The sequence below is a fragment of the Burkholderia sp. Bp9099 genome (genome assembly GCF_003857805.1).
Classification (GTDB): Bacteria; Pseudomonadota; Gammaproteobacteria; order Burkholderiales; family Burkholderiaceae; genus Burkholderia.
Genome location: NZ_QTPU01000008.1, coordinates 226,656 through 269,704, shown reverse-complemented (window position 1 = coordinate 269,704; position 43,049 = coordinate 226,656). Strand labels below are relative to the sequence as shown.

The 43,049-nt window shown below is 68.3% G+C and carries 38 protein-coding genes and 2 pseudogenes (1 of these 40 only partly in view); 28 read left to right on the top strand and 12 right to left on the bottom strand.

Annotated elements, in window-relative coordinates; translation table 11 throughout:
* A pseudogene (locus tag DIE17_RS11695) lies at positions 1-710 on the bottom strand (virulence factor); the annotation flags it as partial.
* Positions 707-3,019: a hypothetical protein gene (locus DIE17_RS11690; protein WP_124920851.1), complete on the bottom strand. Its 2,313-nt coding sequence runs from the start codon at positions 3,017-3,019 to the stop codon at positions 707-709. The gene DIE17_RS11690 and the pseudogene DIE17_RS11695, both read right to left, overlap by 4 nt.
* A 554-nt stretch (positions 3,020-3,573) precedes the next feature.
* Between DIE17_RS11690 and DIE17_RS11685 the strand changes: the two genes are divergently transcribed.
* The 7 genes from DIE17_RS11685 to DIE17_RS11655 all read left to right on the top strand — a co-directional run bounded on the left by DIE17_RS11685 (position 3,574) and on the right by DIE17_RS11655 (position 10,060).
* Positions 3,574-3,927, top strand: coding sequence for a DUF4148 domain-containing protein (locus tag DIE17_RS11685; protein WP_124920850.1), 354 nt, complete (start codon positions 3,574-3,576; stop codon positions 3,925-3,927).
* Positions 3,928-4,010: 83 nt separating this feature from the next.
* Positions 4,011-4,802, top strand: coding sequence for an alpha/beta fold hydrolase (locus tag DIE17_RS11680; protein ID WP_124520422.1), 792 nt, complete (start codon positions 4,011-4,013; stop codon positions 4,800-4,802).
* A 526-nt stretch (positions 4,803-5,328) separates the two neighbouring features.
* Positions 5,329-5,799: a rhodanese-like domain-containing protein gene (locus tag DIE17_RS11675; RefSeq protein WP_124920849.1), complete on the top strand. Its 471-nt coding sequence runs from the start codon at positions 5,329-5,331 to the stop codon at positions 5,797-5,799.
* A 28-nt stretch (positions 5,800-5,827) separates the two neighbouring features.
* Positions 5,828-6,787 (top strand): serine O-acetyltransferase EpsC, encoded by a 960-nt coding sequence (epsC, locus tag DIE17_RS11670; RefSeq protein ID WP_044849008.1) that lies wholly within the window; start codon positions 5,828-5,830, stop codon positions 6,785-6,787.
* The gene (locus DIE17_RS11665) at positions 6,784-7,005 is read left to right on the top strand and encodes a helix-turn-helix domain-containing protein (RefSeq protein WP_044849007.1); all 222 of its coding nucleotides are present in this window, start codon (positions 6,784-6,786) and stop codon (positions 7,003-7,005) included. Before epsC ends, DIE17_RS11665 begins: the two co-directional genes overlap by 4 nt.
* A gap of 135 nt (positions 7,006-7,140) precedes the next feature.
* Positions 7,141-8,073: a family 2A encapsulin nanocompartment shell protein gene (locus DIE17_RS11660; RefSeq protein WP_034205507.1), complete on the top strand. Its 933-nt coding sequence runs from the start codon at positions 7,141-7,143 to the stop codon at positions 8,071-8,073.
* Positions 8,048-10,060 carry a family 2A encapsulin nanocompartment cargo protein cysteine desulfurase gene (locus DIE17_RS11655; protein WP_124667099.1) on the top strand — a complete coding sequence of 671 codons (2,013 nt, stop codon included), beginning with the start codon at positions 8,048-8,050 and terminating at the stop codon, positions 10,058-10,060. Before DIE17_RS11660 ends, DIE17_RS11655 begins: the two co-directional genes overlap by 26 nt.
* Before the next feature lie 93 nt (positions 10,061-10,153).
* On the opposite strand, the gene DIE17_RS11650 is transcribed toward DIE17_RS11655, so the two are convergent.
* Positions 10,154-10,768 carry a LysE family translocator gene (locus DIE17_RS11650; protein WP_044847315.1) on the bottom strand — a complete coding sequence of 205 codons (615 nt, stop codon included), beginning with the start codon at positions 10,766-10,768 and terminating at the stop codon, positions 10,154-10,156.
* A gap of 259 nt (positions 10,769-11,027) precedes the next feature.
* Between DIE17_RS11650 and DIE17_RS11645 the strand changes: the two genes are divergently transcribed.
* Positions 11,028-12,179 carry a porin gene (locus DIE17_RS11645; protein WP_124920848.1) on the top strand — a complete coding sequence of 384 codons (1,152 nt, stop codon included), beginning with the start codon at positions 11,028-11,030 and terminating at the stop codon, positions 12,177-12,179.
* Positions 12,180-12,286: 107 nt separating this feature from the next.
* Here the strand turns inward: DIE17_RS11645 and groL are convergent, their stop codons facing one another.
* From groL to DIE17_RS11630, 3 genes are all read right to left on the bottom strand, one after another.
* Positions 12,287-13,927 (bottom strand): chaperonin GroEL, encoded by a 1,641-nt coding sequence (groL, locus tag DIE17_RS11640; protein WP_044847313.1) that lies wholly within the window; start codon positions 13,925-13,927, stop codon positions 12,287-12,289.
* A 12-nt stretch (positions 13,928-13,939) separates the two neighbouring features.
* On the bottom strand, positions 13,940-14,230 hold the full coding sequence (locus DIE17_RS11635) for a co-chaperone GroES (RefSeq protein ID WP_011356207.1): 291 nt from the start codon (positions 14,228-14,230) through the stop codon (positions 13,940-13,942).
* 210 nt (positions 14,231-14,440) lie between these two features.
* The gene (locus DIE17_RS11630) at positions 14,441-15,724 is read right to left on the bottom strand and encodes an alpha/beta fold hydrolase (RefSeq protein ID WP_124920847.1); all 1,284 of its coding nucleotides are present in this window, start codon (positions 15,722-15,724) and stop codon (positions 14,441-14,443) included.
* Positions 15,725-16,126: 402 nt separating this feature from the next.
* Here DIE17_RS11630 and DIE17_RS11625 point away from each other — a divergent pair, with 402 nt between their 5' ends.
* Positions 16,127-16,807 (top strand): class II aldolase/adducin family protein, encoded by a 681-nt coding sequence (locus tag DIE17_RS11625; protein WP_124487735.1) that lies wholly within the window; start codon positions 16,127-16,129, stop codon positions 16,805-16,807.
* A gap of 120 nt (positions 16,808-16,927) precedes the next feature.
* The gene (locus tag DIE17_RS11620) at positions 16,928-18,064 is read left to right on the top strand and encodes a sigma-54-dependent Fis family transcriptional regulator (RefSeq protein WP_124920846.1); all 1,137 of its coding nucleotides are present in this window, start codon (positions 16,928-16,930) and stop codon (positions 18,062-18,064) included.
* On the opposite strand, the gene DIE17_RS11615 is transcribed toward DIE17_RS11620, so the two are convergent.
* The 4 genes from DIE17_RS11615 to DIE17_RS11600 are packed head-to-tail and all read right to left on the bottom strand — an operon-like array spanning position 18,055 to position 21,895.
* Positions 18,055-18,843: an ABC transporter permease gene (locus tag DIE17_RS11615; protein ID WP_124520405.1), complete on the bottom strand. Its 789-nt coding sequence runs from the start codon at positions 18,841-18,843 to the stop codon at positions 18,055-18,057. The genes DIE17_RS11620 and DIE17_RS11615 overlap by 10 nt on opposite strands.
* 22 nt (positions 18,844-18,865) lie before the next feature.
* The gene (locus DIE17_RS11610; RefSeq protein WP_124920845.1) at positions 18,866-19,681 is read right to left on the bottom strand and encodes an ABC transporter permease; all 816 of its coding nucleotides are present in this window, start codon (positions 19,679-19,681) and stop codon (positions 18,866-18,868) included.
* On the bottom strand, positions 19,681-20,787 hold the full coding sequence (locus DIE17_RS11605) for a PhnD/SsuA/transferrin family substrate-binding protein (protein WP_124920844.1): 1,107 nt from the start codon (positions 20,785-20,787) through the stop codon (positions 19,681-19,683). The genes DIE17_RS11610 and DIE17_RS11605 overlap by 1 nt, the downstream gene beginning before the upstream one ends.
* 31 nt (positions 20,788-20,818) lie before the next feature.
* Entirely contained in the window at positions 20,819-21,895 is a 1,077-nt protein-coding gene (locus DIE17_RS11600) for an ABC transporter substrate-binding protein (RefSeq protein ID WP_044847306.1), read from the bottom strand.
* Between the two features lie 440 nt (positions 21,896-22,335).
* Here DIE17_RS11600 and DIE17_RS11595 point away from each other — a divergent pair, with 440 nt between their 5' ends.
* The 8 genes from DIE17_RS11595 to DIE17_RS11555 all read left to right on the top strand — a co-directional run bounded on the left by DIE17_RS11595 (position 22,336) and on the right by DIE17_RS11555 (position 31,436).
* Positions 22,336-23,505, top strand: a complete 1,170-nt coding sequence (locus DIE17_RS11595) for an LLM class flavin-dependent oxidoreductase (protein ID WP_124920843.1) — start codon at positions 22,336-22,338, stop codon at positions 23,503-23,505.
* A gap of 44 nt (positions 23,506-23,549) precedes the next feature.
* On the top strand, positions 23,550-24,596 hold the full coding sequence (locus tag DIE17_RS11590) for an ABC transporter substrate-binding protein (protein WP_044847304.1): 1,047 nt from the start codon (positions 23,550-23,552) through the stop codon (positions 24,594-24,596).
* Between the two features lie 33 nt (positions 24,597-24,629).
* A complete protein-coding gene (locus tag DIE17_RS11585; RefSeq protein WP_124920842.1) occupies positions 24,630-25,433 on the top strand; it encodes an energy transducer TonB in 804 nt (267 codons plus the stop codon).
* 41 nt (positions 25,434-25,474) lie between these two features.
* Complete coding sequence (locus DIE17_RS11580; RefSeq protein WP_124487727.1) at positions 25,475-26,191, top strand: MotA/TolQ/ExbB proton channel family protein; 717 nt, start codon at positions 25,475-25,477, stop codon at positions 26,189-26,191.
* Complete coding sequence (locus tag DIE17_RS11575; protein WP_124487726.1) at positions 26,191-26,601, top strand: biopolymer transporter ExbD; 411 nt, start codon at positions 26,191-26,193, stop codon at positions 26,599-26,601. The genes DIE17_RS11580 and DIE17_RS11575 overlap by 1 nt, the downstream gene beginning before the upstream one ends.
* A gap of 34 nt (positions 26,602-26,635) precedes the next feature.
* Positions 26,636-27,712, top strand: coding sequence for an ABC transporter substrate-binding protein (locus DIE17_RS11570; RefSeq protein WP_124920841.1), 1,077 nt, complete (start codon positions 26,636-26,638; stop codon positions 27,710-27,712).
* A gap of 2 nt (positions 27,713-27,714) precedes the next feature.
* Positions 27,715-28,926 carry an MFS transporter gene (locus tag DIE17_RS11565; RefSeq protein ID WP_260439220.1) on the top strand — a complete coding sequence of 404 codons (1,212 nt, stop codon included), beginning with the start codon at positions 27,715-27,717 and terminating at the stop codon, positions 28,924-28,926.
* Positions 28,927-29,120: 194 nt separating this feature from the next.
* A complete protein-coding gene (locus DIE17_RS11555) occupies positions 29,121-31,436 on the top strand; it encodes a TonB-dependent receptor (RefSeq protein WP_124920839.1) in 2,316 nt (771 codons plus the stop codon).
* A gap of 276 nt (positions 31,437-31,712) precedes the next feature.
* On the opposite strand, the gene DIE17_RS11545 is transcribed toward DIE17_RS11555, so the two are convergent.
* Entirely contained in the window at positions 31,713-32,732 is a 1,020-nt protein-coding gene (locus DIE17_RS11545) for a zinc-dependent alcohol dehydrogenase family protein (RefSeq protein ID WP_124920838.1), read from the bottom strand.
* Positions 32,733-32,859: 127 nt separating this feature from the next.
* Between DIE17_RS11545 and DIE17_RS11540 the strand changes: the two genes are divergently transcribed.
* The 7 genes and pseudogenes from DIE17_RS11540 to DIE17_RS11510 all read left to right on the top strand — a co-directional run bounded on the left by DIE17_RS11540 (position 32,860) and on the right by DIE17_RS11510 (position 39,390).
* Complete coding sequence (locus DIE17_RS11540; protein WP_124528960.1) at positions 32,860-33,813, top strand: LysR family transcriptional regulator; 954 nt, start codon at positions 32,860-32,862, stop codon at positions 33,811-33,813.
* Positions 33,814-33,915: 102 nt separating this feature from the next.
* Positions 33,916-33,993, top strand: a pseudogene (locus tag DIE17_RS11535) (short-chain dehydrogenase); the annotation flags it as partial.
* Positions 33,994-34,172: 179 nt separating this feature from the next.
* On the top strand, positions 34,173-36,128 hold the full coding sequence (locus tag DIE17_RS11530; protein ID WP_124920837.1) for an arylsulfatase: 1,956 nt from the start codon (positions 34,173-34,175) through the stop codon (positions 36,126-36,128).
* A gap of 10 nt (positions 36,129-36,138) precedes the next feature.
* Entirely contained in the window at positions 36,139-37,188 is a 1,050-nt protein-coding gene (locus DIE17_RS11525) for a formylglycine-generating enzyme family protein (RefSeq protein WP_124487718.1), read from the top strand.
* Positions 37,185-37,994, top strand: a complete 810-nt coding sequence (locus tag DIE17_RS11520) for a MetQ/NlpA family lipoprotein (RefSeq protein ID WP_124487717.1) — start codon at positions 37,185-37,187, stop codon at positions 37,992-37,994. The genes DIE17_RS11525 and DIE17_RS11520 overlap by 4 nt, the downstream gene beginning before the upstream one ends.
* Positions 37,988-38,974 carry a YkgJ family cysteine cluster protein gene (locus DIE17_RS11515; RefSeq protein ID WP_124920836.1) on the top strand — a complete coding sequence of 329 codons (987 nt, stop codon included), beginning with the start codon at positions 37,988-37,990 and terminating at the stop codon, positions 38,972-38,974. The genes DIE17_RS11520 and DIE17_RS11515 overlap by 7 nt, the downstream gene beginning before the upstream one ends.
* 65 nt (positions 38,975-39,039) lie before the next feature.
* The gene (locus DIE17_RS11510; protein WP_124920835.1) at positions 39,040-39,390 is read left to right on the top strand and encodes an antibiotic biosynthesis monooxygenase; all 351 of its coding nucleotides are present in this window, start codon (positions 39,040-39,042) and stop codon (positions 39,388-39,390) included.
* A 62-nt stretch (positions 39,391-39,452) separates the two neighbouring features.
* Here the strand turns inward: DIE17_RS11510 and DIE17_RS11505 are convergent, their stop codons facing one another.
* Positions 39,453-40,385, bottom strand: coding sequence for a LysR family transcriptional regulator (locus DIE17_RS11505; RefSeq protein ID WP_044847290.1), 933 nt, complete (start codon positions 40,383-40,385; stop codon positions 39,453-39,455).
* 203 nt (positions 40,386-40,588) lie between these two features.
* Here DIE17_RS11505 and DIE17_RS11500 point away from each other — a divergent pair, with 203 nt between their 5' ends.
* From DIE17_RS11500 to DIE17_RS11490, 3 genes are all read left to right on the top strand, one after another.
* Positions 40,589-41,362 carry a putative hydro-lyase gene (locus DIE17_RS11500; RefSeq protein ID WP_124920834.1) on the top strand — a complete coding sequence of 258 codons (774 nt, stop codon included), beginning with the start codon at positions 40,589-40,591 and terminating at the stop codon, positions 41,360-41,362.
* Positions 41,363-41,579: 217 nt separating this feature from the next.
* The gene (locus tag DIE17_RS11495) at positions 41,580-42,884 is read left to right on the top strand and encodes an MFS transporter (RefSeq protein WP_044847288.1); all 1,305 of its coding nucleotides are present in this window, start codon (positions 41,580-41,582) and stop codon (positions 42,882-42,884) included.
* A 130-nt stretch (positions 42,885-43,014) separates the two neighbouring features.
* A protein-coding gene (locus DIE17_RS11490) for a hydantoinase B/oxoprolinase family protein (protein WP_124920833.1) crosses the window boundary here: on the top strand, positions 43,015-43,049 show its 5' portion. Its footprint extends 3,604 nt past the window's final position; 35 of the gene's 3,639 nt are visible here — the first part of the coding sequence; its start codon is at positions 43,015-43,017; the stop codon falls past the right edge of the window.

The window sequence follows — 43,049 nt, the reverse complement described above, 5'->3', positions numbered from 1 at the left end:
GATGGCGGCCCAATCTCGAAGAAGTTCATCATCCGATCGACCATGCGCGACTTGGCAAAGGCCGGATCGAGTCGGGGCGGAACGGCAACTTCGACGCGTATGCCGGCGAGTTCGCGCCAATGGCCTTGGTTTTCTGGCTTTACCGTGTAGAAGTAACCTGAGTTGCTAAAGTAGCGCGAGCGCAGGAGGAGAATGAACTTATCAATGTACTTCGCGTAGAAGCCCTTGAACGTTTCCTCGCCCTCGTTGCCGTAAACCAATGCTCCGATGGAGCGAAGTGACGAAAATTTTTCGGGCTTCGTGCGCACCATGTCGTCATTCTTGTTCGGTTTGGTAAGCCCTTGCGCCCACAACAATTGCCATTCGGTGGGGTAGTCCATCCGTTGCAACGGATTCAACCACATCAGCCCGACAACCTGAGCGGTGAATGGCATCGCCGGATCTTCGGCTGCTGGTGTTGAATTCGCCGCAGGCTCTCTAACAGGGGCGGCGTGTGCGGAGCGCATCGTGGCCGTAGTGAAGAGAAACACCGTGAGCGCAGCCAGTCCAGGTACGACAAAGTATCGTTTCATCCAATCCCCTACTTCCAAATGTGCCGGGTCGGGTTGTTCTACATGAGCCATCAGCGAGGCCATGAGAACAGTGGTGATTAACCAAACCGAAATGGCAACGGCGATACGTCGTGGTCGCGTAGTAATCAGTGCCCTCATACGGCACCTCCGACCTTCAAATAAAGCTGACCTTCCCGCTCATCCACGATCGCGAGCGGCATCTTGCCTTCGCTTTTCTCGGTGTGTACCCATTCGGGGAGAGGTGTTCTATCGAGAGTTCCAGACGCAAAATAGTCGGCGTACTTCTTGTTCGGATTTTCCAAGGGGATTCCATCCTCCATCCTCCAATCCGCCTCTATACGCAACGCTTTGAGTTGCTTCTCCGTCAAGTAGCACAAGCCCACCGCGACGTCATACGCAAGCGCCTTTTCAGCATGCTCGGGGTTGGTCATCGTCGTTGAGTGATTCGTCGGGCTGTTGGTCGCGCCGCGATCGAGCCAATCGACGATCTGCTTGTCGCGCCAATCCTTGTAGCCTTCGGGCATCGCGCTCTTGCCGTCCTCGCCGATCACGTGGCCGTCGCCATCGAGCCATTCCCTGTTCAGCGTTCGTCGCGCTTCCATCCGCATCAACGCGCGGTCCTCGTAACGCTGCCCGGCTTCGGTTGCGGCGGTACCTCGGGCGACACTGTCCTGGTTCTTCGCCTTGTACTGGTCGTAGGGGTCGTCGGCTCGCTTTTCGGCATCGGTCTTGCTCGCGTCGCGCCAAGCAGCCGGCGGATCGTTGCCTTCGTTGAAGTCGCTGATCGCGTCACCGTCCCTGGTCGCGACTGACTTGCCGAATCGCAATGCCTTCGGCGGGAAAGGTTCGTCAAGCGCCGGGGCATCCGCAACGACCGTCCAGCCCTTCGGCGGATCGGCGTTCACGCGGAGCATGTTCAACACCGAACTGATGCCAGTCACGACGAACATGAGCGGCGCGGTCGCCAGCGTCGCGGCTATCCCCAGAACGCTTTCGTTTCCTTTGAGCGCACCGATCAGATTGAATTTGGCCGGCGGTGACGGCGGATACCAGAATCCCGGCTTCGTTCCCTTCTTGTCATATCGCCAATCGTCTTCCCAGTACCGGTAGGGTTTCTGAACACCGACCGGAAAGCCGGATGCGAATACACGCTGAGTCAGGATGCCAGCGGCACCGATATCGTCGAGTTCGTGCTTGCTGATGCCGCGCCAGCCGATGCCTTGAACCGTCACCGCCGAAATCACCTGATCGTGCGGACAGCAATACGCAGTGACGCGGCCGTATGTCGATTGATTCAGGCCATGCCGATCGCGGTCCTGTTGCGCCGCATAAGATCGATTACTCGTCGGCGATACGCGTTCGTTCGCCATGTCTTCATCGATCTTGTCTGCGGGCTGTTCACAGGCTTTGCGAGCACCGATGATCGATAGAAACTTGCCGAACGTTTTCGTGCGTGCCGCATAGGTCTGTCGTCCGCGCTGGCCGCTGGAGTTTTTCGTCGCGCGCTGCGACCATGTATCCATGAATGTGTCGGACTTGTTCGGGCCGTCGGCATTGGCGAGACTGTACGGCGCGTTCGCCAGCACGTAGGCGTCCGCCACGCAGTGGCCCGTGCGCCCCCACGGATCTTCGACATCGGGAAACGCGTCGCCGAAGAATGCTGCCGTGAGACCGACGATGTTGCCCTGGCTGTGACACACGACGGTAATCGGCACGTCGGCCTGCATGCGGCGGATCGACTCGATCAGTCTGGCCAGTCGCAGCGCCGCGAGCACGCCATACGCACGCGGCGGCGCGCGATACAGCGGGCGGTTGGTCGGATTGATGCCTTGCACGGTCATCCAGCCCATCGTTCGATCGTCCAGACCGCCGTGCCAAAGATCGGGCAGACTTGAACAGCCGTTCGTGAACGGGCCGCCGCCCCAATAGTCCTTCTCGTTCAAAAAGATCTTGTCGCCGTACTCTTTCAATTCCGCTGCGGTCGCGCGATAGCCCCAGCGGAAATGAATGACGGGTGAGAACGACGGATCGGGCTTGATGTAGTTGCCGGACCAGAGCTTCGGGTTCAGAAACCCATCCGGCGTCACACTCTCCGTGTACTTCGCGGGCGTCAATTGCCCCGCATCGATACTGTGATACATCATCTGATCGTCCAGACGCCCGAGCCTGCGGTTCAGGCCTTTGCACAGCCCTTCCTCCGACGCCTCGAACCATTCGCCCTCCGAGTTCACCCCATGAACGAAGATCACGATACCGGGCAAGGGCATCTGCTTGAGACAGATGAGCGGCGTGTTCTTCGCAAACATCGTCACGCCTTCGACGCGGCCGACGACGATCGGCGGCGGTGCCGGCCGAGATGCGGGCGCGTCAGGCGCAGCCGCGTGCGCGACGGGTTCGTCATTGCGCGTGTTTGCTTCCGATCGAGGATCGAAAATTGAATCGGTCATCCAGACTCCTCAACATGCGGGATGCGTTCCACCGCCATCGGACCGACACGGAATGAAAAGATAAGTGTCCGAAGCAAGAGGGAAACGTGATCAGGCGGCGAGCATACTGAATCGGCGCGCATGAAAGACGCGGCCGCCCGAAAACTCCGCGCGGAGCCCGTGATAACGGACACGGATTGTCAGAATGTGTTTCAGGCCCGAATCGGTCGCATGGCTTCGCTGCTGACGTAGAGCGTGGCCTTGCAATTCGCTGTCGTCCGACAGGCGACCATCCGGCGAATCGGCCTCATGACACAGCTGCGCATGACATCGCGTCCGTACTTGGAAGCGCTCGAATCGCTATCGTCCGTATGTACGTGGCGATGCTGGCGAATTTGTATCGCACTGTATCTATCGAGGCTCCGGAAACATCGGATTGCACTGAAGGCGAGTTTTGGAAACATCCCGGATACGTGAGCGGGTTCTACTGTCGACATGCAGAAAACGTTCGGTGCCAAGCGTTCGCACCGGATGCCGAGTGATCGATACCCCACCTTCCTTCCAGGAGAAATCTCATGAAAGCCGCTCGAATCCTCGCAGTTGCCGTACTCGCTTCGATCCCCGTCTTGTCGTTCGCCGATGCCGGCCACGGCCTCACGCGCGCCGATGTGCGCGCCGACCTCGTCCGGCTCGAGCAGGCCGGCTACAACCCGGCCGGCAGCGACGCGCGTTACCCGGACGATGTCGCCGCCGCACAGAACGTCATCGCAGCGCAGCAGGTCGCGCGCTCCGATCAGAACGGCCCATCGAAGTCGCAGGACGACAACGTGGCTGCCGCGTCGGCGCCAGCCTCCCGCTACGCCGCGGCCGACCAGCGCGCCGCACGGAACGCGCGCACGGACGCGGACGATCTGTACGCGCACTCGTGATCCGCGGCCGCGCCCGTGAGACGAGCGGCGCGGCCGCATCGGAAACACTTCAGATGCACAACACGATGAAAAGGAGCATGACGATGGTCGGTTTGACGAAACGGGTTCTGGTGTCCGCGGCGGTGCTCGGCGGGCTGTTCGGTGCGGTCGCGGCGCAGGCGGCGCCCAAGGAAGACCTGAAGGGCACGAACGTCGTGCTGGTGCACGGCGCGTTCGCCGACGGGTCGAGCTGGAACCGCGTGATTCCGCTGCTCGAAGCGCGCGGCCTGCATGTCGTATCGGTGCAGAACCCGCTGAGCTCGCTCGCCGCCGACGCCGCCGCGACGAAGCGCGCGATCGACGAGCAGAAGGGGCCCGTCGTGCTGGTCGGCCATTCGTGGGCCGGTGTCGTGATCAGCGATGCGGGCAACGACGACAAGGTGAAGTCGCTCGTCTACGTCGCCGCGTTCGCGCCGGACAACGGCCAGTCGATCGCCGACGTCACGCAGGGGCTGCCGGCACCGTCGTGGGCCGGCGAGTTGCGCAACGATGCGGGCGGTTTCGCGACGCTGTCGGACAAGGCGATCGCACAGGATTTCGCACCGGACCTGCCGCCCGCGCAGCAGCGCGTCGTCGCGGCGACGCAGGGGCCGTGGTACGGTGGCTGCATTTCGGAGAAGGTCGCGCAGGCCGCGTGGCATGCGAAGCCGTCGTCGTTCGTCGTCGCGACGCAGGACCGGATGATCGATCCGAAGCTGCAGGAGGCGATGGCGAAGCGGATCGGCGCGACGGTCACGCGTGTGAACGGCAGCCACGTCGCGATGCTGAGCCAGCCGAAAGCCGTAGCCGACGCGATCATCGCGGCCGCGGAACGTGCGAAGCAGGATGCGCAGTGAGTGAACCCGGCGATCAACGCGGTGGTCGAGCATCGCCCCGACGACGTGCGCCGGCAGGTCGACGAGGTGGATCGCGCGATTGCCCGCGGCGACGATCCGGGCCGCTGATGCGGTGACGGGCGTGGTGCGTCGGCGATGCACCGCGCCCGCCGCCTGCCGTTCGCCGATTCATCGAAGCATGCGCCGTTCGACCCGGCGCACGATTCCATTGCGGATTCCATCACGACGTGCGGCGCGCGTCGCATGCGGCATCGTTCCCGGCTTCGCCGCCGCCGATCCTTTCAAAAACCTTCGATGCGCGACATCGAACGGCCGTCGCTCCCCGTCCTCCGCACGAATCCGCCCCAATTGCGCGCGTCTGCTATTGCATTTCACGCGCTGCTGATTAGGAAATGAATTTTTATTGGTTCTGCTTCCCCAAGCGCGCTCGCATAGTGGGGCTGACGGCTATAGACAGCACGCAAGCTGCACCGGCCGCATTCCCGGCATGTTTGATCATACGAATCTGCGAGAACAAGGAAGCGTGATGACGTTTGCATTGGAAGAACGAACCGCCGCCCAGCAGGTGCTCGAAGACGCCCGCGCGGCGGCCGCAGCGGCGGGCACGCCGTACGCGGGCGGCGTGGCGCCGGAAGCCGCGTGGGCGCTCTTTTCCGCCGGCGACGCGTTGCTGGTCGACGTGCGCACCGCGGAAGAACGGAAATTCGTCGGCCACGTGCCGGAGTCGCTGCACGTGCCGTGGGCGACCGGCACGAGCCTGACGCGCAACCCGCGCTTCGTGCGCGAACTGGAAGCGAAGACCGGCAAGGACGCGGTCGTGCTGTTGCTCTGCCGCAGCGGCAACCGCTCCGCGCAGGCAGCCGAGGCCGCGGCCAAAGGCGGCTTCACGCAGGTATTCAACGTGCTCGAAGGGTTCGAGGGCGACCTCGATGAACAGCAGCATCGCGGCGGCAGCAACGGCTGGCGCCATCGCGGCCTGCCGTGGGCGCAGGACTGAGTCACGGCCGTTACGGGGAGAAGTCAGCATGGCCGCATTCGATATCGACGACATCGTTCAGTCGCTCCAGACCGTGCGCCGCGCGTGGCGCGAGAAGCAGCGGCGCTCGCTCGAACCGGGCGGGCGCGACCTGCCGGCGCGCGAGGCGCTCGCACAGATCATCGGCGCGCTCAAGGGCGTGCTGTTCCCGATGCGGCTCGGGCCGCCCGACCTGCGGCAGGAGAGCGAGAACTTCTATGTGGCCCACGCGCTCGACGCGGCGCTGAACGCGCTGCTTGCGCAGGTGACGCTCGAGCTGCGCTACGCGGCGCGGCAACGCAACGCCGACGCGCAGATCGACGAAGCGGCCGCCACCGCCGTGCAGGCCTTCGCGGCACGCCTGCCCGACATCCGCCGGCTGCTCGACAGCGACGTGCTGGCCGCGTTCCACGGCGATCCGGCGGCGGGCAGCGTCGACGAAGTGCTGCTGTGCTATCCCGGCATTCTCGCGATGATCCACCACCGGCTCGCGCACGAGCTGTACCGGCTCGGGCTGCCGCTGCTCGCGCGGATCATCGCCGAGCAGGCGCATGCGGAAACCGGCATCGACATTCACCCGGGCGCGCGGATCGGCGGCGGCTTCTTCATCGACCACGGCACGGGTGTCGTGATCGGCGAGACCGCGATCATCGGCGAGCGCGTGCGCGTGTACCAGGCCGTCACGCTCGGCGCGAAGCGCTTCCCGCGCGATGCGGCCGGTCATCTGGAGAAGGGGCTCGCGCGCCACCCGATCGTCGAGGACGACGTGGTGATCTATGCGGGCGCAACGATCCTCGGGCGCGTGACGATCGGCCGCGGCGCGGTGATCGGCGGCAACGTGTGGCTCACGCAGGACGTGCCGGCGGGCGCGAACATCACGCAGGCCGTGCTGCGCAGCGAGGCGAATGCCGCGCCGCGCGCGCGGAGCGAGCCGGCCGAGCCGGTGCCCGACGCACAGGTGACGACATGAGCGACCTGATCCAGCACTTCGGCGCCAACGTGCGCAAGCTGCGCGAGGCGCGCACGTGGTCGCAGGAGCAGCTCGCCGAACACGCGGGGCTGAACCGTTCGTACGTCGGCGAGATCGAGCGCGGCGAGGCGATTGCCTCGATCGTCACCGCCGACAAGATCGCGCGCGCGTTCGACGTGTCGATCTCGACGCTGTTGCCCGGCGTGTCCGTCGCCTGACACATTCCGCTTCCTTTCCCGTTCGGTGGTGCCGCGTGACGGCTATAGCATGTTGAGCCGGCAGGTGCGTGCTTCCGATAATCACCCAGCGTCATAAGCAATCCCGTTTTTCATCTTAAGAACCCGGAGCCACACATGTCGACCGTTGCAAGCGGCACGGCCGCGCTGAGCGATCACGCCGCCCGCCAACTAGCGAACGCTACCAAGACCGTCCCGCAGCTTTCCACGATTACGCCGCGCTGGCTGACCCATCTGCTGCAGTGGGTGCCGGTCGAGGCCGGCATCTACCGCCTGAACCAGGTGAAGAACCCGGAAGCCGTGCGCGCCGCGTGCACGCAGCTCGAGGACGAAAGCGTGCTGCCGCAGACCTTCGTGCCGTACGAGGAACAGCCGCGCGAGTATTTCCTGAACGCGGTGAGCACGGTGCTCGACGTGCATACGCGGATCTCCGATCTCTACAGCAGTCCCCATGACCAGATCAAGGAACAGCTGCGCCTGACGATCGAGACGATCAAGGAGCTGCAGGAAAGCCAGCTGATCAACAACCCGGACTACGGGCTGCTCGCGAACGTGACCGACGAACAGCGGATTTTCCCGCTGACGGGCGCGCCGACGCCGGACGACCTCGACGAACTGCTGACCAAGGTATGGAAGGAACCGGCGTTCTTCCTCACGCACCCGCTCGCGATTGCCGCGTTCGGCCGCGAATGCACGCGGCGCGGCGTGCCGCCGCCGACGGTCAGCCTGTTCGGCTCGCAGTTCCTCACGTGGCGCGGCATTCCGCTGATCCCGTCGGACAAGGTGCCGGTCGCGGACGGCAAGACCAAGATCCTGCTGCTGCGCGTCGGCGACAAGCGCCAGGGCGTGGTCGGCCTCTATCAGCCGGGCGTCGCGGGCGAGCAGGGGCCGGGCCTGTCGGTGCGCTTCATGGGGATCAACAACCAGGCGATCGCGTCGTACCTGATCTCGCTGTACTGCTCGCTCGCGGTCCATTCGCCGGATGCGCTGGCTGTCCTCGATGACGTCGAAATCGCCAAGTACCATGACTATCCCGACACCTACCGTTAATCCCGGCTCGGCCGGCAGCGACGCGCTCGCGTTGCCGCACGCGCCGCTGCCGGCCGGCCTGCCCGATCCGGCGGCGCTCGCGCGGCTCGCGTCCGAGTTCTTCGCGACGCCGCCCGGGCAGGCCACCGCGCCCGGGCTGTCGGCGGGCAGCGGAGCGGTCGGCGGCGTGCCGTCGGCGCTGCCGGCTGCCGCGCCGATCCTCGCGTCGGTGAGCAATCCGGCGCCGGGCGGCTCGCCGCTCGCGGGGCCGGGCGGCACGGGCACCGGCGTGCCGGGCCTCGCGCTGCCGCAAGGCAAGGCGCCCGGCACGAACCTCGCGCCGTCCGCGCCGACGCACGTGCTGTCGCTCGGCAATCGCGTGCCCGCGCTCGCGCCGCACGCGGCCGCGCAGAACGGGCTGCCCGACAACGCGGTGTCGATCGCGCCCGCATTCGAGCCGCGCGTCGGCGGCGCGGCGCTCGGCGTGCCGCAGGCGCAGGCGGCGGTGTCGGAGGGCGCGGTGCAGGCCGCGCCGGCCGCGTCGCCGTTTTACTTCACCGACGGCTCGCGGCAGGGCTGGCAGGCGACGCCGCAGGACATCGTCGTGCCGTCGAACGGCCTCGCGTCGCCGGAAGCGTTCGGGCTGCCGGGGGACGATGCGCTGCGCGAACTGCTCGCCGTGCAGCGCGACGTGCCGGTGTCGCGCGCATCGGGCGGCGAGGTGCCGCGTTACTTCATCGACGATACGCGCGCGGCCGAGCCGCAAGGTCAGTTGTATCGCGGCGCACACCCGCCGTTCGATGTGAACGCGATCCGCCGCGACTTCCCGATCCTGCAGGAGCGCGTGAACGGCAAGCAGCTCGTCTGGTTCGACAACGCGGCGACGACGCACAAGCCGCAGGCCGTGATCGACCGACTCGCGTATTTCTATGCGCACGAGAACTCGAACATTCACCGCGCGGCACATGCATTGGCCGGCCGTGCGACGGATGCGTACGAGCATGCGCGGGAAACGGTGCAGCGCTTCATCGGAGCGTCGTCGCCGGACGAGATCGTGTTCGTGCGCGGTACGACCGAGGCGATCAACCTGATCGCGAAGTCGTGGGGCGTGCAGAACGTCGGCGAAGGCGACGAGATCATCGTGTCGAACCTCGAGCATCACGCGAACATCGTGCCGTGGCAGCAGCTTGCCGCGCTCAAGGGCGCGAAGCTGCGCGTGATTCCGGTCGACGATTCGGGGCAGGTGCTGCTCGACGAATACCGGAAGCTGCTCAACGACCGCACGAAGATCGTGTCCGTCACGCAGGTGTCGAATGCGCTCGGCACGGTCGTGCCGGTGAAGGAGATCGTCGATCTCGCGCATCGCGCGGGCGCGAAGGCGCTGGTCGACGGCGCGCAGTCGATCTCGCACATGCGCGTCGACGTGCAGGCGCTCGATGCGGATTTCTTCGTGTTCTCCGGGCACAAGATCTACGGGCCGACCGGGATCGGCGTCGTGTACGGCAAGCGCGCGATCCTCGACGACATGCCGCCCTGGCAGGGCGGCGGCAACATGATCGCGGACGTGACGTTCGAGCGCACGGTGTTCCAGCCGCCGCCGAACCGCTTCGAGGCCGGCACCGGCAACATCGCGGATGCGGTGGGGCTCGGCGCGGCGCTCGACTACGTGAGCCGCGTCGGCATCGAGAACATCGCGCGTTACGAGCACGACCTGCTCGCGTATGCGACGAGCGTGCTCGCGCCGGTGCCGGGCGTGCGGCTCGTCGGCACCGCGCGCGACAAGGCGAGCGTGCTGTCGTTCGTGCTGAAGGGCTATGAGACCGAGGAAGTCGGGCAGGCGCTGAACGAAGAGGGCATCGCGGTGCGCTCGGGGCATCACTGCGCGCAGCCGATCCTGCGGCGCTTCGGGCTCGAGGCGACGGTGCGGCCGTCGCTGGCGTTCTACAACACGTGCGATGAGGTCGATGCGCTCGTGAGCGTCGTGAGAAGGCTGGCGGCAAGGCGCTGAGGCGCGCGGCATGCGGAAAGGCCGCTTGCGACTCCCGGCAACGGGGCGTCGCAAGCGGCCTTTTTTCGTGGCGATGCGGCAGCGCGACGGCGCTCAGCGCCCGGCCAGCATGCGCCCGCCGAGCCCCATCAGCAGCAGCCCGGCCGTCGTGTCGAGCACGGCCTTGCGCCGGATCAGCAGCCGGCGCACCGACGGATGCGATGCGAGCAGCGCCATCGCGCAGTACCACGCGCCCGAAATCCCGATCGACAGCACGACGACCGTGAGATCGAGCCACACCGGCGTATGCGCCGGCACCATCAACGCGAAGATGCTGCCGTAGAACGCGACGGATTTCGGGTTCGTCATGCTGACCACGTAGCCCTTCTTCGCGGCCTGCCAGCCGGAGGACGCGGGCGGCGCGGACACGGCGAGCGGCTTGCGTGCGCTCAGCACCATCTTCAGGCCGAGCCAGATCAGGTACGTGGCGCCTGCCAGTCGCAGCGCGGTGTGCACCCAGGCGACGTGGGTCACGAGCAGGCCGAGGCCGGCAATCGCGATCGCGGCCCAGGTGCCCGATGCGGCGGCGAGGCCGAGCCCGGTCATCACGCCGGCGCGGCGCTGCGCGAGCGCGGTGGACGTGACGATCACGAAGTTCGGGCCGGGGCTGGCCACGCTGAGCAGCAGGACGCCGGCGAGCGGCAGCAGGGTGTTGATGGTGGTCGACATGGCGCGGGCGGCGAAGCGGCGGAAGGAGCGTTCATCTTACCCCGGCGTGCCGTCGATGGCGCCGCGCGGTCGTTTCGGCACCGGCCGGCTGGCGTGCGCCGCACGCCGCCGCCATTGTTGAGCGCGTTGGAAAGGTGCAATCCGGAATCGGCAATAGGTGTCGCGAATATGACCGATTATTCTCCCGAGCGCAGTACCGTCCGCCAGCCGCAAATGCTGTCGGACTGCTTACAAAATCAATCGCTCAGGGAGGCCTTTCATGAACCGCATCGTCGTATCCGGTGGTGTCGGCGCGGTGTTCGCCGTAGCAGCGGCATCACCCGCCTTTGCGCAGAGTTCCGTCACGTTGTATGGCCTCGTCGATACGGCGATCCGCTATCAGACGAACGCCGGCCCCGACGGCCGGGACCTGGTCGGCATGACGGTCGGCCCGGAAACGCACAGCCGCTGGGGCTTGCGCGGCAGCGAGGATCTCGGCGGGGGCCTCGCGGCGATCTTCCGTCTCGAGAACGGCTTCGAGCTCGGCGACGGCAGGCTGCACGTCGCGAACACGCTGTTCAGCCGGCAGGCGTACGTCGGCCTGGCGAGCGACCGGTACGGCTCGCTGACCTTCGGCAACCAGTACGCGCCGCTGTACGACACGATGGGCGACGTGTTCGACCCGATGACCGTCGGCGACTACTGGCAGGACAGCTGGGCGTACAACGGCATCGGCAACTACCTGACGGTGCCGAACTCGGTGAAGTACAAGTTCTCGACCAACGGCTTCAGCGTCGATGCGATCTACGGGTTCGGCAATCATACCGGTGCGATGGGTCTCGACAGCACGTACGGTGTCGAGCTGACCTACGCGCAAGGGCCCGCGTCGATCAACGCCGGCTTCCAGCAGACCTCGGTGTCGTCCGTGAACGGCAGTGCGGTCAACGGCGCGAAGGTGAACTTCCTGCACGTCAGCGGTGCGTACCAGGTCACGCCGTCCGTGCGCCTGCTGGCCGGCTGGCTGCACGGGCAGGACAAGACGGGTACGACCGACTTCAACATGCAGCAGGCCGGCGCGCCCACGCTCGGTGGCGGCAGCCCGAATCGTATCGACGATACGTTCTACGTCGGCGCGAACTGGCAGGCTACCGCGCCGCTGCTGATCACGGTGGCCGGCTATTACGGCCACGCGCGCAATGCGGAGCGGCTCGACGGCACGCTCGGCTCCGGGATCAACTACTCGGCGACCGTGCTGGCCGAATATGCGCTGTCGAAGCACACCGAGGTATACGGCACGGTCGATTTCGCGCGCGGCAACGGCGCGTTCGCGGCCGACTATCCGGGCGCCACCAACCGGCTCACCGGCAAGGTCGACCAGATCGGCAGGACCAACAACGTCGGGGCCGCGATCGGCCTGCGCCAGATGTTCTGACGACGGCGCGCGCGGCGTTCGCGCATGAAAAAACGCGTGGCGACCGGTGCCGCCACGCGTCGTGGATCGAAACGCGGTTGCCCGGTTCGGGCAGCCGCGCATGGCGGTCAGAAATCGAACCCGGGCCCGCCCGCACCCGGTCCGCCCGGCACCGCGGCCGGCGCTGCATCTTTCGGCGCTTCGAACACGGTCGCGTCGGTCGTCAGCAGCAGCCCCGCGACCGATGCCGCGTTCTGCAGCGCCGTGCGCGTGACCTTGGTCGGATCGAGCACGCCCGACTCGACGAGGTCGCCGTACTCGCCCGTCTGCGCGTTGTAGCCGAAGTTGCCCGTGCCTTCCGCGACCTTCGCGACGACCACGCTCGCTTCCTCGCCAGCGTTCGTGACGATCTGGCGCAGCGGTTCCTCGAGCGCGCGCAGCACGATCTTGACGCCCGCGTCCTGGTCGGCGTTCGCGCCCTTGAGTGCGCGGATCGCCTGCCGCACGCGGATCAGCGCGACGCCGCCGCCCGGCACGATGCCTTCCTCGACGGCCGCGCGCGTCGCGTGCAGCGCGTCGTCGACGCGGTCCTTTTTCTCCTTCACTTCGATCTCGGTCGCGCCGCCGACCTTGATCACCGCGACGCCGCCCGCGAGCTTGGCCACGCGTTCCTGCAGCTTTTCACGATCGTAGTCGGAGGTCGCTTCCTCGATCTGCACGCGGATCTGCTTCACGCGGGCCTCGATGTTCTTCGCGTCGCCCGCGCCGTCGATCACGGTCGTGTTTTCCTTGCCGACCTCGATGCGCTTGGCCTGGCCGAGTTCGGCGAGCGTCGCCTTCTCGAGCGTGAGGCCCGTTTCCTCGGCGACGACCTGGCCGCCGGTCAGGATCGCGATGTCTTCCAGCAGCGCCTTGCGGCGATCGCCGAAGCCCGGCGCCTTGACCGCGACCGTCTTCAGGATGCCGCGGATGTTGTTCACGACCAGCGTCGCGAGCGCTTCGCCTTCGACGTCTTCCGCGATGATCAGCAGCGGCCGGCCCGACTTCGCGACCTGCTCCAGCACCGGCAGCAGGTCGCGGATGTTCGAGATCTTCTTGTCGTGCAGCAGGATGTACGGGTTCTCGATCTCGGCGATCTGCTTGTCGGCGTTGTTGATGAAGTACGGCGACAGGTAGCCGCGGTCGAACTGCAGCCCTTCGACGACGTCGAGCTCGTCGGCGAGCGACTTGCCGTCCTCGACGGTGATCACGCCTTCCTTGCCGACGCGATCGATCGCCTCGGCGATGCGCTGGCCGATCGATTCCTCGCCGTTCGCGGAGATCGTCGCGACCTGCGCGATTTCCTTGCTGGTGGTGGTCGGCTTGCTGATCTTCTTCAGCTCGTCGACGGCCGCTGCCACCGCCTTGTCGATGCCGCGCTTCAGGTCGAGCGGGTTGAGCCCGGCCGCGACGTATTTCTGGCCTTCACGCACGATCGCCTGCGCGAGCACGGTGGCCGTCGTCGTGCCGTCGCCGGCGGCGTCGCTGGTGCGCGACGCGACTTCCTTCACGAGTTGCGCGCCGATGTTCTGCAGCTTGTCCGCGAGTTCGATTTCCTTCGCGACCGACACGCCGTCCTTGGTGACGACGGGCGCGCCGAAGCTGCGTTCGAGCACGACGTTGCGGCCCTTCGGCCCGAGCGTGACCTTCACCGCGTTCGCGAGAATGTTGACGCCTTCGGTCAGCTTCGCACGTGCGACGTCGCTGAAAATGATTTCCTTCGCTGCCATGATTGCACTCCGTTATTGATTGACGACCGCGACGATGTCTTCCTCGCGCAGCACGAGGAATTCATTGCCGTCCACCTTGACCGCCTGGCCCGCGTACTTGCCGAACAGCACGCGTTCGCCGACCTGCAGGTCGGGCACGATGCGCTGGCCGTCAGCGTCCTTGCGGCCGGGGCCGACGGCGATCACTTCGCCCTGGTCGGGCTTTTCCGCGGCGCTGTCGGGGATCACGATGCCCGAGGCGGTGGTGGTTTCCTGGTCGAGTCGCTTCACGATGACCCGGTCGTGCAAGGGGCGTAGGCTCATCTGTCCGTCCTGTTCTGTTGTGTCGAAATTGGCTGGCACTCTTTAGCAGAGAGTGCTGACGAGTATAAAAACGCGTGGCGGCGCGATCCAATAACGGATTCCGAAATGCATTTGCGTGCAGGCGCTATGGACGCGCTTGCCGCGACGATGCAGCCCATGCGTCGATTCCGGGAAAGCATTCGCGCCGTCATGCAAAGCACGTGCTGCCGGCTATTGCGCGTCGGCCTGCTGCGCGGCCGGCGTGCAAACCGGGTGGATCGTCGCGCCGGCGAGCACGCGCTTCACGAACGGAATCGAGTCGGCAAGCGATGCGTTGACGGTGCCGTTGTGTTCGCGGCCCGCATACAGGTGCGCCTCGACCGTCGTGCCCGCCGCGCACGCATCCTTCGCAAGCGCGAGCTCGAGCGGTGCGAGCCCGTCGTCCGCGCCCGCGCCGATGAACACGGGCGTGGCGATCTTCAGCGTCGGATATTTCAGGTATTCGTCCCACCACGTCTTCAGACGCGCATCGCCGCCCGGCTTCACGGCGTTCGCGTGGGTGAGGTGCGCGAGCGCCGCATCGTCCTCGAGCGACGCGAGGCAACCGATGCGCGCCTGTTCGAGGATCGGCAGCGCGGTGTCGGTCAGCACTTCGTCCGCGCGCAGCGACGGGTCGATCTGCTGCGCGGACAGCACCGAGTAGAACTGGTACGCGAGTGTAGGATCGACGCGCTCGGGATCGCGCCGGTATGCGGTTTCGAACTTCGGGAGCGACGCGAGCGTGGCGCGCGACGCGTTGTAGATCGTCCCGGTCGCGACGGTCGCGCGGATCGCGAGCTCCGGTGCATAGACGGGTGCGTAGCCGGCCGCCGCGAATACGGCCGAGCCGCCCTGCGACTGGCCGACGAGCACGACTTCGTTCGCGAGGCCCGGCACGCCGCCCAGCACCGCGCGCACGCTGTCGAGCAGCGTGTAGCTGTTCGAGCGGTTGTTGAGCTGCGGATTCGGGCCGGGTGTGCCGAGCCCCTGATAGTCGGTCGCGACGACCGCGAATCCTTGTTGAAGCCATGCGTTCAGGTAGCGCACGTCGCGATACGAGCGGCCGAACCACGACGGCGCGCAGATGTCGGCCATCCCGAATGTGCCGTGTGCCCACGCGACGATCGGCCAGCCGCCGGCCGGCGGCGTACCACGCGGCACGAACAGCGCGCCCGATACGGCGATCGGCGCGCGGCCGCCGACGCCGTCGGTCGACGCATACAGGACGCGCAGTTGCCGTCCGGCGCTCGCGAGCCCGAGCGTCGCGGGCAGTGCTTCGGTGCGCAGCAGCACGCCGGGCGTCGCCGGAACGTCGCGGTCCCACGTGTAGAACGCGGATACGCGACCGTCGCCCTGCAACGGATCGGGCGCGGGAACGCGGCCGGGCGAAGCCGCATGCGAAACGAGGGACGGCACGGCGAGCGCCGAAACCAGCAGCGTGCGCGCAGCGAAGCCGCGCAGGGGGAGGAGCGTCATGGTCGGATGGAGGTCGGTGAGATCGGATCGGACACGCCGGGCAGTGCCCGGCGCGGGCCGACCACGACGCAAGTTTTGAACCAGCGCGGGCGCAGCGGGGAGCCGCACGCGCGGCGTGCGGCACGACGGGGAAACGCCCGCGCGCGGCGTGCGGCGCGCGCAGGCGCCGGCTGCGTCTCGCGCAGCAATCCGGGCTCGCCGGTTGTTGCTCCCGCAACAGATGCCGACACACGTATCGCGCCGCGCGGTTCGTCCACGGCGCGCACATGGCACGCCCGCGCGGTGGCGCACGCATGCGACGCTCGCGTGCCCGGCTGGCACGATTGCTGCTGATCCGGTTGCCGTGCGTCGCGGCGTTGCGACGCGAGCCCATCCGTCCACCCGATCAAGGAAACCGTACTCATGTCCGTCACCCAAGCCATCGACAGCGGCGAACTCGTGGCATTCGTCGAGCGCGCCACGCGCGAATTCGCGCAGGCCGCGCGCGTGCTGAAGGAAACGCGCACGCTGTCCGCCACCAACACGTTCCAGGCGTTTCAACGCGTGCCGGGCACGGAACTCGTCGTCGCGCTGTCGGCGCCGAGCCCGTGGGCCGCGTCTCAGGAGATCCAGCCGGTCGTCGTGACGCTCGACGGCGACGTGCTGCACGGCGATGCGCGCGCTGGCGCCAACGGGCCGCGTTATGCGGGCGTATTCCGCGAGGTAGCGGAAGTCGACGTCGTGATTCACGTGCACGGCCCGTACCTCGGCGCGTGGGCGAGCGCGCATCGTCCGCTGCCGATCCGCTATGCGCCGGCCGCGCGCTACACGAGGGCCCGCGAGATTCCGGTCTACGTCGATCGCCGTCCCGGCGAACCGCGCTTCATCGTCGACACGATCCGGCGCGACCCCGAAGTCCCGGCGATCATCGAGGCGAACGGCGGCGCGACGTTCTGGGGCAAGTCGATTCTCGACGTGTCGAAGTACATCCTGATCCTCGAGGAAGCCGCGTATTTCCAGGCGCTCGCGGAACCGCTCGGCGGCTCGCTCGAATTCGGCCCGGGCGCGCTCGAGCAGCAATGGAAGATGACCGGCCTCGCGTGACGCCGCGCCGCGGGCGGCGCAATCCGGCCGCCGTCATACCGATAGCTCGATGAATTGGTTCCTGGCCGGCGCGCGCCTTGCTATCGTCGAACCTCTCCCGTTCAACACGCCGGTCGTGCCATGGCCATCTTCAGCTTGCCGGACCCGACTTCGCATGCGATCACGATCCGTGCGAAGGCACTGACGTTCGACGATCCCAAATCGCGGGTGCTGCTCGAACGCATCCAGCTCGTCGCGCCGAGCGATGCGACGGTGCTCGTCACCGGCGAGAGCGGCACCGGCAAGGAGCTGATCGCGCGCCTCGTGCACGCGTTGAGCGAGCGCCGCGACGGCCCGTTCGTCGCGGTCAACTGCGGTGCGTTCTCGGAGACGCTGATCGAGAGCGAGCTGTTCGGCCACGAGCGCGGCGCGTTTACCGGCGCGATCAACAGCCAGCCAGGCTGGTTCGAATCCGCGAATCGCGGCACGCTGTTTCTCGATGAAGTGGGCGACCTGCCGCTGTCCGCGCAGGTCAAGCTGCTTCGCGTGCTGCAGGAGCGCGAGGTGACGCCGGTCGGCTCGCGCAAGACCGTGAAGATCGACGTGCGGCTCGTCGCGGCCACCAACGTGAATCTCGAAGCCGCGGTGCGCGCGGGCAATTTCCGCGAGGACCTGTACTACCGGCTCAACGTCGTGAAGCTGAGCCTGCTGCCGCTACGCGAGCGGCCCGGCGACATCGCGCCGCTGATCGAACACTTCATCGACACCTATGCGAAGCGGCTGCGTGTGACCGCGCCGACGCTGACGGACGCCGCGCGCGCACGGCTGCACACGCACGCGTGGCCCGGCAACATCCGCGAACTCGAGAACGTGATCCATCATGCGGTGCTGATCTGCGCGGGCGGCGCGATCGACGTCGGCGACCTGCAGTTCTCGGCGCTGTCGCTCGCGCCCGACATGGCCGATTCACCGGGCGCGGCCGCCGCACCGCCGCGCCGTGCGCGCGACGTCGCCGAAGCGACCGACGCGCTGCGTCACGCGGTGATCGAGCTGCTGGATCTCGGCACGCCGGCGCTGTGGCAGCACATCGAGGACACCGTCTACCGCAGCGTGTTCGACTACAGCGAGCACAACCAGCTGCGCATGTCGCGCCTGCTCGATCAATCGCGCAACATCGTGCGCGCACGGCTCGCGCAGCTCGGCATCCTGAAGCCGCGCGATGCGGGTGGAGCGGGCGACGCGGGCGACGCCGACGCGCGGCTGCGCCGTCAGGCGTGATCGCGCCAGCGCAGCGCGCGCTGTGCGACCCGCTCGCATACCGCGCTCATCCCGACGGCCAGCGCCGTCACGCCCAGCACGCACACCAGTAGCACGTCGGCGCGCGCACCGGCCTGCGCGTTCTGCATCAGGCTGCCGACGCCGGCCCCCGTGTTGAACAGCAGCTCGCTGCTGGTCGCGGTGATCCACGCGAACGGCACGGCCTGCAGCACGCCCGCGAACAGGTCGGGCAATGCGCCCGGAATCAGCACGTCGCGCCACAAGCCGATCCGGCTCAGGCGATACGACCGCGCGAGTTCGACGTAGCGCGGATCGACGCGGCGCAGCCCGTCGAAGCTGGCGGTGGTCATCGGGTAGAACGCGGCGAGCGCGATGATGAACACCTTCGCGAATTCGCCGGTGCCGGCCCACAGGCTCAGCAGCGGAATCAGTCCGAGCAGCGGCACGTAGCGCAGTGCCTGGAAGGCCGGCTCGGCGAGCTTGCGCGCGAGCGGCGAACGCGCCATCGACGCACCGAACACGAGCCCGAACGCGACGCCGACTCCGAGCCCGAGCGTCGTGCGGCGCAGGCTCGCGCCGAGATCGGTCGCGAGTTCACCGCTGCGTGCGAGTTCGAGCAGCGCGGCGCCGACCTGCTGCAACGGCACGAACGCGTATTGATGAGCCGCGTCGCCGGACGACGCGTATTGCCATGCGGCAACCAGCAGGGCCGGCACGACGAAGCCGCGCGCGCGGCGGCGCAGCGGGGCGAACGAGAAAGCGCGGGTAGCGAAGGTCATGCCGAAGCGTATCCAGTCAGGGTCAGCGTGTGGGCGTCTGCCAGCGCAATGCGTAGCGCTGCACGAGCGCGATCGATCGGTCGAGCGCGAAGCCGATCAGCCCGATCGCCGCGACGTCGACGAGCACCACGTCGAGCCGCAGCATCTGCCGGGCAAGTTCCATCATCTGGCCGATCCCGCTGTCGGCGCTGAGCAGTTCGACCGCAACGAGCGCGAGCCACGCGCGCGCCAGCGCGATTCGCACGCCGGTCAGCAGCGGCGGCAGCGCGGCCGGCAGCAGCACGTCGCGCAGCAGCGCGAAGCGGCCGAGCCCGTAGTGGCGCGCCGTCTCGACGAGATCGCGCGGCGCGTCGTGCACGCCCGTGTATGCGGCCAGCGCAACCGGGAAGAACACGGCCTTGCCGACCACGACGAGCTTCAGCGGTTCATCGACGCCGATCAGCAGGATCAGCAGCGGAATCAGCGTGAGCGTCGGCACCTGCCGCAGCAGGTCGAACGTCGGCCGCAGATAGTCGGAGAACAGTCGGCTGCGCGCGAGCAGGATGCCGAACGCGGCGCCGCCCGTCGCGCCGATCGCGAAGCCGAGCGCGAGGCGATGCAGCGTGATCAGCAGGTTGTCGCGCAGCTCGCCTGTGTCGAGCAGCGTGCGCAGCGTCGCCGCGAGGCGCTCGGGCGGCACGACGAGCTGCGGCGGAAACCAGCGCTGCGCGCTCGCGAGCCACCACAGCGCGGCGAACGCGACGGGCGTGATCCACCACAGCGCGTGTTCGCCGAGCCGCGCGATGCCGGGCAGGCGGATGGCGCGCAAGCCGTTCGGCGCGAGGGCGCGCATCGGCATCAGCGGCTCGCGACGCGCGCGGCGTCGGCGCGCCAGTAGCCGTCGAGGCCGAGCTGCTTGAGCGCGGTCGACACGAAGGTCGGCGCGAGCAGCGCGTTCACGTCGACCGGCACGGAAGTCAGGCCGGCCTGGCGGCTGTATGCGATCACGTCGCGATAGTGGCCGGTCAGCGCCGGCGTGAAGAGCGGCGTCCATTGCTCCTTCCACGGCGTCGCTTCGTCCGCGTATTCGCGGCGGACGATGCTTTCCGGCTGGCCGGACGCGCTCAGGATCTTCACGTACGCGTCGCGGTTCTGCGGCTGCGAGATCCAGTGCGCGGCACGGACGTAGGCCGTCGCGACGAGCTGCGTGATGTCGGGGTAGCGCCGCACGAAATCGTCGGACGCCCACAGTTCCGCGCGCATCTTCCAGTCGTCGGGCGCGGTCTTGGTCGACCAGATGATCTTGCCGACCTGCTTGTCGACGAGCGAATACGCGTCGGACAGCGTGAACAGGCCGTCGACGCGGCCGGCCGCGACGGCCGCCGCGCCGGCCTGCGGATCGAGGTTGTAGATCTTGAAGTCGGACAGCTTCAGCCCGTTCTCGGCGAGCAGCTTGCCGAACGTGACTTCCCACGGCCGGCCGCGGTTGAGCGCGATGCGCTTGCCCTTGAGGTCGACGATCGATTTCGCGGTCGAGCCGGCCGGTACGACGAGATACGTGTTGCTGCCGCCGCCGCCGGGCACGATCAGGCGCGTGTGCGTGCCCGATGCGTTGACGACGACCGACGGCAAATCGCCGTAGCCGGCGAAATCGATGCTGCCGTTCGTGAATGCCTCGTTGACGAGCGTGCCGACCGCCGCGGTCGACACGGGCACCCATTGCAGCTTCACGTGCCGTGCTGCCAGCGCTTTTTCAAGCGACTTGTCGGTGTCGATCAGTGCGGAGGCGCCCGCGTATTGCGTCTTGCCGCCGCTCGAATACGCGACGACGGCGATGCGCACGACCTTGGGGGCGTCTTCCGCATGCGCGGCCGGTGCCGTGAGCGCCGCCGCGGCCAGCGGCAGCGCGGCGAGCAGCGCGCGTAGCGGGCGGCGCAGCGAAGCGAGGGAGAGCGTGTGTTTCATGATGGTCCAGGACAGTGAACGGTAAAGGGGCTCATGCGCGCTTCTGCAGCGACGGCCGCAGCACGTCGGCAAGCGGGCGCGGGTCGATCCAGTCGGCGACATCGAAGTCCGCTTCCAGAAAGCCGTGGGCATGCAGGAACGTCTTGAACTCGTCGAGCGCGGCGATCGATTCGTCGTCGAGATTGACGCCGAGATGGCGGTGCAGCTGGTTGCCGTACGCGGCGCGCACCCAGTCGATCGACGACGCGGTTTCGCCGGCCACGTAGTGCGCGGTTTCGTCGGGATGCGCGCTCGCCCACTCGCCGGCGGCGACCACGAGCTTCAGGAAGCCGGCGACGATGTCCGGATGGTTCGCGAGCACGTCCGCGTTGACGGTCAGCGGGCGCGGCGTGCCGTTGTTGTTGCGGATCGAGCGCTCCGGATGGAAGCCGATGTCGATCACGACGTGCGCGCCGATCAGTTGCGCGATCTCGAGGCCCGTCGAGCCTTTCACGTAGATCGCGTCGACTTCGCCGCGCAGCAGCGCACCGGCTTCGGCCGCATAGAGCGCGCGGCTCGAGAAGCCTTGCGGCGACGCGAACAGGTTCGCCGCGCGCGCCGGCCCGACGGCCTGCAGCGTGCGTGCGCGCACGTCGACGAGTTCGACGTCGCGCGTGGTCAATCCGTCGAGGCTCAGCGCATTGACGAAGCCGCGCAGCGCCGACGCGCGAAAGATGTCGATGCGATCGTCGGGGCGGCTCGGAATCGCGATCCGGCGCCCGCGCAACGCCTTCACGGAGCGGATGCCCGACTCGGGGCGCGCGAGGATCAGCTGCGATTCGTCGACCCACGACAACCCGATCACGCGCGTATTCGCGTCGTTCGAGCGCGCCCACATCGCGGGGATGCTGCCGCCCTGGCGAAACGACTGCGCGAGCGTGTGGTCGCTGATCGACGACACGTCGTGCCGCGTGGCGCCGCGCGGCGAGCGGATCGCGACGCCGTCGGCCGACGTCTCGCCGTTGAGCCAGCCGAGATGCACGGCGATGCCGAGCGGCGTCGGTACCGGCGATCGGGCGTACCAGAACGTCTGCTGCTTGTCCGATGACGAATCGGGCCTGTCTGTCATGTGTGAGATTCCCCTGTCTGGGTAAGCGTGGTCGAGGCGCGGTGTCGCACGCGCGGGCCGTTCCACATTGCAAGTTCCGGGCCAGTGAACGGAAACGGCCGTGCGGCAAGCGCAGCGGGCATCGCGCGCGATGCGTGGCGCGTCGGCCCGCGCATCGCCTGTTGCGTGAGCAACAGTCGCATCGAGTGCTGTTGCGCATGCAGCACCGGTGCGGCCGGTGCAGCAGCACCGCGCCGCCTCGTGTTCGCGATGCCGGCAACCTCGGGCGCGTTCCTGCCGTTTGCCGCCGACGCCCGGCCCGCAAGGCGTCGCGCGCGCTCGTCGGTCGCTTCGCAGGTCGGCGAGCGCGCGCGTTGGCACACCGCGTGCTTAACAGCGCTGCATACGCGCGGCACGCCGGTGCCGCACGCAATCCGAACGGGCCGACAAGGAGAATCCCGATGGCTGTTGAATTTCTGTGGCGCCTGCCGATGCACGGCGACGGCCGGCGCGCACACGACCTGCATACGCGCGGCGAGTGGAACCGCCAGCGCGCAGCGCGCGTTGCGCCGAAAGTCGACGACGACGATTTCGGCTACATCGACTACCTGTCGCAAGTCGCGCGTGCGGCCGATATCGCCGGCTTTCACGGCGCGCTGATTCCGATCTTCCGCTTTACCGAGGAGCCGTGGGTCGTCGCGGCCGCACTGGCGCGCGAGACGCGCCGGCTGCGACTGCTGATCGCGCTGCAGCCGCATTTCGTGCATCCCGTCTATGCGGCGCAGATGGCCGCGAGCCTGCAGCGGATCAGCCGCGGCCGCGTCGAGTGGAACGTCGTCACGGGCGGCGGCGGTCCCGACCAGCGCGCGTACGGCGACTTCATCGATCACGACAGCCGCTATGCGCGCACCGACGAATTTCTCGACGTCGTGAAGGGCGTCGCGGCCGGCGCGCCGTTCACGTTCGACGGCCGCTTCTATCGCGTCGAAGCCGGCGGGCTGCTGCCGCCGCTGAGCGGCCAGACACCGCCGCGGATCTATCTGGCCGGCGCGAGCGATGCCGCGCTCGCGGTCGCCGCGAAGCACGGCGACGTGCACCTGAGCTGGGGCGAGCCGCTCGCGAAGCAGAAGGAGGTGATCGATGCGGCGCGCCGCGCGCTCGACCGCCAGAACGCCGAGCGCGACCTGCGCTTCGGCATGCGCATCGACATCCTGGCGCGCGAGACCGAGGAGCAGGCGTGGGCCGAGCTGCGGCAGATGTTCGCGACCGTGAGTGCGTCGACGCACAACGGCTTCGGCGGGCGCGGCGAGTCGGAATCGGTCGGCGCGAAACGTCAGTTCGCGCTGCACCAGGGCAACACGCAGCACTTCGACGACCTGATCGTCGGCCCGAACCTGTGGGCCGGGATGTCGCAGATCCGCGGCGGCCCCGGTTGCGTGATCGTCGGCAGCCACGAGCAGGTAGCCGAGCGGCTGGCGGAATACGTCGACATCGGCGTCTCGACGTTCATCCTCGCGAGCAACCCGCATCTGGAAGAGGCGTACCGCGTGGGCGAGGAAGTGCTGCCGCTCATCGACGGCGCGCTGAACGCACGCGGCACGCAGGCGGCGCTGCGCGTGGCCGGCGCCTGAGCGCGGCGGTGGGCCTGCACATTCAAACGACAAGGACACTCACCATGACGACACTCGCTGCGCAGGCCACGGCTTGCGACGCACTCTGGTACACGCGCTGCCCGGTGCCGACCGCGCTCGGCATCGCCGTGCATCGCGGCTGGTTCGACGAGGAGTTCGGGCCGGACGGCATCGCGCTGCACTCGCTGCAGGAGACGGCCGACGCCGACAAGCGCGAATCGCATTTCGATCACAGCCTGCCGCACTCGTTCCGGCAGGGCGGCAACATTCCCGCGCTGTGGGCGCGGGCTCGCGGCGCCGATACGCGCGTGATCGGCCTGTCGTGGACCAACGAATTCCAGGCGATCGTCACGCTGCCCGAGCGCGGCATCCGCACCGCGCGCGATCTGCGCGGCCGGCGGCTCGGGTTGCCGCGCCATCCGATCAGCATCGACTTCTGGCGCGCGGCCGCGTTGAAGGGGTTCCTGAGCGCGCTCGAACTGGAAGGGCTCGGCCACGGCGACGCCGAATGGGTCGACCTGCCCGACACGCACGAGCGCCGCACCGGGCCCGCGTCGTTCACGCGCGGCCCGCACGAGTACGGGCTCGAGATCGCGGCACTCGTGCGCGGCGAGGTCGACGCGGTGTTCGTGAAAGGTGTCGAAGGGCTCGAAACCGTGCACCTGATCGACGCGCAGGTCGTCATCGATCTCGGCGCGCACCCCGATCCGCTGGTGCGGATCGGCAACGGAACGCCGCGCACGCTGACCGTCGATCGCGCATTGATCGATGCGCGCCCCGATCTCGTGAGCCGCTTCCTGTCGGTCGTGGTCGGTGCGGGCGACTGGGCCGCGCGCCATCCGGCGGAGACGGTCGCCTATATCGGCCGCGAAACGCGCGCGTCCGACGAGTGGGTGCGCTACGCGTACGGCGCGGACGTGCACCGGCATCTGGAAACGGGGCTCGCGCCGACGTCGATCGACGGACTGGTCGCGTTCAAGGATTTCCTCGTCGAGTGGGGCTTTCTCGAACGCGATTTCGATGCGCGCGCATGGATCGATCCGGCGCCGTTCACGCAGATCGACCGGCATCGCCATGCGTGGGTCGCGTAGCGCGCCGCGGCGCGTCATTGCAAGGAGTCGAACATGACAGGACTGGCGATCGAATACGGCGTGCCGCCGGCGCGCCGGCACGCGGCGCGCACGGCCGCCGCGGTTGCGGTGCCCGCGACACGGCTGCCGCCGGCGGTTCCGCCTGCGCGCAAGGACGTGCGGCCTGCGCAGCCGGGCGCTTGGCGCGGCGCGGGCGCGATTGCGCTCGCCGTCGCGGCGCTGCACGCGGGCATCGCGCTATTGGCGGCGCGTGCGCCCGCCGAGCCGCCCGTGCAACCGCCGAGGCCACTGCCGATGACGGTCGAGTTGACGCGGCCGCCCGAACCGTTGCCGCAGGCCGTACATCCGCCGCCGCCGGTCGTGCCGCCGAAGCCGTTGAACCAGGCGCCGACCCCGCCGAAGCCGCGTGCGGCCGTTGCGCATCAGGCGGCCGCTCCGGCTGTCGTGCCCGCGGTGGCGCGCGACGCATCGACTGCTGCACCGGCACAGGTCGCCGCAGCGCCTGCCATCCCGAACCCGGCGCCCGTCTCCGCCGCGCCGGCCGCACCCGTGCGCGAATCCGCGCCGATCGGCGACGCGGCATACCTGCGTAACCCGGCACCCGACTATCCGGCGTTCGCGCAGGACCAGGGCTGGGAAGGGCGCGTCGTGCTGCGCGTGCACGTGCTCGCGAACGGCACGCCAGATTCCGTCGAGGTCCGCACGAGCAGCGGCCGCCGCGTGCTCGACAACGCGGCGGTGGCCGCCGTGAAGCGCTGGACGTTCGTGCCCGCGAAGCGCGGCGACGAAGCGGTCGACGGCTGGGTCAACGTGCCGATCGATTTCAAGCTGGGCTGACCCGCCGGGCGGCTCGCCACATTTTTCAAGGAACTCACATCATGACCGGTATCCCGACCACCTTCATCGTCCAGGGCGCGCTCTGGCTGCTCGTCGTCTTCTCCGTCGTCACGTGGACGCTGATCGTCGTCAAGGCGATCCAGAGCCTGCGGTCGAGCGCGCGCAACCGGCGTTACGTCAGCGCATTCTGGGCCGCGAACAGCTTCCACGACGCGGCCGCGCTCGACGGAGCGAACAGCCCGGTCGGCGAACTCGCCGCGACGGGCTTCGACGCGCTGCGGCGTGCCGACGAGAGCAGCGCGCACGATCTGGAACACAGCTGGAGCCGCCACGACCTGCTCGAACGCCATCTGCGCCAGCAGATCCACAATGCGCGCCGACGCGAGGAAGCGGGGCTCGCGGTGCTCGCGTCGATCGGCAGCACCGCGCCGTTCGTCGGCCTGTTCGGCACCGTGTTCGGCATCATCCATGCGCTGACCGCGATCACGCACAGCGCGTCGGCGAGCATCGACGTCGTTGCCGGGCCGATCGGCGAGGCGCTCGTCGCGACCGGGATCGGCATCGCGGTCGCCGTGCCGGCCGTGCTCGCGTATAACTTCTTCGTGCGTCGCGTGAAGGCCGCGTCGGCCGACCTCGATGCGTTCGCGACCGACTTCGTCACGCTCGCGCAGAAGGCCGGCTTCCGCGTGCCGGCCGCCGCGCCTGGCGCCGCGCCGGCACGCCGTTCCGACGACACCCGCCAGGAGGCGTTCGCATAATGGCCTTCTCGTCTTCTTCCGACAACGACGACGTGCTCAGCGAAATCAACATCACGCCGCTCGTCGACGTGATGCTCGTGCTGCTCGTCGCCTTCATCGTCACCGCGCCGCTGCTCAACAACGCGGTACACGTGAATCTCCCGAATACCGTCGCTACCGCGCCGGCCGACCGCAAGCCGAACGTCACCGTGAGCGTCGACGCCAAGGGCATCGTGTATCTCGACAAGCGCGCGGTCGCGCTCGACACGGTGCCGGCCGAGCTGGCCGCGCTGAAGGCCGGCCGCCCCGACGTCGCGCTCGACCTGCAGGCCGACGAGCACGTGCCGTACGGCACCGTCGCGAAGCTGATGGCCGCGATCGAGCACGTGGGCATCACGCGGCTGTCGGTGCTCACCGCGCCGCGCGGCTGACGCGCCTTTCAAGACTTCCTTTGCGAACGCATCCATGAGCACCACGGCTTCACACAACGTCCAGTCGATCTGGTACACGCGCTGTCCGGTACCGACGCCGCTCGGCATTGCCGCGCATCTCGGCTGGCTCGACAGCGAATTCGCCGGCGACGGCATCACCGTACGCGCATTGCAGGAAAGCCAGCACGCGGCGCTGCATCACGCGCACGTCGATCATTCGCTCGACAACGCGTTCCGGCAGGGCGGCAGCATTCCCGCGCTCTGGGCGCGCGCGTCCGGCGCCGACACGCGTGTGGTCGCGCTGACCTGGGTCGACGAGGCCCAGGCGATCGTCGCGCTGCCGGAAGCCGGCCTGACGCGGCCGAAAGACCTGCGCGGGCGCCGCATCGGCCTGCCGCGCCGCGACGGCGAGCGCATCGACATCTTCCGCGCGGCGGCGCTGCGCGGCTTCGTCAGTGCGCTGTCGCTCGACGGGCTCGGCCCCGGCGACGTCGAATGGGTCGACGTACCGGCGTCGAACCTGCGCGCGCCGGTGTCGACCCCCGCGACCCGCGACGCGGCATTCAGCCATCCGGCGAGCCTGTCGAGCCGGCGGCTCTATGCAGCCGAAGCGGCCGCGCTGGTGCGCGGCGAGGTCGATGCGATCTACGTGAAAGGCTCGCTCGGGCTCGAAACCGCGCACCTGATCGGCGCGCAGCCGGTCGTCGACATCGGCTTTCATCCCGATCCGCAGATCCGCATCAACAACGGTTCGCCGCGGCCGCTGACCGTCAACGCAGCGACGCTCGAGCGCCATCCCGACATCGTCAGCCGCTTCCTCGCGCGCGTGACCGATGTCGAGGGCTGGGCGCGCGAGCACGAAGAGGAAGTGCTCGGCTATCTCGGCCGCGAGACGGGGTCGGGCCACGACTGGCTGCGGCTTGCGTATGGTACCGACGTCCACCGGCGGCTGCGCACGGATCTCGACGAAGCGTCGATCGCCGCGCTCGACGATTTCAAGCGTTTCCTGGTCGACTGGCGGTTCCTGCCCGGCGACTTCGACGTGCACGCGTGGATCGACCGGCGTGCGCTCGACGGCATCGCGGCATCGTTTTGCGACGCCGCGCGGTGAGCGTGCCGGCACGCGTCGCCGGCGCATGGCGGCGCGAGCGCTTCACCGGCGGCTTCATGCTGCTCGCGCTCGCGAGCGGCACGACGATCAGCATGGCGCAGCTCGCGACGACGTTGTATGCGCTGGCACTCGGCGTCGACAGCGCGCGGCTCGGCGTCATCGCCGCGATGGAGCCCCTCGGCATTGCACTGATGACCCTGCCTGCCGGGCTGCTCGTCGCGCGCTACGGCGCGCGGCGCGTGTACTTCGCCGCGAGCATGGGGCCGATGCTGCTCAATCTCGTCGTGCCGTTGACCGGCGCGTGGCCGCTGATCGCGCTCACGCAGGGGCTGATCGGGCTGTGCATCCCGTTCCGGATCGTGTCGATCAACGGCGTATTCCTTGCGCGTCTCGCGCAGATCGGCCTCGCGCGCGCGGGCTGGTATCGCGCGGCCATGTCGGTCGGAACCGGCATGGCGGGGCCGTGGCTCGCGAGCTGGCTGATCGGCGCGCACGGCGCGGTCGCGACGTTCTGCGCGGCGGCGGCGAGCTTCGCGGGCATGGCGTTGTTCAGCCGGATGCTGCTTGGCGACGCCGAGCCGCCGCCGCGCCGCGCACGGCATGAAACGGGCACGCTACGCGCGCTGCTCGCGCTCGCGTGGAGCCACGACGTGCGCGAGCAGCTCGTGCTGGAGGCCGTGAACAGCGCGACACGCTCGCTCGTCGGCACGTATACGGTGGTGCTCGCGATTCAGTCGCTCGGACTGTCGCAGACGCGCGCCGTCGCGCTGCTGACCTTGCAGGGTGCCGTTGCGGTGATCGCGTTGTTCGGGCTCGGCAATGTCGCCCAGCGGATGGCTGGGCGCCGTTGCCATGCGCTCGGTCTCGCAGGCGGCATCGCCGGGCTGCTCGCGCTCGGCCTCGCGCGCGACGCGTGGATCGTCGGCGCAGGGCTCGCCGCGCTGTGCGCCGGGTCATCGCTGCTGCATCTCGTCAACATGCAGCATCTGGGCCGCCACCCGGCCGACAAGAGCCAGGTGTCGAGCCTGTACAACCTCGCGTCGATGGCCGGCGCGTTCTGCGGCCCGCTGGCCGGCAGTGCGCTCGTGCCGGTCGTCGGATTGCAGGCCGTGTTTCTGTGCTGGCTGCCGGTGGTCGTGCTGGTGGCGTTCGCGCTGCGGTTCGCCGGGAGCCGTCGCGGTGCGGCGCAGCCGCTGCCTGCCAAGCTGTCCTGACGATCTTGGCTGCCGGTGTTGCGAGACCAGCAGTTTGCTTTCTTCCACAGATGCGTATGCAGCAACGCCGAAACCGTGCGCGTGCCGGCAGCCCCGTGCGACGGGCTTCTCGATGCTGGCATCCGAATTGCAATACAGAACCCGTGCGTCGCGCACGCACGTGCGTTCAACCGATCAAACAGGATGACTCATCGATGTTCAGGAAAAAACTAATCGTCACCGCGCTGGGGGGACTGCTGACGGGCGGCACCGTATCGTTGCCCGCATGGGCAGAGGATGGCGCGGCGACCGCGGGGGCGCCGGACGCGAAGCCGGCGCAACAGGCGTCGGACGACGCGACCGCGGCAGCGCCGAAGACCACCGGCGCGAATCGCGGGTCGACCGTACGCGAAGCGAATCTCGGCACGGTGACCGTGACCGCGCGCCGGCGCAAGGAGCGCATTCAGGACGTGCCGGTCGCGGTGAGTGCGCTGAGCGGCGACGCGATCAAGAACAACGAGTTGCGCGTGATCAACGACGTGACGAAGTACGTGCCGAACTTCAACGGACAATCGACCGAGGGCCGCGAACGGCCGCGCTGGTTCCTGCGCGGCGTCGGCAGCAACGATCCTTCGGACCTTTCGCTGAGCCCGATCGGCGTGTACTTCGACGACGTATACATCAACAGCGTGTTCGGGCAGGGCTTTCCGCTGTTCGACCTCGACCGCATCGAGGTGCTGCGCGGGCCGCAGGGCACGCTGTGGGGCAAGAATACCGTCGGCGGCGCGCTCAGCATCACGTCGCAGAAGCCGACCTTCGACGTGAGCGGCTACGGCAAGCTCGGCCTCGGCCAGTACAACAGCCGGCTCGCGGAAGCCGCGATCGGCGGTCCGATCGGCAAGAACGACGTGCTGGCCGCGCGCGTGTCGGTGTATCACGAGAATGCCGACAGTTTCTACACGAACACCGTGCAGCAAGGGCGCTTCGGCGGATTCCACGACAACGCCGTGCGCTTCCAGGTGCTGGCCGTGCCGACGTCCGACACCGATTTCCTGTTCAACATCCACGGCCGCAACTACACGGGCGGCGGCGATGCATGGCACGCGGAGGGCGCGGGTCGCGGCGGCGCGAACCAGTTCGGCTTCGTCGGGTCGACCGATCCGTACACGGTGTCGCTCAATGCGCCGTCGAGCGATCACATCTCGACTTGGGGTACGTCGCTCACCGCGCACTGGCGCATCAACCCGGCGGTGTCGCTGACGTCGATCACGGCATTCGAAGGGCTGCACCGCTGGTATCAGGACGACGAGGACTATTCGCCGTTCGATGCGGCACGCTCGCATGACCGCCTGTCGAGCCGCCAGTTCTCGCAGGAGTTCCGGCTCGAATCGCCGCAGAGCGAGCGGCTGAGCTGGCTGGTCGGCACGCACCTGTTTACCGAGCAACTGGCCGAGCAGGGCGCCGGCGGCGGCCTGCCGGGCGCGCCGTCGCCCGCGTTCTACCACCAGACCGACCTCACGCAGCACACGCAGAGCGCGGCGATCTTCGGCAGCGTCAAGTACCGTTTCACCGACCGTTTCAACGTGACGGGCGGGCTGCGTTACACGATCGAGCGCAAGACCATCAATCTGACGGGGCTGCAGGGCACGGGCAGCGTGACGTTCAGCGATCCGAACAGCTGGTGGTCGCCGTCGTCGGTGTCGTCGCCGCTCGCGGTCAGCGCGCAGCAGAACCAGACGAACACGTGGCGTGCGCCGACCTGGGATCTCACGCCGGAATATGCGCTCAGCAACAACGTGCGCGCGTATTTCCGCTATGCACGCGGTTTCCGCTCGGGCGGCTACAACGGCAACGCGTATACGCAGAGCACGGTGTCGACCGTGTCGCCGGAGTACCTGACCGACTACGAGGTCGGCATCAAGAGCGAGTGGTTCGACAAGCGGCTGATCGTCAACGCGAGCGTGTTCCACTACGACTATCGCGACATCCAGGTATTCGCGCTCGCGCCGAACCCGTTCGGCGGGCCGCCGGTGTCGACGTTGTCGAATGCGGGGCAGGGGCGCGCGGACGGCTTCGAGCTCGAGCTGAAGGCGCAGCCCGTCAACAGCCTGTACCTGTTCGCGAACCTCGGGATGCTGAACACGCGCTTCACGGAGTTCCGCTACGTGCCGACGGCCGTCGGCAACTCGTTCGCGCGTTCGCCGCATACGACGCTGAACGCGGGCTTCGACTATCGCGTGCCGGTGTCGTTCGGCACGTTGACGGCCGGGGGCGACGTGAACTACCGCAGCCGCGAATACTTCAGCGCGACGCGGCAGACGATGCCGCAGCTCTGGCAAGGCGGCTATACGGTGCTGAACGCGCATGTGTCGTACACGACGCCGAACCAGAAATACATCGTGACGGGCTACGTGACGAACCTGACGAACAAGGTTTACAAGAAGCTCGAGCTGCTGCCGTCGTATGGCGCGTATCCGGCGCTGTACGGCGATCCGCGCACGGTCGGGATCACGCTGACCGCGAAGATCTGACGCGCGGCGCATGCCGCGTCCGTTCGACGAACGGCGCAACGGTAACGTCGATCAGGTATCGGAACTTCGGACTGAACGGCAAGGGTGGGTTCATGCCTGCGTCGTTCGTCGGCGCGCGATACGTGTACACGACGGTGCGCGACGACGCGTCGACGCGTCGACGCGTCGACGCGACGACCGGCGTCGCGAAGCCGGCGATCCGGGGGCGTACGGGGATCCGGCACGGGTTCCGGGTGTGCCGGAAAGAAGGCGGCGGCGGCCGCCTTCATCCATCCGTTACGAAGCGACGCGAATCACGACCTTGCCGAAATGCTGGCCCGACTGCAGGTACGCATACGCTTGCGGCGCCTCGTCGAAGCCGAACACGCGATCGACCACCGGCCTGATCCGCTTCGCATCGACGAGCCGCACGACGTCGTCGAGCATCGCGCGGCTGCCGACCATGATCCCGTGCAGTTTCCGAATGCCGCCGATCAGCGACAGCAGCCCGAGTTCGGGGCCGCCGAACCCGCTGACGCCGCCGATCACCGACACGATGCCGCCCAGCCTCGTCGCGGCGACCGAGCGCGGCAGCGTGTCGTGTCCGCCGACTTCCACGACGAGATCCGCGCCCGCACCGCCGGTGAGCCGCAGCACTTCGTGCTGCCACTCGGGCGTCGCGCGATAGTTGATCGTTGCATCCGCACCGAGTGCGCGGGCGCGTTCGAGTTTCGCGTCGCTCGACGACGTGACGATCGTGCGCAGGCCCGCCGCATGCGCGAGCTGCAGTGCGACGATCGAGACGCCGCCCGTGCCGAGCAGCACGACGGTCGAGCCCGGCCCCGCGCAGCCGTCGGCGAACAGCGCGTTCCATGCGGTGATGCCCGCGCACGACAGCGTCGCCGCTTCGTCGTAGTCGAGATGCGCGGGAATCGCGACCAGCGCCGCTTCGTCGGACACGAAGTGCTCGGCGAGCACGCCGTCGAATTGCGCGCCGGGCGAACCGGAGACTTTCTGCGGCGTGGGCGGCCCGTCGATCCAGCGCGGGAAGTACGTGTTGATCACGCGATCGCCCGGCTTGAAGCGCGTGACGTCGCGGCCGGTTTCGACGACTTCGCCGGCGCCGTCGGCGACAGGAATCAGCGCGTCCTTGCCGATGCCGAGATAGTCGCCGCGCGCGAACATCAGGTCGCGGTAGTTCAGTCCTGCCGAGTGGATTTTCACGACGACGTCGGTCGGCCCGACGGGGCGACGCGTCGCGTCGATGCGCCGGAGCGCGGCGATGCCGTCCCCCGGTCTGATTTGCCATGCGTGCATGTCGACTCCTTTTTCGAGATAGACCGGACTATCATAGTGTTGCGCGTCCGGACGCATTGGCGATTATTCGGCCAACGATTGTCGCCGGCACGGATACAAACCTGTCATCCCATCGGAGTGGAACTGCATGGACGAGCGGCTGAGAGGCATCGCCGAATTTGTCGACGTCGTGGAGTCGGGCAGCTTCGCCGCGGCGGCGCTGCGCCTCGGCATGACGCGCTCGGCCGTGGCGAAGATCGTCGCGCGTCTCGAACAACGGCTCGGCGCGCGGCTCTTGCAGCGCACGACGCGCCAGCTCGGCTTGACCGACGAAGGGCTCGTCTATTACGAGCAGTGCCGGCGGTTGCTGGCCGAACTCGGCGAGACGGAGGCCGCGCTCGACGCGGGCCGGCGCGAGCCGACCGGGCGCGTGCGGATCAGCGTGCCCGTGCTGTTCGGCCGGCAATGCGTGGCGCCCGTCGTGCGGCGCATCATCGAGCGTTATCCGCGGCTTGAAATCGACGTGTCGTTCAGCGATCGCCTGGCCGACCTGGTCAACGATGGCTTCGACATCGCGGTGCGCATCGGCGAGCTTGCGGATACGAGCACGCTCGTCGGGCGGCGGCTTGGCGTACAGAGGATGGGCATTTGCGCATCGCCGGCGTATCTCGAACGTCACGGCCGGCCGACGGGATCCGACGAGCTCGCGTCGCACGTCGGCATCGCGTATTCGCGCGGCGGGCAGCCGACGCCGTGGCGGATCATCGGCCCGGACGGCGCGGTGCACGACCATCGCCCGGCCGGCCGCCTGCGGTTCGACGACCTGCTGGCGATCGCGGACGCGGCCGCAGCCGGCGCGGGCCTCGCGTGGCTGCCGTGCTGGCTGATGGCGCCGTACGTGCGCGACGGGCGTCTCGCGCTCGTGATGGACAGCGACAGCGTGTCGGGCGCCGAAGTGTTCGCGGTGCGGCCGGCGTCGCGCAACGTGCCGTCGAAGGTGCGCGTCGTCATCGATGCGTTCGTCGACGAGATTCCGCGCATGCTGGCATCGGACGACGCCGACGGCGAGCGCGTGCCGCGGCGCAGCGTTCACGCTACGTAGCGACGCCGCAGGATCGGGCGATGCGGAAGACGCGGACGACGGCGACCACACGCGTTTTCTGCGCCTGACGGACAATCGGTGCGGGTCGTGCATGCGCCGCGCGCGAGCGCGCTCGTCGGTTGCACGCGCACGTGGGCGCTGGAACTCGCCGGACACGGCGTGACGGTCAACGCGCTCGCGGTGGACGGCGGCGGTACCCTCGGCGGACGCAACTGACGCAACGCGTGCATGACGGCGCGAGTCGTCGATCAACGGGCGGCGTGCATATTCCTGCTCCCCGTTAGCATGTGACGAATCCGACTTTGGCCTCCGCGCGGGCGCCGCTAAGATCGCCGATCCGTAATCGAGCGTTCGACAAAATGAAAAAGTCCGCGTCGCCGTTGCATGCCTTCCGTTTCCGTGTCGTCTGCGCCGCGATTGCCGGCGTGTTGTCGCTCGCATCGTGCGGGGGCGTCGACAGCGATGCGCCGTCGCAGTCGGCCGCGACACCGCCGCAGGCCGCGAAGCGCCCGAACATCCTGTACATCATGGCCGACGATCTCGGCTACTCCGACATCCATGCATTCGGCGGCGAGATCAACACGCCGAACCTCGACGCGCTCGTCGCGTCGGGCCGCATCCTGTCGAACCACCACACGGGCACCGTCTGCGCGATCACGCGCGCGATGCTGATTTCCGGCACCGATCACCACCTCGTCGGCGAAGGCACGATGGGCGTGCCGACCGACGAGCGGCGCGGGCTGCCCGGCTACGAGGGCTACCTGAACGATCGCGCGCTGTCGTTCGCACAACTACTGAAGGACGCCGGCTATCACACGTACATCGCCGGCAAGTGGCACATCGGCTCGGGGATCGTCGGCAGTGCGACGGGCAGCGGACAGACGCCCGACCAGTGGGGTTTCGAGCGCAGCTACGTGCTGCTCGGCGGCGCGGCGACGAACCATTTCGCGCACGAGCCGGCCGGCTCGTCGAACTACACGGAAGACGGCAGCTACGTGCAGCCGGGCCAGCCCGGACAGCCGGGCGGCGCCGGCGGCAATCCGGCCGTGTTCTACTCGACGGACTTCTATACGCAGAAGCTGATCTCGTACATCGATGCGAACAGGCAGGACGGCAAGCCGTTCTTCGCGTACGCGGCCTACACGTCGCCGCACTGGCCGCTGCAGGTGCCGGACCCGTGGCTGCACAAGTACGCGGGCGTATACGACGCCGGCTACGATGCGATCCGCAACGCGCGGATCGCGCGGCAGAAGGCGCTCGGCCTGATCCCCGCCGACTTTAAGCCGTTCGACGGCCTGCCCGAGACGACGGCCGCGTCGCCGGCAACGGCGAACAACGGCACCGCGAACGCGAAGTACATCAGCGCCGTGCATTCCGCCGCCGACGGCTACAGCGACTACGGCACTGGCAAGGTCGACAAGCTGTGGGCGAGCCTGAGCCCGGCCGAGCGCCGCGCGCAGGCGCGCTACATGGAGATCTATGCGGGGATGGTCGAGAATCTCGACTACAACATCGGCCTCCTGATCCAGCACCTGAAGGACATCGGCGAATACGACAACACGTTCATCATGTTCCAGTCGGACAACGGCGCGGAAGGCTGGCCGATCGACTCCGGCGCGGACCCGACGGCGACCGACACCGCGAACGGGCAGGAGCCGGTCTATTCGACGCTCGGCACCGACAACGGCAAGCAGAACGCGCAACGGCTGCAGTACGGGCTGCGCTGGGCCGAAGTGAGCGCGACGCCGTTCCGGCTCACGAAGGGTTATTCGGCCGAAGGCGGCGTGTCGACGCCGACGATCGTGCGGCTGCCGGGGCAGACACGCCAGTTGCCGACGCTGCGCGCGTTCACGCACGTGACCGACAACACGGCGACCTTCCTCGCGGTCGCGGGCGTCACGCCGCCGTCGCAACCGGCGCCGCCGCTCGTGAACACGCTGACGGGCGTCGACCAGAACAAGGGCAAGGTCGTCTACAACAACCGCTACGTCTATCCGCCGACGGGCCAGTCGCTGCTGCCGGTGCTCACCGGCTCGGCGACGGGCGAGGTGCATACCACGCCGTTCGGCGACGAAGCGTACGGCCGCGCATACCTGCGCAGCGCCGACGGCCGCTGGAAGGCGTTGTGGACCGAACCGCCGCTCGGGCCGCTCGATGGCCACTGGCAGCTGTACGACCTTGCGGCGGATCGCGGCGAGACGACCGACGTGTCGGCGCAGAACCCGTCGGTGATCAGCACGCTCGTCGATCAGTGGAAGACGTACATGAGCAACGTCGGCGGGGTGGAACCGCTGCGTCCGCGCGGCTACTACTGAGGACGGCACGATGCGGTTCCGCTTCCGGACACTCGGCGCGGCGCTCGCAGCCACGCTGTTCGCGGCTGCGTTCGCCGTCGGCTACGCGAGCCCGTCGGCGTCGCCCGCCGGCGCCTTCGACGACGCGAATCGCGGCCGCCCGCTCGTGCCGCTCGGCTCGGAGCGGCAGTGCGAGCGCTACTCGGGCGTGCCCGCGAAGTGGCGCGACGACCCGAAGGCCGGGATGGTGCACCTGAGCGGCGGCGCGTTCGTGTTCGGCAGCACACGCGGCTATGCGGACGAGCGTCCGGCGGGCGACGGCAAGACGCGCGTCGGCGGCTTCTGGATCGACCAGACCGACGTGACGATCGCGCAGTTCGCCGCGTTCGTGCAGGCGACCGGCTACGTGACCGAGGCCGAGCAGCAGGGCGGCGCGGCCGTGTTTCACGTGCCGACGCGCGACGAGCTGAACGCGCGCGACCTCGCATGGTGGACCTGGGTGAAGGGCGCATCGTGGCGGCAGCCGCGCGGCCCCGGCAGCAGCGTCGACGGGCTCGGCAACCTGCCCGTCACGCTCGTCACGCAGCGCGACGCGCTCGCGTATGCGCGCTGGCTCGGCCGCGATCTGCCGACCGAAGCCGAATGGGAATACGCGGGCAAGGCCGGTCGCGACGACGCGTCGCTCGATGCGGCGCCGCGCGACGCGCAGGGCAAGCCGGCCGCGAACTACTGGCAGGGCGCGTTCCCGGTGCTCGATACGGCCGAGGACGGCCACGCGGGCCTCGCACCGGTCGGCTGTTATGCGGCGAACGGTTTCCATCTGTACGACATGATCGGCAACGCGTGGGAATGGACGAAGGACACATACACGGGCCAGCATCAGTCGCACACGAACGGCGACACGGCGGCCGTCGCACCGCCGACGCGCCGGCACGACACGCCGATGGTGATCAAGGGCGGCTCGTTCCTGTGCTCGCGCGATTACTGCGTGCGCTATCGCGCGTCGTCGCGCGAGCAGCAGGAAGCGGATCTCGGTGCATCGCATATCGGGTTCCGCACGATTCTGAGGGATGCGTCATGAAGCGGGTGATGCATTGCGTTGCCGCGTCGCTGATCGTTGCGTGCGGTGTCGCCCATTCGGGCTGGATCGTTGCGGCCGAAACCGTCACGTCGACGATCCGCGTCGGCGTGACGCACGGCGTGCATGCGGACATCCTGGACGAGGTGAAGCGTGTCGCCGCCACGCGCGGGCTGAATGTCGACGTCGTCGAATTCGACGACGCGTCGCGCATCGATACCGCGCTCGCCGACGGCAGGATCGACGCGGCGAGCTTCGAGGACGCGCAGCGCCTTGCCGCGACGCGCACGGCGAAAGGTCATGCACTGAACGCCGTCGCGCCGACTGTCACGCTGCCGATGGCGCTCTATTCGAGAAAGATCAGGAGTCTGAACGAACTGCAGCCCGGCGCGACGGTCGCGATCCCGGCCGATCCGCGCGGGATGGCTCGCGCGCTCGTGCTGCTGCAGAACGACACGCTGGTGACGCTGCGCGACCAGGCCGGCCTGCACGCGACGCTGTGCGACGTGACGGGCAACCGGCTCGCGCTGAAGCTCGTCGCGCTGCGCCGCGACCGGCTGCATGCGGCGCTCGACTCGGCCGCGTTCGTCGCGATCGACTACGAGGACGCCGCGCGCGCGGGGCTGCAGCCGGCGCGCGACAGCATCAATCTCGAGGATGCGCGCTCGCCGTATGCGAACGTGCTGACCGTGCGCGACGCCGACCGCACGAAGCCGTGGGTCGCGCAGCTCGTCGCCGCGTATCACTCGGACGACGTCGCGCATTTCATCCTGACGCGCTATCGGGACTCGGTGCGGCGGCCGTGGTAGACGACTACCGCCTCGCGTGCAATGCGTGCGGCCGCTGCTGCAACAGCGCGCCGACGCTGTCGTTGCGCGAACTGTTCCGGCATCGGCACCGCTTCGTCGGCGCGCTGACGATCCATCGTGTGCCGAAGCGGCGCATCGGTGAACGAACGCGCGCGGGCGGACGCGAGCATGCGCTCGACGCGGACGACATCGCCGCCTGCGATGCGCTCGCGAACGCGTTGTTCCACCGCGCACGCGGCGCGAACGACGAATGGATTGCGCTGACGCTCCAGGGCTACGACTATCCGTCGCTCGGGCGCTGTCCAGCATTGGCCGACGACGGCCGCTGCAGCGTGCATGCGGACAAGCCTTCGATCTGCGGCGCCGTGCCGCTCGATCCGATGCTGCCGGACCGCCTGCAATCCCGCGTGCTCGCCGGGCGGCGCGACGAGACGGCGTGGCTCGGTGCGAATTGCATCGTCGGCGCGGACGGCGGCTCGGCTTCCCTCGATATGGCGTCGGCGCTGCCGCTCGTGACGGCAGGGCAGCTCGCGGACCGCGCGGCGCTCGACACGTTTCGCGATGCGCTCGCGTTCGAGCGTGCGGTATGGCGCGACGTGGTGTTCGCATCGCTGATCGACGGCGGACCGCAGGTGCGCGCGGCGTTGGCGCGGCTTGCGCCCGGCGGTTACCTGACGATGTCGATCGTGCCGGTGCTGCTGGCGGTCGCATCGGTGTCCGCACATTGCCGCGCGTTGTGCATCGACTTCATCGACGCGCAGCGCGCGTTGATCGACGCACGTATCGAGGCGGCGCTCGCACGCCGTCGTCTCGACGACCGGCCGCCGACGGCCGAATTGCGCGGCTTTGCGCAGGCACTCGAACGTGCGGGGAACGCACTCGCCGCCATGCCGGCCGCCACGGCGGGCACGCGCACCGACGCCCCGCGCATCGACGCGTGGCTCGACGATCGGCACGCTTCCATCGCGCTCACCGCGTGACACCGGCGGCACGCCGCGCGTGCCTTACACTTGGCGCTCTTTCAACCGTCTCCGATGGGGCGCGCATGTACGCATCGACCTTCATTTTCCGCGCAGGGCAATACGACGACGAATTCCACCGCCTCGACCGGCAGATCGCCGACATGGCGCGCGCGACGCCCGGCTACCTCGGCGAGGAGACGTGGGAGAACGCCGAGGCGAGGCTGATCCAGAACGTCTACTACTGGGAATCGGAGGCGGCGCTGCGGCAGTTGATGCAGCATCCCGCGCATCTGGAAGCGAAGGCGAAGCAGGCGCGCTGGCTGGACGGCTATCGCGTGGTGATCTCGCAGGTGCTGCGCGAGTACGGCGACGGCAAGCTCGCGCAGCCGCATGCGCAGCCGCATGCGCAGCCGCATGCGCGGCAGCCGGCGTAAGCCGATCGCCGAACGGGCGATTCAGGCGCCGTGCGTGATCCGCCAGGCATCGCCACACGACATCAAAGCGCCTCGACCAGCAGCCGGTTGCTCTTCTCGCAATACTCGTGACACGCGGCGCGTGCCGCGATCGACGCGCCATGCACGAACTTCGGCGCGTCCGCCCGCCGTGACATCGACACGACGATCGACGGCGGCGACGGCTGCAGCGGCAGCTCGACGACCTCGCCGCTCGCGATCAGCGCATCCACGAACAGCACCGGAATCGCGGCGACGCCGAAGCCGTCGCGCACGAGCTGCACGATCACCGAGATCGACGGCGAGCCGGTGATGCGCGTCTCCGACAGCGGCACGCCATGCGCGTGCGCGAGCGTGCGCACGATGTCCTCGAGCGCGCGGTGCGGCGCGGTACCGCGCCCGTAGGTCAGGATCGGCTGGCGCAGCACCTGCCGCGCGAGGCCGGTGCGCGCAGTCGGCAGCAGCCCCGCGCGCGCGATCCAGCGCACCGGATAGTTCGCGAGCGCGTCACAGACGACCGACGCCTCGTCGCTTCCCTCCACGCGAATGATCAGGTCCAGTTCGCCGGCCATCAGCCGGCGCTGCAGCACGACGCTGACGTCGACGGTCAGGTCGATCTCCAGTTGCGGATAGTCGGCGGCGAGGCGGCGCAGGTAATGCGGCAGCCAGCTGTGCACGACCGTCTCGATCACGCCGAGCCGCAGCTTGCCGCGCAGCGCGCTTTCGCCGGCCGCGGCGGCCTGCAGCTCGTGCGTCGCCTCGACGACGGCCTTCGCATAGCCGAGCAGGTACTCGCCGTTCGGCGTGAGCCGGAATTCGCGGCTGTCGCGGTCGACGAGCACGGTCTGCAATTCGTCCTCGAGCGCCTTCAGGCGCTGCGAGATCGCGGCCGGCGTCGCATGCAGCGCGGCGGCCGTCGTGCGGAAGTTGCGCAGCTTCGCGAGCGTGACGAAGGTTTCGAGGAAACGCGTGTTCATGGCGGTCGGCAAGGCGTTGGGCGCGCAGCTTGCCCCGCTGAAAAAATGAACGGGACTGGGGAAAACCCGGCTTCGTGTAAAGAAATTCTATACACGCGACGCAAAAAAACTCGTTGGCGACAAAATTTTTTCTTTTCTATTCTTCGCCGTATCCGCTGACGCAACCGTCATTCCGACGACATATCGATCTGCCCGCGACCATCATGACGCCTACCGAATTCCGCCAGTCCGTGCGCAACGGCACGTTTCGCAGCCCGACGGCCGGCCAGTGCGGCCCGTTCGCGCAAGCCAATCTCGCGATCCTGCCGAACGCGTACGCGCACGATTTCCTGCGCTTCTGCCAGGCGAACCCGAAAGCGTGCCCGCTGCTGGGCGTGGGCGAACCCGGCGCGTTCCGGCTCGACGTGCTCGGCGAGGATCTCGACATCCGCACCGACGTGCCGAGCTACAACGTCTACCGCGACGGGTGCCTGACGGAGCGGGTCGAATCGCTCGAAGCGCTGTGGCGCGACGATTTCGTCGTGTTCGCGATCGGCTGCTCGTTCTCGTTCGAGGACATGCTGGCGCGCGAAGGGATCGGGCTGCGCCACATCGAGGAGGGTCGCAACGTGCCGATGTACCGTACGACGATTCCGAACCGGCGCGCGGGAATCTTCGGCGGCCAGCTGGTCGTGTCGATGCGGCCGCTGCGCGGCGCCGACGCGATCCGCGCGGTGCAGATCACGAGCCGGTTCCCGGGCGTGCACGGCGCGCCGGTCCATATCGGCCATCCGCAGGAACTGGGCATCGCCGATCTCGGCGCGCCCGATTTCGGCGACGCGGTGACGGTGCGCGACGGCGAACTGCCGGTGTTCTGGGCGTGCGGCGTGACGCCGCAAACCGCGCTGATGGACGCGAAGCTGCCGCTCGCGATCGCGCATACGCCCGGCTACATGCTGATGACCGACATCACGAACGCGTCGCTGGCCGTGTTCTGACCCGACCGACGCCGGCGGCCCGCACGGGCGCCGGTCCGGCCCCGACGCGGCGGCATGCCGCGACCACAGACGATCCGCCCGCCCGGAGGGCGGCGCGCACCCGTGGCCCGACGAGTGCGATGCACGCACGACACGCACCACACGCACCACACGCACCACACGCACCACACGCACCACACGCAAGGTTTCGACCGCATATTTCGACAGGAGCTTCACCATGGAAAGCAAGACCCTCGCGGCGCCCGCCGCCGACCCCGCGGGCCCCGCACGCAACGGCCTGTTCGGATGGTATGCGGACGCGCAGCCGCGCGAACGCCGCGCGTTCTGGAGCTGCAAGGTCGGCTACATGCTCGACGGGATGGATACACAGATGCTGTCGTTCGTGATCCCGACGCTCGTCGCGACCTGGGGCATCTCGCTCGCGGACGCCGGCTTCATCGGCACGATGACGCTGCTCGCGTCGGCGCTCGGCGGCTGGATCGCGGGCATCCTGTCCGACCGGATCGGCCGCGTGCGCACGCTGCAGCTGACGGTGCTGTGGTTCGCCGTGTTCACCGCGCTGTGCGGGCTCGCGCAGAACTATCACCAGCTGCTCGCGGCGCGCGCGCTGATGGGCTTCGGGTTCGGCGGCGAATGGACGGCCGGCGCGGTGCTGATCGGCGAAGTGATCCGCGCCCGCGATCGCGGCAAGGCGGTCGGCCTCGTGCAGTCGGGCTGGGCGATCGGCTGGGGGCTGTCGGCGCTGCTGTATGCGCTGCTGTTCTCGGTGCTGCCGGCCGAACAGGCCTGGCGCGCGCTGTTCCTCGTCGGCCTCGCGCCGGCGCTGCTGGTGGTCGTGATCCGCCGCTACGTGAAGGAGCCGGACGTCTACGAGAAGGAGAAGGCCACGCAGGCGAAGGTAGCCGACGCGCCGCGCCTCACCGAAATCTTCGCGCCGAAACTGCTGTCGACGACGCTGCGCGCGGCGCTGCTGACCACCGGCGCGCAGGGCGGCTACTACGCGATCACGACCTGGCTGCCGACCTTCCTGAAGACCGAGCGGCACCTGACCGTGATGGGCACCGGCGGCTATCTCGCGATGATCATCTTCGGCTCGTGGGTCGGCTACCTGACGAGCGCGTACCTGACCGACCGGCTCGGCCGCAAGCCGAACTTCATCCTGTTCGCGCTCGGCTCGATGGTGATCGCGTTCGCCTACACGTCGCCGGTGCTGCACCTCACGAACGCGTCGATGCTGTGGCTCGGCTTCCCGCTCGGCTTCTTCGCATCGGGCATCTTCTCCGGGATGGGGGCGTTCCTCACCGAGCTGTTCCCGACGCGGGTGCGCGGCTCGGGCCAGGGCTTCTGCTACAACGTGGGCCGCGCGATCGGCGCCCTGTTCCCGTTCCTGATCGGCGCGCTGTCGAAGCACTACGGGCTCGGCGCGAGCATCGGGATCTTCGCGGTCGCCGCCTACGGCGTGTTGATCGTCGCCGCGCTGACGCTGCCCGAGACGCGCGGCCGCGAACTCGACGCCGCATAACGCCGCATGGGCGGGCGCCCGCCCGCCGCCTTTCTACCGCTCCCTTTTCATCGAAGCCCTCACGCGGCGCGCGACGCGCGCCGTGCGGCGGCGCTCGTCCTTCGTTCAACGACGCATCGAGTTCATCGCCATGACTGACCGACACACTTTCCCCGTTTCCTCCGA

Coding starts and splice junctions, on each gene's coding strand:
- DIE17_RS11580 (WP_124487727.1), top strand. CDS start 25,475: ATGACCGGTATCCCGACCACCTTCATCGTCCAGGGCGCGCTCTGGCTG.
- DIE17_RS11655 (WP_124667099.1), top strand. CDS start 8,048: ATGACTATCCCGACACCTACCGTTAATCCCGGCTCGGCCGGCAGCGAC.
- DIE17_RS11675 (WP_124920849.1), top strand. CDS start 5,329: ATGACGTTTGCATTGGAAGAACGAACCGCCGCCCAGCAGGTGCTCGAA.
- DIE17_RS11635 (WP_011356207.1), bottom strand. CDS start 14,230: ATGAGCCTACGCCCCTTGCACGACCGGGTCATCGTGAAGCGACTCGAC.
- DIE17_RS11690 (WP_124920851.1), bottom strand. CDS start 3,019: ATGACCGATTCAATTTTCGATCCTCGATCGGAAGCAAACACGCGCAAT.
- DIE17_RS11610 (WP_124920845.1), bottom strand. CDS start 19,681: ATGCCGATGCGCGCCCTCGCGCCGAACGGCTTGCGCGCCATCCGCCTG.
- DIE17_RS11575 (WP_124487726.1), top strand. CDS start 26,191: ATGGCCTTCTCGTCTTCTTCCGACAACGACGACGTGCTCAGCGAAATC.
- DIE17_RS11600 (WP_044847306.1), bottom strand. CDS start 21,895: ATGACAGACAGGCCCGATTCGTCATCGGACAAGCAGCAGACGTTCTGG.
- DIE17_RS11650 (WP_044847315.1), bottom strand. CDS start 10,768: ATGTCGACCACCATCAACACCCTGCTGCCGCTCGCCGGCGTCCTGCTG.
- DIE17_RS11495 (WP_044847288.1), top strand. CDS start 41,580: ATGGAAAGCAAGACCCTCGCGGCGCCCGCCGCCGACCCCGCGGGCCCC.
- DIE17_RS11545 (WP_124920838.1), bottom strand. CDS start 32,732: ATGCACGCATGGCAAATCAGACCGGGGGACGGCATCGCCGCGCTCCGG.
- DIE17_RS11500 (WP_124920834.1), top strand. CDS start 40,589: ATGACGCCTACCGAATTCCGCCAGTCCGTGCGCAACGGCACGTTTCGC.
- DIE17_RS11615 (WP_124520405.1), bottom strand. CDS start 18,843: ATGACCTTCGCTACCCGCGCTTTCTCGTTCGCCCCGCTGCGCCGCCGC.
- DIE17_RS11620 (WP_124920846.1), top strand. CDS start 16,928: ATGGCCATCTTCAGCTTGCCGGACCCGACTTCGCATGCGATCACGATC.
- DIE17_RS11530 (WP_124920837.1), top strand. CDS start 34,173: ATGAAAAAGTCCGCGTCGCCGTTGCATGCCTTCCGTTTCCGTGTCGTC.
- DIE17_RS11590 (WP_044847304.1), top strand. CDS start 23,550: ATGACGACACTCGCTGCGCAGGCCACGGCTTGCGACGCACTCTGGTAC.
- epsC (WP_044849008.1), top strand. CDS start 5,828: ATGGCCGCATTCGATATCGACGACATCGTTCAGTCGCTCCAGACCGTG.
- groL (WP_044847313.1), bottom strand. CDS start 13,927: ATGGCAGCGAAGGAAATCATTTTCAGCGACGTCGCACGTGCGAAGCTG.
- DIE17_RS11595 (WP_124920843.1), top strand. CDS start 22,336: ATGGCTGTTGAATTTCTGTGGCGCCTGCCGATGCACGGCGACGGCCGG.
- DIE17_RS11660 (WP_034205507.1), top strand. CDS start 7,141: ATGTCGACCGTTGCAAGCGGCACGGCCGCGCTGAGCGATCACGCCGCC.
- DIE17_RS11625 (WP_124487735.1), top strand. CDS start 16,127: ATGTCCGTCACCCAAGCCATCGACAGCGGCGAACTCGTGGCATTCGTC.
- DIE17_RS11605 (WP_124920844.1), bottom strand. CDS start 20,787: ATGAAACACACGCTCTCCCTCGCTTCGCTGCGCCGCCCGCTACGCGCG.
- DIE17_RS11510 (WP_124920835.1), top strand. CDS start 39,040: ATGTACGCATCGACCTTCATTTTCCGCGCAGGGCAATACGACGACGAA.
- DIE17_RS11630 (WP_124920847.1), bottom strand. CDS start 15,724: ATGACGCTCCTCCCCCTGCGCGGCTTCGCTGCGCGCACGCTGCTGGTT.
- DIE17_RS11520 (WP_124487717.1), top strand. CDS start 37,185: ATGAAGCGGGTGATGCATTGCGTTGCCGCGTCGCTGATCGTTGCGTGC.
- DIE17_RS11665 (WP_044849007.1), top strand. CDS start 6,784: ATGAGCGACCTGATCCAGCACTTCGGCGCCAACGTGCGCAAGCTGCGC.
- DIE17_RS11685 (WP_124920850.1), top strand. CDS start 3,574: ATGAAAGCCGCTCGAATCCTCGCAGTTGCCGTACTCGCTTCGATCCCC.
- DIE17_RS11680 (WP_124520422.1), top strand. CDS start 4,011: ATGGTCGGTTTGACGAAACGGGTTCTGGTGTCCGCGGCGGTGCTCGGC.
- DIE17_RS11540 (WP_124528960.1), top strand. CDS start 32,860: ATGGACGAGCGGCTGAGAGGCATCGCCGAATTTGTCGACGTCGTGGAG.
- DIE17_RS11570 (WP_124920841.1), top strand. CDS start 26,636: ATGAGCACCACGGCTTCACACAACGTCCAGTCGATCTGGTACACGCGC.
- DIE17_RS11555 (WP_124920839.1), top strand. CDS start 29,121: ATGTTCAGGAAAAAACTAATCGTCACCGCGCTGGGGGGACTGCTGACG.
- DIE17_RS11645 (WP_124920848.1), top strand. CDS start 11,028: ATGAACCGCATCGTCGTATCCGGTGGTGTCGGCGCGGTGTTCGCCGTA.
- DIE17_RS11525 (WP_124487718.1), top strand. CDS start 36,139: ATGCGGTTCCGCTTCCGGACACTCGGCGCGGCGCTCGCAGCCACGCTG.
- DIE17_RS11585 (WP_124920842.1), top strand. CDS start 24,630: ATGACAGGACTGGCGATCGAATACGGCGTGCCGCCGGCGCGCCGGCAC.
- DIE17_RS11505 (WP_044847290.1), bottom strand. CDS start 40,385: ATGAACACGCGTTTCCTCGAAACCTTCGTCACGCTCGCGAAGCTGCGC.